Annotated in this window: 50 protein-coding genes (1 of these 50 running past the window's edge); 23 read left to right on the forward strand and 27 right to left on the reverse strand. The window is 61.4% G+C overall.

The genetic code is table 11. The features are described from left to right. Positions 1-79 precede the first annotated feature (79 nt). A complete protein-coding gene (locus KL786_RS22495) occupies positions 80-2,041 on the reverse strand; it encodes a methyl-accepting chemotaxis protein (RefSeq protein ID WP_215518999.1) in 1,962 nt (653 codons plus the stop codon). A gap of 55 nt (positions 2,042-2,096) precedes the next feature. After that, a complete protein-coding gene (locus KL786_RS22500) occupies positions 2,097-3,767 on the reverse strand; it encodes a response regulator (protein WP_215519000.1) in 1,671 nt (556 codons plus the stop codon). Positions 3,768-4,042: 275 nt separating this feature from the next. On the opposite strand from KL786_RS22500, the gene KL786_RS22505 reads away from it, so the two are divergent. The 4 genes from KL786_RS22505 (at position 4,043) to speA (ending at position 8,448) form a co-directional block, all read left to right on the forward strand. Continuing rightward, positions 4,043-5,110 carry a DUF2333 family protein gene (locus KL786_RS22505; protein ID WP_215519001.1) on the forward strand — a complete coding sequence of 356 codons (1,068 nt, stop codon included), beginning with the start codon at positions 4,043-4,045 and terminating at the stop codon, positions 5,108-5,110. A 3-nt stretch (positions 5,111-5,113) separates the two neighbouring features. Next, positions 5,114-5,650 carry an NUDIX hydrolase gene (locus KL786_RS22510; RefSeq protein ID WP_215519002.1) on the forward strand — a complete coding sequence of 179 codons (537 nt, stop codon included), beginning with the start codon at positions 5,114-5,116 and terminating at the stop codon, positions 5,648-5,650. Between the two features lie 316 nt (positions 5,651-5,966). Beyond that, positions 5,967-6,338, forward strand: a complete 372-nt coding sequence (locus KL786_RS22515) for a translation initiation factor Sui1 (protein ID WP_029297635.1) — start codon at positions 5,967-5,969, stop codon at positions 6,336-6,338. Between the two features lie 196 nt (positions 6,339-6,534). After that, entirely contained in the window at positions 6,535-8,448 is a 1,914-nt protein-coding gene (speA, locus tag KL786_RS22520; protein ID WP_215519003.1) for an arginine decarboxylase, read from the forward strand. 9 nt (positions 8,449-8,457) lie between these two features. Here the strand turns inward: speA and KL786_RS22525 are convergent, their stop codons facing one another. The 4 genes from KL786_RS22525 to KL786_RS22540 form a co-directional block, all read right to left on the reverse strand. Further along, entirely contained in the window at positions 8,458-9,972 is a 1,515-nt protein-coding gene (locus KL786_RS22525; protein WP_215519004.1) for a M91 family zinc metallopeptidase, read from the reverse strand. 132 nt (positions 9,973-10,104) lie between these two features. Next, positions 10,105-11,454, reverse strand: a complete 1,350-nt coding sequence (locus tag KL786_RS22530; protein WP_215519005.1) for an MATE family efflux transporter — start codon at positions 11,452-11,454, stop codon at positions 10,105-10,107. A 160-nt stretch (positions 11,455-11,614) separates the two neighbouring features. Further along, complete coding sequence (locus KL786_RS22535; protein ID WP_215519006.1) at positions 11,615-11,914, reverse strand: DUF6124 family protein; 300 nt, start codon at positions 11,912-11,914, stop codon at positions 11,615-11,617. Positions 11,915-12,290: 376 nt separating this feature from the next. Next, positions 12,291-12,590, reverse strand: coding sequence for a DUF6124 family protein (locus KL786_RS22540; RefSeq protein ID WP_215519007.1), 300 nt, complete (start codon positions 12,588-12,590; stop codon positions 12,291-12,293). Positions 12,591-13,163: 573 nt separating this feature from the next. Between KL786_RS22540 and KL786_RS22545 the strand changes: the two genes are divergently transcribed. Beyond that, complete coding sequence (locus KL786_RS22545; RefSeq protein ID WP_215519008.1) at positions 13,164-18,065, forward strand: alpha-2-macroglobulin family protein; 4,902 nt, start codon at positions 13,164-13,166, stop codon at positions 18,063-18,065. Positions 18,066-18,216: 151 nt separating this feature from the next. On the opposite strand, the gene KL786_RS22550 is transcribed toward KL786_RS22545, so the two are convergent. Further along, complete coding sequence (locus tag KL786_RS22550) at positions 18,217-18,510, reverse strand: hypothetical protein (protein WP_032859808.1); 294 nt, start codon at positions 18,508-18,510, stop codon at positions 18,217-18,219. A gap of 99 nt (positions 18,511-18,609) precedes the next feature. On the opposite strand from KL786_RS22550, the gene pbpC reads away from it, so the two are divergent. The 6 genes from pbpC (at position 18,610) to KL786_RS22580 (ending at position 25,584) form a co-directional block, all read left to right on the forward strand. Continuing rightward, complete coding sequence (gene pbpC / locus KL786_RS22555; protein ID WP_215519009.1) at positions 18,610-20,940, forward strand: peptidoglycan glycosyltransferase PbpC; 2,331 nt, start codon at positions 18,610-18,612, stop codon at positions 20,938-20,940. A gap of 86 nt (positions 20,941-21,026) precedes the next feature. Further along, a complete protein-coding gene (locus tag KL786_RS22560; protein WP_032859807.1) occupies positions 21,027-21,335 on the forward strand; it encodes a MazG-like family protein in 309 nt (102 codons plus the stop codon). Beyond that, positions 21,328-22,077, forward strand: coding sequence for a methyltransferase (locus KL786_RS22565; RefSeq protein WP_032859805.1), 750 nt, complete (start codon positions 21,328-21,330; stop codon positions 22,075-22,077). The genes KL786_RS22560 and KL786_RS22565 overlap by 8 nt, the downstream gene beginning before the upstream one ends. A gap of 24 nt (positions 22,078-22,101) precedes the next feature. Continuing rightward, on the forward strand, positions 22,102-22,704 hold the full coding sequence (locus KL786_RS22570) for a DUF4136 domain-containing protein (RefSeq protein WP_029297619.1): 603 nt from the start codon (positions 22,102-22,104) through the stop codon (positions 22,702-22,704). Positions 22,705-22,749: 45 nt separating this feature from the next. Further along, a complete protein-coding gene (locus tag KL786_RS22575) occupies positions 22,750-23,307 on the forward strand; it encodes a DUF4136 domain-containing protein (protein ID WP_215519010.1) in 558 nt (185 codons plus the stop codon). A gap of 258 nt (positions 23,308-23,565) precedes the next feature. Then, positions 23,566-25,584 carry a pilus assembly protein TadG-related protein gene (locus KL786_RS22580; protein WP_215519011.1) on the forward strand — a complete coding sequence of 673 codons (2,019 nt, stop codon included), beginning with the start codon at positions 23,566-23,568 and terminating at the stop codon, positions 25,582-25,584. Here the strand turns inward: KL786_RS22580 and KL786_RS22585 are convergent. Continuing rightward, a complete protein-coding gene (locus KL786_RS22585; protein ID WP_215519012.1) occupies positions 25,581-28,325 on the reverse strand; it encodes a PAS domain-containing sensor histidine kinase in 2,745 nt (914 codons plus the stop codon). The genes KL786_RS22580 and KL786_RS22585 overlap by 4 nt on opposite strands. Then, a complete protein-coding gene (locus KL786_RS22590) occupies positions 28,322-28,759 on the reverse strand; it encodes a TadE/TadG family type IV pilus assembly protein (protein WP_032859799.1) in 438 nt (145 codons plus the stop codon). Before KL786_RS22590 ends, KL786_RS22585 begins: the two co-directional genes overlap by 4 nt. 72 nt (positions 28,760-28,831) lie before the next feature. Here KL786_RS22590 and KL786_RS22595 point away from each other — a divergent pair, with 72 nt between their 5' ends. Both KL786_RS22595 and KL786_RS22600 read left to right on the forward strand, forming a co-directional pair. Next, positions 28,832-29,305, forward strand: a complete 474-nt coding sequence (locus tag KL786_RS22595) for a prepilin peptidase (protein ID WP_032859798.1) — start codon at positions 28,832-28,834, stop codon at positions 29,303-29,305. A gap of 126 nt (positions 29,306-29,431) precedes the next feature. Beyond that, a complete protein-coding gene (locus tag KL786_RS22600) occupies positions 29,432-30,214 on the forward strand; it encodes a response regulator transcription factor (protein WP_215519013.1) in 783 nt (260 codons plus the stop codon). 203 nt (positions 30,215-30,417) lie between these two features. Here KL786_RS22600 and KL786_RS22605 read toward each other — a convergent pair whose 3' ends face one another. The 8 genes from KL786_RS22605 to cpaB are packed head-to-tail and all read right to left on the reverse strand — an operon-like array spanning position 30,418 to position 37,845. Further along, positions 30,418-30,690, reverse strand: coding sequence for a DUF3613 domain-containing protein (locus KL786_RS22605; RefSeq protein ID WP_215519014.1), 273 nt, complete (start codon positions 30,688-30,690; stop codon positions 30,418-30,420). 19 nt (positions 30,691-30,709) lie between these two features. Next, a complete protein-coding gene (locus tag KL786_RS22610; RefSeq protein ID WP_215519015.1) occupies positions 30,710-31,426 on the reverse strand; it encodes a tetratricopeptide repeat protein in 717 nt (238 codons plus the stop codon). Positions 31,427-31,436: 10 nt separating this feature from the next. Beyond that, a complete protein-coding gene (locus KL786_RS22615) occupies positions 31,437-32,324 on the reverse strand; it encodes a type II secretion system F family protein (RefSeq protein ID WP_215519016.1) in 888 nt (295 codons plus the stop codon). 1 nt (position 32,325) lies between these two features. Further along, positions 32,326-33,207 carry a type II secretion system F family protein gene (locus KL786_RS22620; RefSeq protein ID WP_215519017.1) on the reverse strand — a complete coding sequence of 294 codons (882 nt, stop codon included), beginning with the start codon at positions 33,205-33,207 and terminating at the stop codon, positions 32,326-32,328. Positions 33,208-33,217: 10 nt separating this feature from the next. After that, positions 33,218-34,489: a TadA family conjugal transfer-associated ATPase gene (locus tag KL786_RS22625; protein WP_215519018.1), complete on the reverse strand. Its 1,272-nt coding sequence runs from the start codon at positions 34,487-34,489 to the stop codon at positions 33,218-33,220. After that, positions 34,486-35,679: a CpaE/TadZ family protein gene (locus tag KL786_RS22630; protein WP_215519019.1), complete on the reverse strand. Its 1,194-nt coding sequence runs from the start codon at positions 35,677-35,679 to the stop codon at positions 34,486-34,488. Before KL786_RS22630 ends, KL786_RS22625 begins: the two co-directional genes overlap by 4 nt. Next, positions 35,676-36,878 carry a type II and III secretion system protein family protein gene (locus KL786_RS22635; RefSeq protein WP_215519020.1) on the reverse strand — a complete coding sequence of 401 codons (1,203 nt, stop codon included), beginning with the start codon at positions 36,876-36,878 and terminating at the stop codon, positions 35,676-35,678. The genes KL786_RS22630 and KL786_RS22635 overlap by 4 nt, the downstream gene beginning before the upstream one ends. A 19-nt stretch (positions 36,879-36,897) precedes the next feature. Beyond that, entirely contained in the window at positions 36,898-37,845 is a 948-nt protein-coding gene (gene cpaB, locus KL786_RS22640; RefSeq protein WP_215519021.1) for a Flp pilus assembly protein CpaB, read from the reverse strand. A gap of 329 nt (positions 37,846-38,174) precedes the next feature. On the opposite strand from cpaB, the gene KL786_RS22645 reads away from it, so the two are divergent. From KL786_RS22645 to KL786_RS22655, 3 genes are read left to right on the forward strand one after another with little or no spacing between them, the layout of a single operon-like run. Further along, positions 38,175-38,363, forward strand: coding sequence for a Flp family type IVb pilin (locus tag KL786_RS22645; protein WP_215519022.1), 189 nt, complete (start codon positions 38,175-38,177; stop codon positions 38,361-38,363). A gap of 55 nt (positions 38,364-38,418) precedes the next feature. Continuing rightward, positions 38,419-38,811, forward strand: coding sequence for a response regulator (locus tag KL786_RS22650; protein ID WP_215519023.1), 393 nt, complete (start codon positions 38,419-38,421; stop codon positions 38,809-38,811). A 44-nt stretch (positions 38,812-38,855) separates the two neighbouring features. Continuing rightward, the gene (locus tag KL786_RS22655) at positions 38,856-39,044 is read left to right on the forward strand and encodes a Flp family type IVb pilin (RefSeq protein WP_032859783.1); all 189 of its coding nucleotides are present in this window, start codon (positions 38,856-38,858) and stop codon (positions 39,042-39,044) included. 214 nt (positions 39,045-39,258) lie between these two features. Here the strand turns inward: KL786_RS22655 and KL786_RS22660 are convergent, their stop codons facing one another. The 4 genes from KL786_RS22660 to KL786_RS22675 form a co-directional block, all read right to left on the reverse strand. Further along, the gene (locus KL786_RS22660) at positions 39,259-40,941 is read right to left on the reverse strand and encodes a ShlB/FhaC/HecB family hemolysin secretion/activation protein (RefSeq protein WP_215519024.1); all 1,683 of its coding nucleotides are present in this window, start codon (positions 40,939-40,941) and stop codon (positions 39,259-39,261) included. Between the two features lie 188 nt (positions 40,942-41,129). Further along, positions 41,130-42,752, reverse strand: a complete 1,623-nt coding sequence (locus KL786_RS22665; RefSeq protein ID WP_215519025.1) for a collagen-like triple helix repeat-containing protein — start codon at positions 42,750-42,752, stop codon at positions 41,130-41,132. Between the two features lie 312 nt (positions 42,753-43,064). Next, complete coding sequence (locus KL786_RS22670) at positions 43,065-43,913, reverse strand: MaoC family dehydratase (protein ID WP_215519026.1); 849 nt, start codon at positions 43,911-43,913, stop codon at positions 43,065-43,067. 2 nt (positions 43,914-43,915) lie between these two features. Next, positions 43,916-45,268 (reverse strand): 3-oxoacyl-ACP reductase, encoded by a 1,353-nt coding sequence (locus KL786_RS22675; protein ID WP_215519027.1) that lies wholly within the window; start codon positions 45,266-45,268, stop codon positions 43,916-43,918. 106 nt (positions 45,269-45,374) lie between these two features. Here KL786_RS22675 and KL786_RS22680 point away from each other — a divergent pair, with 106 nt between their 5' ends. Together KL786_RS22680 and KL786_RS22685 are read left to right on the forward strand one after the other, a co-directional pair. Beyond that, positions 45,375-46,652: an acetyl-CoA C-acetyltransferase gene (locus KL786_RS22680; protein WP_215519028.1), complete on the forward strand. Its 1,278-nt coding sequence runs from the start codon at positions 45,375-45,377 to the stop codon at positions 46,650-46,652. A gap of 174 nt (positions 46,653-46,826) precedes the next feature. Further along, on the forward strand, positions 46,827-47,723 hold the full coding sequence (locus KL786_RS22685; RefSeq protein WP_215519029.1) for a PA4780 family RIO1-like protein kinase: 897 nt from the start codon (positions 46,827-46,829) through the stop codon (positions 47,721-47,723). A 71-nt stretch (positions 47,724-47,794) separates the two neighbouring features. On the opposite strand, the gene cueR is transcribed toward KL786_RS22685, so the two are convergent. The 3 genes from cueR to KL786_RS22700 form a co-directional block, all read right to left on the reverse strand. Beyond that, a complete protein-coding gene (gene cueR, locus KL786_RS22690) occupies positions 47,795-48,196 on the reverse strand; it encodes a Cu(I)-responsive transcriptional regulator (protein ID WP_215519030.1) in 402 nt (133 codons plus the stop codon). Next, positions 48,193-50,394, reverse strand: coding sequence for a heavy metal translocating P-type ATPase (locus KL786_RS22695; protein WP_215519031.1), 2,202 nt, complete (start codon positions 50,392-50,394; stop codon positions 48,193-48,195). Before KL786_RS22695 ends, cueR begins: the two co-directional genes overlap by 4 nt. A 223-nt stretch (positions 50,395-50,617) precedes the next feature. Beyond that, complete coding sequence (locus tag KL786_RS22700; protein ID WP_215519032.1) at positions 50,618-50,998, reverse strand: hypothetical protein; 381 nt, start codon at positions 50,996-50,998, stop codon at positions 50,618-50,620. A 147-nt stretch (positions 50,999-51,145) separates the two neighbouring features. Here KL786_RS22700 and KL786_RS22705 point away from each other — a divergent pair, with 147 nt between their 5' ends. Both KL786_RS22705 and KL786_RS22710 read left to right on the forward strand, forming a co-directional pair. Further along, positions 51,146-51,343 (forward strand): heavy-metal-associated domain-containing protein, encoded by a 198-nt coding sequence (locus KL786_RS22705; RefSeq protein WP_029297565.1) that lies wholly within the window; start codon positions 51,146-51,148, stop codon positions 51,341-51,343. An 86-nt stretch (positions 51,344-51,429) separates the two neighbouring features. After that, entirely contained in the window at positions 51,430-52,623 is a 1,194-nt protein-coding gene (locus KL786_RS22710; RefSeq protein ID WP_215519033.1) for a multidrug effflux MFS transporter, read from the forward strand. Positions 52,624-52,631: 8 nt separating this feature from the next. On the opposite strand, the gene KL786_RS22715 is transcribed toward KL786_RS22710, so the two are convergent. Then, positions 52,632-52,811 (reverse strand): hypothetical protein, encoded by a 180-nt coding sequence (locus KL786_RS22715; RefSeq protein WP_032859764.1) that lies wholly within the window; start codon positions 52,809-52,811, stop codon positions 52,632-52,634. Between the two features lie 149 nt (positions 52,812-52,960). Continuing rightward, positions 52,961-53,974 carry a zinc-binding alcohol dehydrogenase family protein gene (locus tag KL786_RS22720; protein ID WP_215519034.1) on the reverse strand — a complete coding sequence of 338 codons (1,014 nt, stop codon included), beginning with the start codon at positions 53,972-53,974 and terminating at the stop codon, positions 52,961-52,963. 122 nt (positions 53,975-54,096) lie between these two features. Between KL786_RS22720 and vimR the strand changes: the two genes are divergently transcribed. Together vimR and KL786_RS22730 are read left to right on the forward strand one after the other, a co-directional pair. Further along, a complete protein-coding gene (gene vimR, locus KL786_RS22725) occupies positions 54,097-55,026 on the forward strand; it encodes a transcription regulator VimR (protein ID WP_090292898.1) in 930 nt (309 codons plus the stop codon). 134 nt (positions 55,027-55,160) lie between these two features. After that, positions 55,161-55,859: an ArsR/SmtB family transcription factor gene (locus tag KL786_RS22730; RefSeq protein ID WP_215519035.1), complete on the forward strand. Its 699-nt coding sequence runs from the start codon at positions 55,161-55,163 to the stop codon at positions 55,857-55,859. Between the two features lie 103 nt (positions 55,860-55,962). Here the strand turns inward: KL786_RS22730 and KL786_RS22735 are convergent, their stop codons facing one another. After that, the gene (locus KL786_RS22735; RefSeq protein WP_032859755.1) at positions 55,963-56,916 is read right to left on the reverse strand and encodes an adenosine deaminase; all 954 of its coding nucleotides are present in this window, start codon (positions 56,914-56,916) and stop codon (positions 55,963-55,965) included. Positions 56,917-57,110: 194 nt separating this feature from the next. On the opposite strand from KL786_RS22735, the gene KL786_RS22740 reads away from it, so the two are divergent. Further along, on the forward strand, positions 57,111-57,671 hold the 5' portion of the coding sequence (locus KL786_RS22740) for a calcium:cation antiporter (protein WP_215519036.1). Its footprint extends 528 nt past the window's final position; the window shows 561 of its 1,089 coding nt (coding positions 1-561); the start codon lies at positions 57,111-57,113; the stop codon falls past the right edge of the window.

Here is a 57,671-nt window from a genome sequence, read left to right on the forward strand (position 1 = left end):
ATGCTGCTGAGGCTGCTAGCTGAAACTGTCCAACTTTTCGGGGGCAGTCCATTTGATCTGCATGGGGCGGGAGATGGCGTCAGACGCGGAAAGCCTGCACGGCCGTATTAAGTTGCCCGCCGAGCACTAACAGATGCTCGCCCTGGCTGCGACCCTGGCCAATGCGCAGCAGGTTGTCCTCACCCAGTTGATGAATACGCTCACTGTTATCACGGATTTCACTGACCGCGCCGCTCTGCTGGGCCGTCACATCGGCAATGCGGATGGCTGTGTCGGAAATGGTCTGGATTGCGCCGACGATTTCATCCAGCGCGCCGTCGGCGGCCTGGGCTTGCTGGGCGGTGGCTTCGGCGTGTTCGACCTGGGCGCGCATGCCTTCCACCGATTGCCGGGCGGCGGTTTGCAGGCCGGCGATCAGGGTCTGGATTTCGGCGGTGGCGCCTGCGGTGCGCTGGGCCAGGGAGCGCACTTCGTCGGCGACCACGGCAAACCCGCGCCCTGCTTCACCGGCGCGGGCGGCTTCGATGGCAGCGTTGAGTGCCAGCAGGTTGGTCTGGTCGGCAATCGAGCGAATCACGGTCAGCACGCTGCCAATGGTGGCGGATTCTTCGGCGAGTTTTTCGATCATCTGCGCATTGTCCTGCACCTCGCCCACCAGCGCGTGCAGGCCGGTCAGGCTCAAGCCGATCACCCGCTGGCCATGCTCCACGGCCTCGCCGGCGCTGCGGCTGGCCCCGGCGGCCTGGCTGGCGTCGCCCGCAACCTGCTGGATCGTGGCTTCCAGTTCCCCTAATGAATCGCGGATTTGCGCAGTGTCCCCGGCCTGGCGTTCGGCGCCGTCATGCAGGCCGCCGCTCAGTTCGGCCAGGGCGCGGCTGCTACCGGCCACTTCTTCGGCGTTGGCGCGGATAGTCCCCACCAGGTTCACCAGGTAAGCCCGCAGGCGATTGAGCGAGGCTTCAATATCATGCAGTTCGCGGTTGGTGTGGCCCAAGGCAATTGGCTGGCTGAAATCGCCTTCGGCCCAGGTTGAAAGGGCCGGCGCCAGGCTGGTGAGCACTCGCGCCAGGCGCCGTTGCAGGGTGTCGATGAGCAGGGCGATCAACAGGATCAGGCCGATCATCACGCCTTGGATCACCCGCACTTCGCCCTGGATCTTGCCGTGTTGGGCGCGTACCTCGGGCTCCAGCGCGGCGATGGCTTGCTGCACGGTGTTGATTTTCAGGTGAGTGGCAGCGGCCAGTTCTGCGCGCTTCTGGATTTGCTCGCGGGTACGCGCAAGCTCGGCAGGGTAGCGCGTGAGCAGGCTGTTGAGTTCGCGCTTGAGATTCACGCCGGTGTCTTCGGCGGTAGCGGTTTCGCTGCTTTCCAGGCCCATCAACGCAGAAAAATCATCGCTGTTGGAGGCACTGCTGGCGGTCACACCCAGTAGCGGCAGTTGCTCAAGCAGGTCAGCCTGGCTGCGAATATTGGCCAGTTCACGTTCTACATCGGTGGCCAATTCACTGCGCCCGCTGCTCACCAGTTTGTCCCGCGCCAGGGACAGCTTGGCCAGGTGCTGCGAGGCTGCCAGCAACGGCGGCAGATAGCGCCCTGCATCGGCTGAGTTGACGCCCATGGCGTATTGGCTCAGTTGTTCCAGGCTGGCCCCCAATTCCCGCTCGGCTTGCAGCAGCAAGGCTTGTGGGTCGCCGGCCAGTTTGCCGGCTGCCAGCAGGTCGGTCTTGCTGAAGCCATCGAGGCCGAGCAGGCCGGGCCGCAGTTTTTCGGTCAGTTCAGGCGGCAATTCATCCAGGTGCAGCAGCAGGTTTTCCAGGCTCTGGCCGGCAGCGCTCAGGCGCAAGGCGTCGCCGCTGGCCAAATAGTCGTCGATATTGCGCGCGGTCTGGTTCTGGAACGCCTGGGACAGGCCCAGATAGCGCTCCATCAATAGATAAGGGCGTTCGAGGGCTCGTTGCGACCACCAGAGCGTAGCGCCCAGGGCCAGGCAAACGGCGACCAGCAGAAGGGTGTTCAGATTCGTCAGCAGCTTCAGGCGCATGCGTGGTTTCAACCAACGGCAGAAGGAGTAAGTGCCTGAAGTTATTGCGTTTTCGTTACAGCGTTATGACGGATTGGGTGGATTCTGGTGAAAAAGTGGCACTTTGCCTTGATTCGCCCGAAGCGTGGACCCGATTACGCCCGGCGTCCTTGGCGCGGTACAGCGCTTCATCGGCCTGGGCGGCCATCATCAGGCTGTCGGAGCCGTCACAGAGCTGCACCACACCGGCGCTGAAGGTGCACCACAAATCCTGGGGCTGGGCCGGGTAATGGATTTCGGCAAAGCGCCCACGGATTTCGTCGAGCACCTTGCATGCGGCGTCCAGGTCGGTGTCGGGCATGACGATGGCAAACTCTTCACCGCCGTACCGGCCGATATAGTCGGTCTTGCGCAGGCGTTGCTTGAGAAACAGCGCCAGGCTCTTGATCACGCGGTCGCCCATGGGGTGGCCGTGGCTGTCGTTGACCCGCTTGAAGTGGTCAATGTCGAGCATGGCAAAGCTCAGCGGCTTGCTCTCGCGGCGCGAGCGAAAGCTGCAATCTTCCAGCAGTTGCAGGATATGCGTGTGGTTGTACAGGCCGGTCAGGCTGTCGCGCACCATTCGCGCCTTGAGATGGCGGGCGCGGGCGGCGCGGTTGCGCACGGTGGTGATCAGGTGGCGCGGCTTGATCGGCTTGGTGAGGAAGTCGTCGCCGCCTTCGCTCATGGCATCGAGTTGCTTGTCCAGATCGTCCTCGGCCGACAGGTAAATGATCGGCACGCTGACATAACGGTCATTGTGGCGAATCACCTTGGCCAGCTCGGTGCCGGTGCAGGCCGGCATGTACATGTCGAGAATGATCAGGTCGGGTTGGAAATCCGCCAGTTCGGCCATGGCCTGGATCGGTTCGATCAAGGTGCGGGTAACGATCCCGGCGCTGTTGAGCAGGCGCTCGGTGTGCATGGCCTGGGCCCGGGAGTCGTCGATGATCAGCACTTTATAAGGCTCGTACTGGGCGACGCAGGTCAGGACCTCGATTTTTTCCAGCAGGCTTGAGGCTTCCAGGGTGCCGGTCAAAAACTCCTGGCCCCCGGCGCGCACGGCGGCCAGGCGGGTGGGGGTGTCGGTTTCGTGCAGGCTGAAGAACAGCAGCGGCAGTTTCTGCTCCAAGCCTTCCTGGGCTTCGGCGGCCAGTGTCAGGCCCAGGCCGGTGCCGCAGAAGTCCACGTCCATCACAATCGCGGCCGGCAGGCGTTCGGCCATGGACGAGCGGAAGGCCGCCACGCTGTCCAGGGACTGCGCGCTCAAACCAAAGAACTCCAGTTGCTTGGCCAGGCGCTCAGCGCGGTCGTGATCGGCCAGCATCACGTAGATGGGTTTGCGCATCGGCGGCAGGAAGGTCTGGTCCAACTGGTCGCCCTGGCGCAGGCCGGTGCGTGACAGGCGCTGCATCAAGCGGTTGAGGTCGGTGATCAGATGGCTGCTCAGGCGGCCACGGTTTTCATCCACAGCCTTGAGCGATTCGATGATGTGCCGGGCCAGTTGGCCGTGTTCGGGCTGTTCAAAACGCTCGGCAAACCGCAGCAGGCGCAAATTGGCCTCGCTGAGTTCGCTTAACTCGGCGTTCGACCACTCGCTGCGCTGCAAACGCTGCCAGATCTCAAGAATTTGACGCGCCTGATGAATTACCCGCTGGGCAAAGTGCTGCTTGAGACGCTCACGGCTGGGGTCTTCTGGCTCGGTCATATCCTGACTACTAGGTAAGGGTGCATGCTGAGATCGACTGGTGGCTCTATGCTAGCACCTCTTTTCCTTCGCACGAGTGTCATACGTCAATTAACTGCATCGTCCAAGTGATTCATTTGCTGACCGTTGGGTCGCATAGGCGCATCAGCGCCCATCCTTTATAGTTGAGTGCCATCTTTCTGCCAGCCCGATTAGAAAGCCCCGCACAGAGGGGCACGATGGGGTAGGGTTGTGGTCGTAGCTATTGAACTCAAGTGACTGAAAGGATATCCGCCATGCTGGACTGGAAAAACCGTGCAGGCAGCGCCCCAGGCCCAAGCCCTGCGCCCAAGTCGGCCTCCCGCAGCTATTTTCGTAACCTGCTGATGAGCCGTGCCCTGCTGACCCTGGTGGTCATTTACCTGCTGGTCACCGGCGGCCTGGGTTGGTACTGGAGCCAGGAGCCAGCCTTGTTCCCGGTCCAGCAAAATGCACAAATGGCCGCTGAAAAAGACGGCAAGCAAATGGTCATCGGCTTCACCACCGTCGAAACCGTCAAGACTGTGATGGGCACCCTGCTTAACAAGCCTGGCGGCTATATTTCCAACGACCGTTTCCCGCCAGGGTTGTGGATGGACAACACGCCCAGCTGGGAATATGGCGTGCTGGTCCAGGTGCGTGACCTGACCCGCGCCCTGCGCAAGGATTTCGCCCGCTCGCAATCGCAATCGGCCGAAGACGCCGACCTGGCCAAGGCCGAGCCGCGCTTCAACTTTGATAACAAGAGCTGGGTGCTGCCCTCCAGCGAGTCGGAATACCAGGAAGGCATCAACTCCCTGAGCCGCTATCAAGCGCGCCTGTCCGACCCCAACCAGAAAGGTGCGCTGTTCTATGCACGTGCCGACAACCTCAACAACTGGCTGGGCGATGTCGCCACCCGCCTGGGTTCGTTGTCGCAGCGCCTGTCGGCCAGTGTTGGTCGGGTCAAGCTCAACACCGCGTTGAAAACCGAAGCGCTGGCGCCGGGCGAAGTGCCGCAGGTCGATGAAGAAGTGGTGGAAACCCCATGGATGCAGATCGACAACGTGTTCTACGAAGCCCGTGGCCAGGCGTGGGCCCTGTCCCACCTGTTGCGCGCTATCGAGGTCGACTTCGCCGACGTGCTGGCCAAGAAAAACGCCACCGTCAGCGTACGCCAGATCATTCGTGAGCTGGAGGCGTCGCAGGAAACCCTGTGGAGCCCGATGATCCTCAATGGCAGCGGCTACGGCGTATTGGCCAACCACTCGTTGGTGATGGCCAACTACATCTCCCGTGCCAACGCGGCGGTGATCGACTTGCGCCAACTGCTGAACCAGGGTTGAGTCATGGTCGACAGCACCAAGGAGGTCGCGCACCGCGCGGCCTCGGATGCCGAACACATTGCCTGGGTCGACGAGCAGGACAACCTGCTCGGCGCCCTGGTGCGCTCCGATTTGCGTGAGCGCGGGCTGATCGGGCGCGGCACCTACATCATGCTATTCAACTCAAAGGGCGAGCTGTGCGTGCATCGCCGTACCCTGAGCAAGGCCATCTACCCAGGTTACTGGGACGTGGCGGCGGGTGGGATGGTGGCGGCGGGCGAGAGCTATGAGCAGTCGGCGGCCCGTGAGTTGGAAGAGGAGTTGGGCGTCAGCGGTGTTGAATTGACCGCCCACGACCACTTTTTCTTCGAGGATACGGGCAACCGGCTCTGGTGCTCGGCGTTTTCGGCGGTCTGGGATGGGCCGCTGCTGCTGCAGCCCGAAGAGGTGCTGGAGGCGCGCTTTATGAGTATTGAAGCGGTGCTTGCCGATATCGAGCAAAAGTCCTATTGCCCCGACTCCCTGGCGGCCTTAAAACGCTATCTGGCCGCGCGTCGCTAAAGTTGCATAAATTGGCGCCATTTGGCTCTTAGCAAGTAGGCTTTTTGCCGTTACACTGCGCGACTTTTCAAGCCGAACCGCTACAGCGTCTCCCCGGCCCCCTGTAGGAGCGAGCTTGCTCGCGAAAAATCCAATGCCACCGCGTGCTGTCTGAATGCCCGCGTTATCGTTGACGATTTTCGCGAGCAAGCTCGCTCCTACAGGGGGCGGTGAGGCCTTGGCGGTTCGGTAGCGCTGCCCCTGCCTGAGTGGGGCTTCGCGGTCAGCCGCCCATTGCGGGCACTGATCAGTCTTCATCCTCCCAAGAGGATTGCCGGTGGCCAAAAAAGCCGCATCCTTCGCCGCCCTTGGTGGCCTGGTGTTTTCCACCGACGCAGGTCGGCATTGCCCGGACTGTCGCCAGCCCGTGGACGCCTGTACCTGCAAACAGACCCTGATTCCCGAAGGTGACGGCATTGCCCGCGTGCGTCGCGAGAGCAAGGGCCGTGGCGGCAAGACGGTGACCACCATCACCGGCGTGCCCCTGGCAGCCGAGCCACTCAAGGAATTGGCCACCGTGCTGAAAAAGCGCTGTGGCACCGGTGGCGCGCTGAAAGACGGGATCATCGAAATCCAGGGCGATCACGTCGAGTTGCTGTTGGCCGAGTTGATCAAGCTCGGATACAAGGCGAAGAAATCCGGCGGCTAGCAGCCTCTGTGAAACCCGCACCGACGAGCGTACTCGTCGACTCCATGGTTTCACAGAGCCTGTTCCTGACCGGTGTCTAAACTCTGTCCTGCAAGTGGGGTCTACCCCTCTCACAGGCAAATCGTCATTTTCACTCTTTAGACTGCGCCAGCCTCTGACTTGGGTGGCGCTCTTCGACTTTATATAGGGGACTTCGATGTCCGTACGACGCACACGCAAAGACGATGGCAGCCAATGGACAGTTGCGGACAGCCGCAGCGTTTACGGGATTCGCCATTGGGGGGCCGGGTATTTCGCGATCAATGATGCCGGTCGCGTTGAAGTCCGTCCGAACGGCCCGAACAGCTCGCCCATCGATTTGTACGAGCAAGTGGACGAGCTGCGCAAAAGCGGCCTGTCCCTGCCATTGCTGGTGCGCTTCCCGGATATCCTGCAAGACCGCGTGCGCCAGCTGACCGGTGCCTTCGACGCGAACATCGAGCGCCTGGAATACCAGAGCAAATACACCGCGCTGTACCCGATCAAGGTCAACCAGCAGGAAGCGGTGATCGAGAACATCATTGCGACCCAGGACGTGTCCATCGGCCTGGAAGCCGGCTCCAAGCCTGAACTGCTGGCCGTGCTGGCCCTGGCTCCGAAGGGCGGCACCATCGTCTGCAACGGTTACAAGGACCGTGAGTTCATCCGCCTCGCGCTGATGGGCCAGAAGCTGGGCCACAACGTGTTCATCGTGATCGAGAAAGAGTCCGAAGTGGGCCTGGTCATCGAAGAAGCCGCCAACCTCAAGGTCAAGCCACAGGTCGGCCTGCGGGTGCGCCTGTCGTCCCTGGCGTCGAGCAAATGGGCAGACACCGGTGGCGAGAAGTCCAAGTTCGGCCTGTCGGCGGCGCAACTGCTGTCGGTGGTCGAGCGCTTCCGCGCGGCCGGCCTGGACCAGGGCATTCGCCTGCTGCACTTTCACATGGGCTCGCAGATCGCCAACCTGGCGGACTACCAGCACGGTTTCAAGGAAGCCATCCGTTACTACGGCGAACTGCGCAACCTCGGCCTGCCGGTGGACCACATTGACGTCGGCGGTGGCCTGGGCGTGGACTACGACGGTACCCACTCGCGTAATGCCAGCTCGATCAACTACGACATGGACGACTACGCCGGCGTGGTGGTGGGCATGCTCAAGGAGTTCTGCGACGCGCAGAGCCTGCCGCATCCGCACATCTTCTCCGAAAGTGGCCGCTCCCTGACCGCCCACCACGCCATGCTGGTGGTGCAGGTGACCGACGTCGAGAAACACAACGACGACGTGCCGGTGATCGAGAACAAGGAAAGCCTGCCCGAAACCGTGCAATGGCTGGTCGACCTGCTGGGCCCGACCGACATTGAAATGGTCACCGAAACCTACTGGCGCGCCACCCACTACATGAGCGACGTGGCCGCCCAGTACGCCGACGGCAAGCTGACCCTCGCGGAAAAAGCCCTGGCCGAACAGTGCTACTTCGCCGTGTGCCGTCGCCTGCACAACTCGTTGAAAGCCCGCCAGCGCTCGCACCGCCAGGTACTGGACGAACTCAACGACAAGCTGGCCGACAAGTACATCTGCAACTTCTCGGTATTCCAGAGCCTGCCGGACACCTGGGCCATCGGCCAGGTCCTGCCGATCCTGCCGCTGCACCGCCTCGACGAAGAGCCGCTGCGCCGCGCGGTGCTGCAGGACCTGACCTGCGACTCCGACGGCAAGATCAAGCAATACGTCGACGAGCAGAGCATCGAGACCAGCCTGCCGGTACATGGCTTGAATGAAGGCGAAGACTATCTGCTGGGGATCTTCCTGGTGGGCGCCTACCAGGAAATCCTCGGTGACATGCACAACCTGTTTGGTGACACCGACTCGGTGAACATCTACCAGCGCGAAGACGGTTCGGTGTACAGCGCCGGGATCGAGACCCACGACACCATCGAAGACATGCTGCGCTACGTGCACTTGTCACCGGAGGAGTTGATGACCCACTACCGTGACAAGTGCGCCAGCGCGAAGATCACGGCGGCCGAGCGTACGCAGTTCCTGGATGCGCTGCGGTTGGGCCTGACTCGCTCGTCCTACCTGTCTTCCTGATCCATGGGCTTATCCGATGCGCGGCGCCTCATCGATGTCATATCGGTCGCGCAACGGAACGCCCATTTCTTCACGCAAGGCATTCTCCGTGAAGGGCGCCGGGTTGGTTGTGATGGCTGGGGTGCTTGGATCGTTGTCAAAGTCGAAGGGCGTGCTATCGGTGGGTAGTCCGATTGCTTGATATTCTGCCTTCGCAACGGTCTTCGGCGCCCCATTTGTGAGGATGGGCTTTCCATCGGCCGTTTTTATTGTTTCTTCGCCAGGTATGAAGGTGCCTGTGGCCCCATTGAATGCATGAGCCAGCTCATGATGAAGGGCAATCTGCGGCGTGATGGAAAAGTCTTTCTCGAAGTGGTCGGGTAGAAAGGCTATTTCAGGGTGGGTCGAAACCGATCCGGGCTGGTTATTGTTTATAAAGCCAAGTTCCGGGCGAAACTGATGGTTTTTATATTCATTGTCCGGTATTTCATCTCTGTACTTGTTTCTGAAGTTGTAACTGTTGCTGCCGAGAATTCGAGATTGGGTAAGGGTAATAGGTGCGCGCGACTCATTAACAAAGCGGTCCATTTCCTTTAATGTATGTTGGCCGGTGGGTGAGCCTCTCAGTTGCTCTATAATGTCTTCCGTCTGTTCAATGAATTGTTCTGTGCCTTCTATTTTCAAGCCGATTTTGCCACTCTCTGCATACTCTAGGATTGTGGTTTTTGCTTGGGCGTTGGCGTTGATGTTGTCTGTGGACTTTGCATAAATCTTATCGTTTTTATTGTAGGCGTATACGGTGTCTACGCCTTGCCCAGTATAGAAAGTGGTCTGGTTATATCCTGCGAGAGTATCATCTCCAAGCCCCCCGTTTAAAACGACTTTGCCAGGCCCTGCATAAAGTTGATCATTCCCCCTGTCGCCATTGAGAAATAGCAGCCTGTCAGCCGGGCCCGCGCCAGCGAACAGACGGTCATTACCTTTACCGCCAGACATCACTGCATTACCAGTGCCTGCCACCATGATGTCGTTGCCGTCTCCACCGAAAGCGACGGTATGCCCACGGCCTAATTGAATGTAATCGTTGCCCTTGCCACCCTGTACGGTATTTGCATTGCCATCTATGTTGATAAAGTCGTCGCCATCCCCACCGTCAATGTGCATTTCTATGCTGATGCGCTTATCAATGGATATATGGTCGTCCCCACCGTCGGCTTTGATTCTCAATGAGTGGTTCTGGTTGTCTGCGTAAAGTGGGAGTTTGTAGTCTTTACCATTGATCGAGGCGTTGAGCTGATTGTTTTCATCAGCGCTGATATGGATCTTGTCTGAACGATAAGAGGTATTAATCAGGACTCGGCTGACCGGAGTCAGGGATTTGCTGTGCGGGTCAACTCTGTGGGTTGATAGAAGCATGATCTTGGCGTTGCCATCATTTGCTAATACATCGATATGAGGCTCTGGGTCTTGCAGTGTGGTGTTAGTTGTCGGTGGGGCGGTGGGGTATCCGATAGGCAATGTTGAAGTAGGAGGGGACGTCTTCATAAACAATACCTTTGGCCGTTTTGGGTATAAGAGCTGGCTAAAGTTTTGTGGTTGAAATTGCGGGAAGGTGCCAAGAAGATTTGCAAACAATAGTTTCGAGTAGGCTGTTTTAATCGATGAATACTGGCGCAGCTAGTGCGCCGAGTCAGTGAACCAGCGATCCTGGCGATTCAGGCGCCAGGCAATCGCCCATAGGGTCAGGCTACGCAGGACCATGAACAGCAGGAAAGTCAGCCACAATCCGTGATTACCCAGACCTTGCAACGCCCAGGCGAGCGGCAGGGTCAGCAGCACCGTCAGCAGCATGCCGTTGCGCATCTCCCGCGCGCGCGTAGCGCCAATAAACAAGCCGTCCAACAGATAACTCCACACCGCAATCAACGGCAGCACCGCCAGGTACGGCAGGTAGATATCGGCGGTTGCGCGCACGCTGGGGATATCGGTCTGCATGGCGATAAACAAGTGGCCGCCGAAGGTGAACAGCAGCGCAAAACCGAGGCTGGCGATCAGCGACCAGCCGCAGGCGACTACCAGTGAGCGGCGCAAAGCCTGGCGATCACGGGCGCCGATGGCGTGTCCGCAGAGTGCTTCCACCGCGTGAGCGAGCCCGTCCAGCGCATGGGCCGTCAGCAATAGCCCGTTGAGCAGCAGGGCATTGGCCGCGACCGTGGCATCGCCCAGCCGAGCGCCTTGCACCGTGATCATGAAAAACACCGATTGCAGCGCCAGGCTGCGAATGAAAATGTCGCGGTTGACCGCCAGCAGCGCACGCCAGCTTTGCCAGACCTTGAGCGCCGCCCAGGCAATATGCCCGGGGTAGGCGCGCAGGGCTTTTTGCGTGAGGGCCAGGCCGAGCAGGGCGCCGGTCCATTCGGCAATCACCGAGGCCCGGGCCGAGCCGACCACGCCCCAGTCCAGGCCCAAAACGAACCACAGGTTCAGGGCGATATTCACCAGGTTTGTGGTCAGCAGAATCGCCAGCGGTGCCCGTGCGTTTTGCGTGCCGAGGAACCAGCCCACCAGCGCATAGGTGGCCAAGGCGGCGGGCAGGCCGAACAGGCGGGTGTGGAAAAACTCGCGGGTCAGTTGGTTCAACTCGGCCGAAGGCTGCATCCATTCCAACGCCAGATGGCTCAGGGGAATGCCCACCGTGCCCAGCACCATCGCCAACCCGAGGGCCAACAGCAGGCCTTGCAGCAGGATTTGCCGTAGCGCCGCACCATCATTGCGCCCGGCCGCCTGGGCGGCGAACCCGGTGGTGCCCATGCGCAGAAAACCCATGGCCCAGGCCAGGAAGGTATACAGGCTGGCCCCCACGGCCACGGCGCCCAGTTGATGGGCGTGGGGCAGGTGGCCGATAACCATGCTGTCCACCAAGGCCACCAGCGGCACCGAGATATTCGACAGAATCATCGGCGCGGCCAGGGCCCAGACACGGCGGTGAGTGGGACGGTGACGCCAGTCGGTGAGTAAGGTGGACATGCGGGCTCCTTGGAGGAGCGGCATTGTAACGCTGCATGGACAGCACCGCAGACACAATGTGGGAGCTGGCTTGCCTGCGATAGGGGTGTGTCAGGCAACTGATTTGTTACTGGTCCACCGCCATCGCAGGCAAGCCAGCTCCCACATTTTTTGACCGCGTTTATGCCGGGGGATGCAGGCACTCGATGGAGCGGTCGACCGTGGTCTTGGCGATTTCCAGCAAATGCCACACCGCCAGCACCTTGGCCCGTTGGGTGCCGGGCAAGTGTTCGCCACAGTCGAGCACGGTGGCCGAGGCGCTGTTCAGCAGGCTGGCGGTGTAGAGCAGGGAGTCTTCGAAACTCAGTTCTTCGCTGACTGAGTGAAAGCCCTGGGTCGGTAGATAGTGGCTGAGGGCGCGATTGAATGCGGCGCGGTCGTTGAGAAGGTCTGTTGGTGGGTCGGGGACAATCTTATGCATGGTGTAACTCCGCTAAAAGGTAAGGACCGATACCCGTCGCGACTAAACAATGGGTGGCGGCTGTACGCAGGTTAGTCGACCGGTCAGCGGAACCCGGCGCACCCGAAGGTGCCCTGCGCACAGCCACCATGAAACGTGGCAATGACTTGGGCTCGCTGGCTCCGGGCGACTAAACCCGATCACTGATAAGCAGTGACGGACCGCAGACTAGTCACCCATCCCAACAGGCACAAGGCGCCAAGGATTGTCTAGGAAACGTCCTGCGATTTAAAGGGATGCGCCTTGCTGGCCCTTTACAAACCATGACCAAATGCCAGCCACCCCACCGATCCAAATGTGGGAGCTGGCAAGCCAACTCCCACATTTTTGACCGCGTTTATGCCGGGGGATGCAGGCACTCGATGGAGCGGTCGACCGTGGTCTTGGCGATTTCCAGCAAATGCCACACTGCCAGCACCTTGGCCCGTTGGGTGCCGGGCAAGTGTTCGCCACAGTCGAGCGCGGTGGCTGAGGCGCTGTTCAGCAGGCTGGCGGTGTAGAGCAGGGAGTCTTCGAAACTCAGTTCTTCGCTGACTGAGTGAAAGCCCTGGGTCGGTAGATAGTGGCTGAGGGCGCGATTGAATGCGGCGCGGTCGTTGAGGAGGTCTGTCGGTGGGTCGGGGACAATCTTATGCATGGTGTAACTCCATATGGTTTGGAGCTGACATCCGTCGCGACTAAACGAAGGGTGGCGGCTGTACGCAGGTTAGTCGACCGGCCATATGGCAAACCGGCGCACCCGAAGGTGCCCTACGCACAGCCACCATGAAACTTCATGAGACCATGCGCCATATAGGATCCGGGCGACTAAACCCGATCACTGATAAGCAGTGACGGACCGCAGACTAGTCACCCATCCCAACAGGCACAAGGCGCCAAGGATTGTCTAGGAAACGTCCTGCAATTTAAAGGGATGCGCCTTGCTGGCCCTTTACAAACCATGACCAAATGCCAGCCACCCCACCGATCAAAATGTGGGAGCGGCGGTGCGACGATTCGACTTGCTCGCGAATGCGGTGGATCAGTCAACCTATATATTGGCTGATCCACCGCATTCGCGAGCAAGCCCGCTCCCACAGGGGATTTTCTACGCTTTTGAGGTAGTCGAGAACCAAACCGCCCTCCGTCGGTCAATGTGAGCAGCGCCACAGCCACTTGGCTGGCACTGATATATAGTTCACCCCTCAGACACCCCGACAACGAGTGCCCCATGCTTAACAAAGGATTGTTCCTGGCCTGCGCGCTGGCCCTGCTGAGCGCCTGCGATTCTTCCGATAAACCGGCTGCACCCACTGCCCCTGCGGCGGCGGTGACGGCGCCAAAGCCGGCCAAGGCTGCGGTGGATGTGGCGACGCTCAAGCAGCGTTATGCCGGCCGTGAGTTAAGCGTGGTGGACGTGTCTGAGGTGCAACTCGATGGCGCCAGCACGTTGTCGGTGAGCTTTTCGATCCCGCTGGACCCCGAGCAGAAGTTCGCCGACAAGCTGCACCTGGTGGACAGCAAGTCCGGCAAGGTCGACGGTGCCTGGGAGCTTTCCGACAACCTGATGGAGTTGCGCCTGCGCCACCTGGAGCCCCAGCGCAAGCTGGTGCTGACCGTGGACGCCGGGCTGCGTGGGGTCAACGACGCCAAGCTCGCCGCTGAATACACGGCACGCCTGGAAACCCGCGACCTGCAAGCCACCGTCGGCTTCGCCAGCCGTGGCACCCTGTTGCCGACCCGCCTGGCCGAAGGCCTGCCGGTGATCGCGCTGAATGTCGACAAGATCGACGTCGAATTCTTCCGCATCAAACCCGAATCGCTGCCGGCGTTCCTCGCCCAATGGGGCCGCAATACCAGCCTGCAAAGCTATGAATCCCGTGAACTGTTGCCCATGGCCGACCTGGTCTACGGCGGCCGCTTCGACCTCAATCCTGCGCGCAATACCCGTGAAACCCTGCTGCTGCCCATCGCCGGTCTCAAACAACTGCAACAGCCGGGCGTGTACCTGGCGGTGATGCGTGCTTCGGGCACCTACAACTATTCGCAGCCGGCCACGTTGTTCACCCTCAGTGATATCGGCCTGTCGGTGCACCGTTACGCCAACCGCCTGGATGTGTTCACCCAGGCGCTGGAGGGCGGCAAGGCGCTGGATGGCGTCGAGCTGGAAATCCTCGATGCTGAAGGCCGCGTGTTGGGCCAGGGCAAGACCGAGAAGGGCGGCCACGCGCAACTGCCGCTGCCGAAAAAAGCCCAGGTATTGCTCGCCAAGCAGGGCGAGCAGACCAGCCTGTTGCGCCTCGACAGCGCAGCGCTGGACCTGGCCGAGTTCGATATCGGCGGCCAGCCCGCGCACCCGCTGCAATTCTTTGTGTTCGGCCCGCGCGACCTGTACCGCCCTGGCGAAACCGTGCTGCTCAACGCCTTGCTGCGCGACAAGGACGGGAATGCCGTCAAGCCGCAACCGGTGAGTGTCGAAGTACGCCGCCCGGATGAGCAGGTCAGCCGCAAATTCGTGTGGGACGCCGATGCCTCGGGCCTCTATCAATACCAGCTGCAACTGGCCGGAGAAGCGCCAACCGGGCGCTGGCAACTGGTGTTCGACCTGGGTGACGGCAAGCCGCAACTGTACGAATTCCTCGTCGAAGATTTCCTGCCAGAGCGTCTGGCCCTGGAGCTCAAGGGCAGCGATACACCGCTCAACCCCGGCGACAATGCGGTTATCCAGGTCAATGGCCGTTACCTCTACGGCGCCCCTGCGGCGGGCAATCGCCTGAGCGGGCAAGTGTATGTGCGGCCGTTGCGTGAGGCGGTCAAGTCGCTGCCGGGTTATGAGTTTGGCTCGGTGACTGAAGAAGAACTGAGCCAGGATTTTGAACTGGATGAAAGCGTGCTCGACGCCAAGGGCGAGGAAAAACTCACCCTGGAAAGCAAGTGGAGCGAGGCCAAGTCGCCGCTGCAACTGATCGTCCAGGCCAGCCTGCAAGAGTCCGGCGGGCGCCCGATCACTCGGCGTCTGGTGCAGCCGGTATGGCCGGCCGAGCAACTGCCCGGCCTGCGTGGCCTGTTCGATGGCAAGGAAACCAATGGCGATGGTCCTGCGGAGTTTGAAGTGCTGCTGGCCAACCAGCAGGGGCAGAAACTCGCGGTCGACAACCTCAAGGTGCGCCTGATTCGCGAACGCCGCGACTACTACTGGAACTACTCGGACAACGATGGCTGGAGCTATCACTACAACGAGAAATTCCTCAACCTCGATGAGCAGACCGTCAACATCAAGGCGGGCGACACGGCCAAGGTCAGCTTCCAGGTGGAGTGGGGCCCGTACCGCGTCGAAGTCGAAGACCCGCAGACCGGCCTGATCAGCAGCAAGCGCTTCTGGGCCGGTTACCAGGCCCAGGACAACACCGAAGGCGGCGCCGTGCGCCCCGATCAGGTCAAGCTGGCGCTGGACAAGCCGGCGTATGGCGATGGCGATACGGCCAACGTCACCGTTATCCCGCCGGCGGCCGGCAAAGGCTACCTGTTGGTGGAGTCCAGCGAAGGCCCGTTGTGGTGGCAAGAGATCGACGTGCCGGCCGAAGGCAAGAGCTTTGCGGTGAAGCTCGACCCGAAATGGTCGCGCCATGACCTGTATGTGAGTGCGCTGGTGATTCGTCCCGGTGAGCGCAAGGCCAATATCACGCCCAAACGTGCGGTAGGCTTGCTGCATCTGCCGTTGGATCGTACCCAGCGCAAACTGGGCCTGACCCTTAGCGCGCCGGAAAAAATGCGCCCCAAGCAGCCACTGACGGTGAAAGTCGCAGCGAAAAACGCCGACGGCAGTGTGCCTAAGCAAGTGCATGTGCTGGTGGCTGCGGTGGACGTGGGTATCCTCAATATCACCGAGTACCCGACACCGGATCCGTATTCCAGCCTGTTTGGCCGCAAGGCTTATGGCGTGGACCAGTTCGACATCTACGGCCAACTGATCGAAGCCGGCCAGGGCCGCCTGGCCAGCCTGGCCTTTGGTGGTGACGCGGCGCTGGCCAAGGGCGGCAAGCGCCCGGATACCAGCGTCACTATTGTGGCCCTGCAAAGCGCACCGGTGACCTTGAACGAGAAAGGTGAGGGTGAGGTCAGCGTCAATATCCCCGACTTCAACGGCGAACTGCGCCTGATGGCCCAGGCCTGGAGTGACGACCGCTACGGCATGGCCGAAGCCAAGACCGTGATCGCCGCGCCACTGATTGCCGAGCTGTCGGCCCCGCGCTTCCTCGCCGGAGGTGACCAGACGCGCCTGGCGCTGGACCTGTCCAACCTGTCGGGCAAGTCACAGAAACTGGATGTGCAACTGACCGCCGAAGGGCAACTGACCCTGCTGGGCGAGCCGTCCCACAGCGTGCAACTGACCGAAGGCCAGCGCACCACCTTGCAGATCCCGGTGCGCGCGCTGGGCGGTTTCGGCCAGGGCAAGGTCAAGGTCACGGTCAATGGCCTGGACCTGCCGGGCGAGAACCTGCCGGCGTTTACCCGTGAATGGACATTGGGCGTGCGCCCGGCCTATCCGGCGCTGCTCAAGCAATACCGTGCGGTGCTCAAGGATGAAGCCTGGAGCCTGCCGGATGCTGAGCTGGCCTTGTTTGAGCCGGCTGGGCGTGAGGCGTTGCTGAGCCTGTCGAGCCGGCCGCCGTTGAACCTGGGCGAGCAGATTCGTGCACTCAAGGCCTACCCGTATGGTTGCCTGGAACAAACCGCCAGCGGCTTGTACCCGTCGCTGTATGCCGATGCCACCGTGCTGGCGCGCCTGGGTTTGACCGGCGAGCCGGATGCCGAGCGCAAGCGCAAGATCGAATTGGGTATCGAACGCCTATTGGGCATGCAGCGCTACAACGGCAGCTTCGGTTTGTGGGGCGCTGATGGCGAGGAAGAGTACTGGCTGACGGCCTATGTCACCGACTTCCTGCTGCGCGCCCGCGACCAGGGTTTTGCGGTGCCGTCTGAAGCGCTGAAGAAGGCCAGCGAACGTCTGCTGCGGTATGTGCAGGAGCGCAACCTGATCGAGGTCGACTACAGCGACAACGCCGACCACGCACGCTTCGCCGTGCAGGCCTACGCCGGACTGGTGCTGGCGCGCAGTCAACAGGCACCGTTGGGCGCATTGCGTAGCCTGTTCGAACGCCGCAGCGATGCGCGTTCCGGCCTGCCATTGGTGCAGTTGGCGATTGCCTTGCAAAAGATGGGCGACCAGCCCCGTGCCGACCAGGCATTGCTGGCCGGTCTGGCGGTGAAACGCAAAGCCAATGAATGGCTGGCCGACTACGGCAGCCCGCTGCGTGACCAGGCGATGATCCTGGCTCTGCTCGAAGAAAACGACTTGGCCAAGGGCAAGCGTGAAGAGCGTCTGTTCGAACTGTCGGACCAGATGGCGGCCAGCCCATGGTTGTCGACCCAGGAGCGCAACTCGCTGTTCCTCGCCGGTCGTGGCCTGCTGGGCAAGCCGGAAACCAACTGGACTGCCCAGTTGCGCAGCGGCGGCGAAACCCGCGAGCTGAACAACGGCCAGTCCGGCCTGAAGCTGGAAGGCCCGTTGCTGGCTTCACCGTTGACCTTGCGCAATCCAGGCAGCGAGCCGATTTACCAGCAACTGAGCATTTCCGGTTATCCGCAGCAGGCGCCAGCAGCCGGTGGCGAGAACCTGAGCATTCGCCGTGAGTACCTGGGCATGAATGGCCAGCCGTTGAACCTGCAGAACCTGCGCAGCGGTGATCTGGTGCTGGTACACATTGCCGTCAGCGCCAACAAGCAGCGGGTACCGGATGCACTGGTGGTGGATCTGTTGCCGGCCGGCCTGGAGTTGGAGAACCAGAACCTGGGGCAGAGCGCCGCCAGCCTGGAAAACGCCAGCAGCCAGGTCAAGGAGTGGCGTGAGTCGATGCAGAATGCGTCGATCAAGCACCAGGAGTATCGCGATGATCGTTATGTTGCTGCGCTGAACCTGGACGGCTATGGCACCACGCACCTGCTGTACCTGGCCCGTGCGGTCACACCTGGGACATATCGCGTACCGCCACCGCAAGTGGAGTCGATGTACCGGCCGAACTGGCAGGCAGTGGGGGAAACCCCGGCGGATATGGTGATCAAGGGGCGTTAAGCGCCCCACCTGTGGGAGCAGGCTCTATCTTTAATGTGGGAGCGGGCTTGTGTGGGAGCGGGCTTGCCCGCGATAGCGGTGTATCAGCCGCCGAATGTATCGGCTGAAATAGCGCTATCGCGGGCAAGCCCGCTCCCACAGGTAAGGGGTGTTAATGCACAACCCAACTGAGCAGCCACAGCCCGAGCATCAACCAGATAATCCCCATGATGATCGAGGCCCGCATAAATGCCCGGACTGCCGAATACAGCAGCATCAGGCCAATGATCAGGGTGATGATGCTGACGATCGAGGTATCCATGCCCAAGGTACGGGACAAGCCATCGATAAAATTGCCGCCGGCATTGGTCAGGGCGCCGAACAGGCCGCTGAGCCCGTCGACGATAAAACGGATGACCGAACCGAGCGCCTGGCCCAGCCATTCGAAAAAGCTTTCTACCTGCATATGAATTTCCTGATGAAAGGGTGGGCGTATCTGCCGGACCTGAGCCTTTGGTCGTTAATCGCCTGGGCGAGTTCCCTTAAAGCATAGAGGTTTGCCCGTTTGAATTTGCGATTAGTTGCACGCTGGACCCTGGGTAGCCTGTTGTTGGTGGTTGCCCTGCTCTGGCTGGCCGACCGCCTCTGGCCTTTGCCCCTGCCCAAGGACGACCTGGCCCGCGTGGTGCTGGCCGAAGACGGCACGCCCTTGTGGCGTTTCGCCGATGCCAACGGCGTATGGCGTTACCCGGTCGCCACCGGTGAAGTCTCGCCGTATTACCTCGATGCGCTGCTGACCTACGAGGATCGTTGGTTCTACCAACACCCCGGCGTCAACCCGCTGGCCCTGGTGCGGGCAACCTGGCAGAACCTCACCGGTGCGCGGGTGGTGTCGGGCGGTAGCACCTTGTCGATGCAAGTGGCGCGCCTGCTCGATCCGCATTCGCGCACCTTGCCGGGCAAGTTGCGCCAGTTGTGGCGTACGGCGCAGTTGGAGTGGCATCTGTCCAAGGACCAGATCCTCAACCTGTACCTGAACCGCGCGCCCTTCGGCGGAACCTTGCAGGGAGTGGCGGCGGCCAGTTGGGCGTATCTGGGCAAGTCGCCGCAACAGTTGACCCATGCCGAAGCGGCCTTGCTCGCGGTGCTGCCCCAGGCACCTAGCCGCCTGCGCCCGGATCGCCACCCGTTGCGCGCCCAGGAAGCCCGGGACAAAGTGCTGCGGCGGTTGGCCGAGTTCCAGGTCTGGCCGCAGTCGGCGGTCGACGAGGCCCTGGAAGAACCCCTGTTGCTGGCGCCGCGCCTGGAACCCAGCTTGGCGCCGCTGCTGGCACGCCGCCTGAACCGTCCCGACAGCCCGCCGCTGATTCGCACCACTATCGACGCGACCCTGCAACGCCGTCTCGAAGACCTGCTGCTGGGCTGGCGCGCACGCCTGCCGGAGCACACCTCGGCGGCCATCCTCGTGGTAGAGGAAGACAGCATGGCCGTACGCGCTTACCTGGGCTCGGTGGATATCAACGATGCGCGACGCTTTGGCCATGTGGATATGATCAGCGCCCTGCGCTCGCCGGGCTCGACCCTCAAACCCTTCCTGTATGGCATGGCCCTGGACGCGGGGCTGATTCATTCCGAATCGCTACTGCAGGATGTGCCACGGCGCTATGGCGATTACCGGCCGGGCAATTTCTCGATGGGTTTTACTGGCGCGGTGCCGGCCAGTACGGCGCTCTCCAGCTCGTTGAACCTGCCGGCGGTGCAATTGCTGGAAGCCTACGGGCCCAAGCGCTTTGCCGGGGAAATGCGTATCGGCGGCATGCCCCTGGCGTTGCCGGCGCTGGCCGAACCGAACCTGGCGTTGATCCTCGGCGGGGCTGGCAGCCGTCTGGAGGACCTGGTCGGCGGCTACAGTGCGTTGGCCCGTGACGGCAAGAGCGCGGCGATTCGCTTGCAGCCTGGAGATGCGCTCAAGGAGCGTCCATTGTTATCGCCGGGTTCTGCGTGGATCGTGCGGCGTATCCTCAGTGGCCAGGCACGGCCGGATCGTGATCCCCGGGCCGAGTTGGTACAGCGCCCGGTGCTGGCCTGGAAGACCGGCACCAGCTACGGCTTTCGCGATGCCTGGGCTATCGGGGTCGGGCCACGCTACTTGATTGGCGTGTGGATCGGTCGCCCGGACGGCACCCCGGTGCCGGGCCAGTTTGGCCTGGCCTCGGCGGCGCCGTTGATGCTGCAAGTGCACGATGTGCTGACCAACCGCGACAGCCAGCGCGGTATTACCGCGCCCGTCAAACCTGTGCCGATGAATGTCGGCGTGGCGGCGATCTGTTGGCCCCTGGGCCAGCCCATGAGCCGCAACGACCCCAATTGCCGGCGCCAGCGATTTGCCTGGACGCTGGACAACACCACGCCACCGACTTTGCAGGCCCTGGACCAGCCCTTGGGTGTCGGCTTGATGGAAACCGTGTGGATCAATGCCAAGGGTTTGCGCGTGTCTGCCAGTTGTCCGGGCGCGGTATCGCGAGACATTGCCCTGTGGCCTGCACCGCTGGAACCGTGGTTGCCGAGGATCGAGCGGCGTGACGCACGCATCCCCGCGCCAGACCCGGATTGCCCGCCGCCGGCGTTGGCGGCGTCATCGCCGTTATCGGTGGTGGGCGTGCGTGAGGGGGATCAACTGCGATTGCCGGCAGGCAGCCAACAGCAACTGCGCCTGAAACTGTCGGCGTTGGGCGGCAGTGGACGGCGCTGGTGGTTCCTTAACGGGGCGCCGCTGGGCGACAGTGCCAACCAGGACAGCATCAATGCCAGCCTGGAACAGTTGGGGCGCTATCAACTGAGTGTGCTCGATGAGGCGGGGCAGACGGCCAGGGTTGAGTTCAGCGTGGTTGATTAGAGCGCGATGGCGCCCAGACAGGCGCCACAAATTTAGTTGCCATCCCTGCCCTTGAGCCCGAAGCTATACCCCTTCAGGAGCGCCCCATGAATCTCGAACACCTCACCGAACGCATGCATCGCATCCGCGATAACAACGACTGGAAACAGTTCCACAGCCCGAAAAACCTGGCCATGGCCGCCAGTGTCGAAATGGCTGAACTGGTAGAAATCTTCCAGTGGTTGAGCGAAGACCAATCCCGCCAGTTACCCGCCGACAAACTCGCCCACGCCGGCCAGGAAGTGGGGGACATCGTGCTCTATCTCCTGCTGTTGTGCGGTGAACTGGGCCTGGATATGAACCAGGTGGTAAACGCCAAGCTGGCCGATAACGAGCGGCGGTTTGCCCATGAGTGATCGTCATTTCGACCAGTTGGCCACGCGCTTTGCCGAGAAAATCTACGGCGGTGCCAAGGGCGCGATTCGCCTGGCCGTGTTGCAGGCCGACCTGATCGAGGCCCTGCCGGATCGCCCCTTGCGCGTGCTGGATATCGGCGCAGGCCTGGGCCATATGTCGTTGTGGCTGGCCGAACGCGGGCATCACGTGACATTGGCCGAACCTGCCGAGCCGATGCTCGAAGGCGCCCGCCAGCGTTTCGCCGAGGCGGGGCAGACTGCAACCTTCATCCAGGCGCCGTGGCAGGACCTGTTGGGTCAGCTCACCGAACCCTATGACCTGGTGCTGTGCCACGCGGTGTTGGAATGGCTGGCCGAACCCCATGCGATCCTGCCGGTGCTGCACCAGTTGACGACGCCGGGCGGCTGGTTGTCCCTGGCGTTCTACAACCGCGATGCGCTGATTTACCGCAACTTGCTCAAGGGCCACTTTCGCAAGATGCGCAAGAACGACATGGCCGGCGAAAAACAGAGCCTGACCCCGCAACAACCCCTGGACCCACGGGAATTGGCGGCGCAACTTGAAGGCTTGTGGCAGGTCGAAAGCCAGAGCGGGGTGCGGGTATTCCACGACTACATGCCGGTGGAGTTCCAGGCCCGCGCCGATTTGCAGGACTTGTTGGAGATGGAGCTCGCTCACCGTCGTCACCCAAGCTTTGCCGGACTTGGGCGTTATTTGCACTGGATCTGCCGTCCGGTTTAAGCGGCCCAGTCTGCGGAGATCGAAATGAAGCGCTGTGCATTGATCCTGCTGTGCCTGGGGCTGGGGGCCTGCTCCAGCAACAACCCTTATGTTGCGGCGTCCAAGCCGATGCCGCCGGCGCCTGCCCAGGCGGCCAACACCTTTGACGCCAGCGCTTACCCGGCGCCGGTGCGTGATTATGGCGCCTACCGCAACTGGGCCTGGCGCAACGGCCAGTTGCCGGCGGGCTCGGCCTGGGCAGATCCTGCGCAGATCGCCGAAGCCGTCAGCGGCGCCCTCGACCAGCGCGGCCTGCGCCCGGTGCATGACCAGCGTGCGCCGGACTTGCTGGTCAGCGCCGATGTGCACCTGGAGAAGCGTCTGCGTCAGGTGCAGGACGATTATGGCTATGGCTACGGTGGCTACAATCGCTATGGCAACGGCTACGGCATGTACAACTCGGTGCCGATTGTGCGCACCTATGAAGTGCAGGTCGTGGTGGTCCGGGTCAACCTGTTCGATGCCCGCACGGGCCAGCCGGTGTGGAGCGCCAGCGCCGAAACGGGCAGCCAGGGTAGCTTGAGTGAGCGCGGCGATGCCTTGCGCCAGGCTGTGCAGAAGGCGATGACGGCGTATCCTCCGAGTTAACAGCTATTCTCATCTCAGGTTCGGTTTGCCCTTTGGAGAACTACCATGTTGCGTCGTATCGCTTTGCTCGCTTTTGCCGTGCTGCTGGGCGGTTGCCAGACCAATCAGGTCAACCACGACTTTGACGCCAGCCGCGACTTTGGCGCCTACCGCAGTTGGGCCTGGAAAGACCCGGCGTTGCAATACCGTCCCGATGATCCGCGGATCAAGAGTGACCTTACCGAACAGCGCATCCGCCAGGCGGTGGCCGACCAGCTCGACCAACGCGGCCTGCGCCCGGCCGCCCCCGGGGCCAAGGCTGATGTGAACGTGCAGGCCTACCTGATCGTCGAAGACCGCCAGCAACAAGTCTCCACCAACTACGGCGGCGCCTGGGGCGGCCCGTGGAATGGCTATTGGGGCGCGCCGATGTACAACGAAACGCGCAACATCACCTACAAGGTCGCCACCCTCCAGATCGACCTGCTGGACGGCAAGGATGGCAAACTGGTGTGGCGCGGCAGCGACGAGCAGATGATGAGCAGCTCGCCCAACCCGCAAGACCGCAGCGCTGCGATCCGGGCGACGGTGACCAAGGTGCTGTCCAACTACCCGCCACGCTAAGTCACGCTCGGCCAGTCCCGATCTGTGTCACAAACACCGATCAAATGTGGGAGCCGTCGAGCCCCAGCGAGGCCGCGATGGGACCGGCGCGGTGTACCTGTTACACCGCAGCGCCCGCATCGCAGGCAAGCCAGCTCCCACAGGTTCCGTCAGTCGCCAAATATGGCGACTTGCCAGCGCACCTTCCAAGCCTTGTCTACACTGCTGTTCACTACAGGAGAGTAAGCGCTCGGCAGTTCGCCGGCAAAGGAGTGCTCGATGTCTCCCCGACTTCGTTCTGGCCAACGTGGCGCAATCGGTCTGGTGTTCGCCGGGACCTTGGCGTTGGCCCTGGTGTTTCTGTTGCTGGTGGTCGATAGCGGCCGCCTGTACCTGGAAAAACGCAAGCTACAGGCCGTTGCCGACACCGCCGCCCTCGAAGCCGCCAATCGCGGCGGGCAGTGTTCAGGCAGCACCACCGCCGTCGATTACGCCAAGCAAAACGCCACCCGCAATGGCTTCACCGTCGTCGCCAACGACAACAGCCGCGCGCTGGCGGTGAGCTGTGGGACGTTGTTGACCAATGCGGCTAATACCCGCGTCTTTACTGTCGATGCCACCAAGAATGATGCCATTCGTGTGGTGGCGAGCCGTACTGTCTCCACGGGTATTGCCAATGGGGTGTGGAGGTTGTTCAGCGGGACGTACAACGCCAGTACGACATTGACTGCGACGGCGGTGGCGGCATTGGCGACTCCAGTGGCCGCACTCACAATCCGCAGCACCGCAGTGGTTGTTGACACCGACAAAAAGGCCTCCGTTCTCAACGCTTTGTTCGGCGGGTTATTGGGCGGTGGATTGAACCTCTCGGTGGCTGGGTGGAATGGTTTGATTAATACCAACATCTCTCTGCTGAATTATCTGGACCGGCTAAAGCTAGACTTAGGCTTGACGGCGGTTGGCTATACAGAGGTTCTTGGTAATACCCTCGGTGTAGGCCAGCTAATTCAAAGTGCAATTAATGTATTGGACCCCACCAACACGTTAACGGCGGATGTGACGATTGTTGGCTTGAAAGCTCTCAAGGCGGCGGCGGGTAGTACTCAAGTGGTATTGGGCGATATTCTGAAAATCGCGAGTGGCACTGATGTGGCGTCTCTGGCAGTTAACATGCGTGTGTTTGATCTGATCGAAGGTTTTGTGCAACTGGCTAACAAGAAAAACGGCTTACTGGCCAGTGTCCCGATCGACCTGCCTGGCGTGGCGCTGATTACTGCAACGGTTCAGGTTTTGCAGCCGCCTCAGTTATCTGCTGTCGGCAATCCAGCCAAGGCTGTAGCGCCAGGGCATAACCCTGAAACAGGTCCGAATCGTATCTATGTGCGTACGGCGCAATTACGTGTTTTGCTCTCGGTCAACTTACCCGTCTTGAATACGGTTGTGGATTTGGTGAACGGGGTGGCGGGGCTGGCGGGGCCGTTGGCAAGTACAGTTGAAGCATTGCTGCACCTTAATATCGTGGGCGCGATCAACGCGTTAACGTGTAGTTTGGGGGCGCTTTGCACATCTCCCTCACCTCAGGTTCTATCTTCGCCTCCACCTATTGGCGTGGATATAGTAGTGGAGGCTGCCAGTGCTAGTAGCTGGGTGACAGCTTACAGTTGCGTAAGTCCTACGAATAAAAGCCTGACAACCAGTACCAATACTTCACTGGTCAATCTGAAACTGGGTCAGATTGATAACATGTCCAGCATCTTCGGCAGCAGTCAAAGTCCGCCGACGGTTGTTGTGAAACCGTTGAAAGTCGTTGATATAGGTACCGAGTCTTGCCGCCGCTTTTTAATATTTAACGAATGTTACGGCCGTGTCCCCTCCGTAGGAGGTGGTATTGGGTTATCTGCCAATATCGATGTCGGTGGGAGTCAAAACCTTGCCCATACCTACCTGTCGCCTAATTTGCCGGAAATTTCGCAGCCACCGGTTTATTACGCTTACACCACTAGCAATATCGTTAGCGGGCTCACGGACCCTGCCAAGGGAACCGCAGCGGGTCTTGTTTTAAATATGTACGGTCCACAGCCTGGAAACGAAAATTTGTTAGGCAATCTTATTGGTGGTCTTGGAACCACGCTCAATAGCGTCACTTCCTTGCTGATCAGTACGATCAAAGCCACACTTTCGCCACTGCTAGACTCGCTGATAAACACCTTGTTACTGGCCTTAGGCGTCGACCTGAACAAAGTCGACGTAGGCGCCAACTTGAGCTGTCACTCTGGCCGCGCCTACCTCGTCATCTAACCCCCACCCACCACCGGCAACTCCACACAAAACCGCGCCCCATGCTCACTGTTGACGACGCTCAACCGTCCGCCCATGTTTTCCACAATGCCGTAGCTCACCGACAACCCCAGCCCGGTACCAACACCGATGGGCTTGGTGGTAAAGAACGGTTCGAAAATCCGTTCCAGCAGCCGTGCATCGATCCCGCCGCCGTTATCTTCAATCCAGATCCGTACATGGCGGCTGTCGTGTTCGCTGTACAGCGCGATCCAGGGTTGGAAGTCGTGGTTTTTTTCATGCCGGGCTATGAGGGCATCGCGGGCGTTGACCACCAGGTTGATTAGTACCTGTTCCAATTGGTCGACATGACCGTTGACCTGCACATTGAAGTCCATGGGGGTGATGCGCAGGTCCACGCCTTTGCCGCGCAGGCCTTCGCCCAGCAATGACTGAGTACCTTCCACCGCCTGGGCCGGGTCGAAAGGTTGTTGCTCGACCTCCGAGCGGCGGCCGAACACGCGCATATGGTCCACCACCCTGGCCGCGCGCTGGACCTGGGCGTCGATGCGCTGGAGTTTTTCCGTCAGGTAGTCGATCTGCACGTCGCCGTTGCCCAGGCGCTTGAGCACATTGACGATGGCCATGCGCATCACGTTCAGCGGCTGGTTGATCTCATGGGCAAGGCCAGTGGCCATTTCGCCGAGGGTGGCCATTTTCGCGCTTTGGGTCAGTTGCTGCTGGGAGCGACGCACTTCGGTGTTGTCGCGGCCCACGGCCTGGATTTCCTGCAACTGGCCGTGCTCGTCGAACACGCCACGGTCGGACCAGACCCACCACGCATGTTCGCGCCCTGGCAGTTGCAGGCTGATTTCGGCGGTGCTGACGGGAAATTCCGGGCTCAACTGGCTGATGCGTTTTACAAAGGCGTTGCGTTGCTCGGCCGACAGCCATTCGCCCAGGTTGATCCCCGGTAACTGTGCGGGCGTGCATTCCAGGTAGTTGGCCAGGGGCGTGTTGCCGAAAGTCAGGGTCAGGTCCGGGCGATAACGGCAGATCATCGCCGGCGAGTCTTCCACGAGGATCCGGTAGCGCTCCTCGCTTTCCTTGATCTGTTGCGCGGCCAGGGTCGCTTCGGTGACGTCCAGCCACAGGCCGACGGCTTCCACCGGCAAACCGAGGTCGTCGCGCAGCAGCTTGGCTTCGTCCAGCAGCCAGTGGTAATTGCCCTGGCGATCACGCACCCGGTAGCGGCTGCGCACGCTGCCTTCACGCAGCAGTTGCCGGGTGCGTTCGAAGTACACGTCGCGGTCGTCGGGGTGTACCCATTCCACGGAGGTGTCGTGGGTGCATTCGGCCAGGGTCCAGCCCAGCAGCGGCAGCAGGCTGTCGCTGAAGAACGCCGGGTGTAGCGCGCCGTTGACGTAGCGCTGCACGTAGATCACCGCCGGGGAGCTGGCGATCAGGTTATCCAGGCGCGCATGGGCGGCAGCGGCCTGCAGTTGTTGGTTCTTGATGTCGCTGATATCGAGCATGAAACCGATCCAACGCCGCTGGTCGCCGGCGCCCAGCACTTGGCCCTGCACGCGGTACCAGATGGGGTTCTGCTTGGCGTCGGTACGCAGCAGGCGCACGCTGGTCAGCAACGGCTTACCCAGGGTTTGCAGGTCTTGCAGGCGGCTATTGAGCTCCTGGCGGTCGGCGGGGTGAATCAACTCCAGCCAGTTGCCCAGGGCTTGCCTGGTCGGCGCATCTTCCGGGCTCAGGCTGCGCATCAGTTGTGGCGCCAGCAGGATCTCTTCACCGCTGGTCAGCAATTCCCACCAGCCGGTGCCGAGCAGGCCCTGCAAGGCTTCCACGCGCTCCAACTGCTGGTGATGACGCTGCTCGCGCAGGCGGCTGAGCAAGGGGGCGGCGAGGGCGGCGGCGAGGTTCAGCCAGTCACGCTCGTTGATGTCGGGGTGGCCGCTGTAGAACCCGCACAGCAACCAGGCGGCGACCCCCTGGCTATCGCGATAGGGCACCAGCAGGCCCTCGGCATTGCCAAACACGCTGTACAGGCGTGGATGCTCACTGCGGCCCTGGAGGTGTTTGAGGCTTAATGGGGTGTTGCCGTTGAGACTGTCCAGGCAGGTGCCGAGGCGTTGCCCCGGCGTCCACAGTTGCGGCGCGTCATGGGCGCTGTGACTGCTGTAGACCAGCCAGTCCTGATCCTGCTGGTCCAGCAGGACCATGGCCACGCAAGGGATGCGCCAGCGCTGGGCGAGGCTGCGCAGGTGATCGTTGAACACTTGCGGCAGGCGCGTCAGGCTGCAGACGCGCAGTTGCTCGCTCATCTGGCTGGCAAGTTGATGGTTCTGTTCGCGCTGCTGGGCCAACTGCCGGCCTTGCAGCAGGTCGCTGATATCCAGCAGGCGCAGGATCCAGCCATCGCCATCGGGTTCGACCCAGCCACGGGTATGCAGGATCGTGTCGGCGGCACCTTGGAAATCCAGGTCCAGGCTATTGCGCTGCCAGTCGACGGGCGTGCCTTCGATACTCAGTGCGCCAGGCAGGCACAGCAGGTCGCGCAACAGCGGTTGGGGCTGGGCGCTAAGGTGATGGGCCAGTTGCGGGCGCAGCGCACGGCTGATCTGCAGCACATGGCCTTGCTGGTCCAGGCGCAGGTGCAGGCCGGGGGTAGGCTGGCTGGCTGGGACTTGCAGGGCCTGGGCGCTGCTGCGGCCGAGCAGCCTGCCGAAGATTTTGTCACCGGAGGTCAAAATTGCAGGCTCGACTGGGCATGCAGCGTCGTTGGTAGCCTGGGCACGGTGCCAATGCCCGGCAGCACAATAAACGGCAGGACATTCTTGAGATTAGCCGAGGGGTAGTTGATTTCGACGGTCAGCACCCCGGCGGTGTAGGTCGGGTTGATATGGCCCGCCTGAAACTGGAAGGTGGCGGGAATCCACTGCAATTGGCTTTGCACGGTCTGGGTCGCTCGCAGTATGAGCGCCGCATTGTAGTTGGGGGTGCTGGGGTCCAGCGCCACGCTGCGGCGCACGGCCTCGGCCGTGGCCTGGTTGAACGACTGCAACAGCAACAGCGGCAGGCTGTAGCTGACCATGGCATAGAACACGGCAAAAAAAATCACGAACACCGCCGCAAACTCGATGGCGACGGCACCTTTTTGCTTTCTAGGGAGGCTGGTTTTCATCACTGCGACTACCCTGACTGCTACTACCTGATATCAGCATAGAATCAATCAGCAAAAAGGGACGGTTTTTACGTGATCCAAGGCCTCGTGGTTTTTGTCTGGTTGGTGGTGTGTGCGGTGCAGGACGTTCGCCAGCGGCAGATTGCCAATCGCCTGACCCTGGGCGCCGTGCTGCTGGCGCTGCTTTACCTGATGTGGAGCGGCTCGACATGGCTGGGGACCTCCAGGGCTGAAGGGGTGTGGGCCTTCTTCCTGGCGCTGCTGTTGACGCTGCCCGGCTATGCCCTCGGGCGCCTGGGCGCGGGTGATGTGAAGCTGCTCGCGGCGTTGGCGCTGGCGTCGAATTCGACCTACCTGTTGTGGTCGCTGATCGGTGCCGGCGTGGCGAATGTCGCCTGGCTGATCTATGGGCCGCGGCTGTTACCACTTGCCAGTCAAGGTGTTAGAGCGCGCCTGGGTTATCTGGTGGTGGACCCGTCAAGGAAGCTGCCCTTTGCGCCGTTTCTGTTAGTGGGTTTCACCCTGGCCTGGCTGTGGCTCCATTAGTCGTGGATGCTCTATATCGCTATGTACATAGTCGGAAAGTACGTCTAAGTTTATTTACACAAGCAAGTAGGAAAGTTCTTCGGAACGGATAGGTCAATCTTTGGCTTGCCAGGCATGGAGTAGCGCGTGAACAAGCTTACGTCTGCAGTAAAAGTGCTCGTGGTCGATGATCAGCCGCTGATCGTGGAAGAGCTTTGCGAATTTCTCGAAAGCAGCGGTTATCGCTGTGTCCCTTGTGGCTCCAGCCAGCAGGCGGTGCAACGCTTCAGCGAGGACCCGCAGATCGGCCTGGTGCTGTGTGACCTGCATATGCCCGACATGGACGGTATCGAGTTGGTGCAGGCCCTGCAAAAAATCGCCGGCAAGCAGCGTGCATTCGAAGCCATCATGTTGACCGGCCGGGCCGACAAGCAGGACGTGATCAAGGCCTTGCGCGTGGGTATCTCCGATTACTACCAGAAGCCCATCAACCTCAATGAGTTGCTGGAAGGGTTGCAGCGTCAGGAAGCTGCGCTGGAAGAGCGCCACAAGAATCTGCATCTGGGGAATTTGAACCAGAAGCTGCAATACCTTTCCGAGTCCATCGACGACTTGTACCAGGACCTGGACAAGGTCCGTCGCGGCCCGGCACCGCCAGCCGATGGCGAAGGGGCAAGCGAGGAGGCCGAGCGCCTGGAGGTGCCGGCGATCTTCAATCAGTTGTCACCGCGGCAACTGGACGTCGCCAGGTTGGTGGGCAAGGGCCAGACCAACTACCAGATTGCCTGCGAGCTGGGCATCACCGAGAACACGGTCAAGCTGTACGTGTCCCAAGTGTTGCGGCTGACCCATATGCATAACCGCACCCAACTGGCGTTGGCGCTGTCGCCGAGCAGCTCGGCATTGCGCCAGCGGGTGACGGCGCACTGATGGTTTGCATATAGCCATGTGGGAGCGGGTTTGCCCTAATGCCAGTCAGTTAAGCGGTCATCGCCTTCTGTAGGAGCGAGCTTGCTCGCGAAAAACGTCAACGATAACGCGTGCTTACTGAATGAATGCGGCGCCTGTAAGTTTTTCGCGAGCAAGCTCGCTCCTACAGTTTGAGTTGAGGTATATCTGCTGGGGCGCGTGGTTTATTTGCTGCCACCCGAGCCCCCGCCTGCGCTGTCATCGCCGAACTTTTCGGGGATCGCGAATTTCTTGCTTTCCAGCAAACGCTGCAGCGCCAGTTCGCGTTCGGCGAACGTTGCCTGTTGCACCGTGGGTGAAGCGGCTTGCCCGCTGACTTGCAGCCCCAGCCAATGCTCGGTTTCCTGCTGGGCTTTGGACGAGGGGCCTGGCTCGATGGCCAGTACCGTCAGGGGCAGGGCCAGCAGCGTCAGGCTGGCGAGGTAATGGAGTTTCATCGTCGGCTCCTTCAAGCGCTTACTTGATTAGTACGGGCGGTGTATCGCTGGCCGCCGCGACCTGATCCTTGGCAACTGGCGCGCCGGCAGCCTTGAGTTTCTCGGCCCGGGCCTGGGCCTCGGTGACCTGCTCGGGGCTCAGGCCCACCTGGCTGGCCAATTGCGCGGCCTGTGCCCAGTTGTCCTGGTAGATCAACAAGGTCACCAGATTGACGGCGGCCAGTTGGTCGCTCTGCTTGAGCTCCATGGCCGTCATGAACTCAAAACGTGCATCTTCCAGGCGGCGTTGGTTGAGGTAGACCACGCCCAGGTCATTGCGGATTTTCTCATCGGTGGGCGCCAGTTGCGCCGCGCGTTGCATATGGGTCAAGGCCTGCGTGTTGTCGCCCCGGGCCGCTGCCAGTTGCCCCAGGCCGTGTTCACCCTCGGCCGCCATGCAGGTGCCCAGAAGGCTGCGGTACAGCGGTTGCGCCTCACTGCGCCCGAGCAGGCGGTAGACCTTGGCCTTGCGCTGGCGCACCTGCGGCAAAGACTCCGGCAGGCTTTGCAGGTTGGCCAGGCTGGCGTGCATTTTTCCTTCATTGGCCATGTCGTCAGCCAGGTTCAACGACAGCTCCTGTTCGGAACTGGGCTTGGCGCAGGCGCCAGGCGACATGAGCGCCGACCACGGTGTCTGGCCGTTGCTGGCACAGCCGCCGAGCATCAGCAGGCTAAGGCCTGCAATCAGTGCTTTCATCGAGCGCTCCTCAAAAACTGCTCAGGGCCCGGGAGATCGCAATGAATGCCGGCCCCCCCAGCACAATCAATAAAGCGGGAAACAGGAAAACCATCATCACCACCGACATCTTGGCCGACATCTTCGAGATGAATTCCTGCAAACGGGTGAGGCGGCGGTCATCGAGCAGTTGCTTGAGGGCCAGCAGAGACTTCATGGCGCCGCCGCCCTGTTGGATCAGTTGCTGCAAAATGATGCAGGTGTCGGTGAACTCGTCCACGGCCAGCAGCCTGGCGGTCTTGCCCAACTCCTCACTCAGTTCCAGGCCCGAGTCGACCCGGGACAGGATCAACCGCAGTTCCTGGGTCAGCGCGGGCAACAGGCGCTGCGCTTCAACGCTGAGCACGCGCAGGGATTGTTCTACCGCCATGCCCGACTCGAACAAAATGCGCAGCAGTGGGATGAAGGTCGACACCTCGCGGGAGATCTGTTGTTGCCGGGCCTTGGCCGCACTGGCGAGGATGCGCTTGGGGATCAGGTAGCCCAGGCCCAGGCCGAGCAGGGGTGCGATCCACGGGGAGTCGACACCGGGGAAAATCACTTCCTCGCCTATCAGGATCACGCCTGCCAGCACCAGCGGCACGCCAATCTGGCAGGCGGCGAAGATCGAGCGTTGATTGGTTTTGCGCCAGCCCACACGGTTGAGCAGGATCTGCGTTTCGTTATCCATGCTCACTGAGCGCTGGGCCAACTGGCTGCTGCCAAATTGGCTGAGCAGGGTACCGAATCGGTCGCCACGCACCAATTGGCCTTGCAGGCGCTGGTTGACCAGGCGCTGGCGACGGCGCTGGGCCATGAGCTGGCCGGCGATCAACACGAGTGCAGCAAGAAACAGCAGGGCACTGATCAGCAGGACCATCTCAAATACTCCGCAACATGCGCCACATCGTCAGGCAGCCCAGCACCTGCATGGTGAGCGCGGCCAGCAGCATGTAGCGGCCGCTGTCGTCGTTCCACATGGTCAGCAGGTAGCCGGGATTGATCATCATGAAATAGCCCACCATCGCAATCGGCATGCCGGCCAGCACAAAGGCGGTGACGCGCGTCTCGCCGGTCATGGCGCGCAATTGCCGGGCGCCTTGTTCCCGTTCGCGGATGACCTTGATCAGGTTCTCCAGCAAGTCACTGGCGTTGCCACCGTAGCGGTGGTTGACCTTGAGCCCCAGGGCGAGCATGCGGAACTCGTCCTGTTCGTAGAATTCGGCGAAGTCACTGGCGGCCTCGGGCAGGCTGACCCCCAATTGCACGTTGCGCTGGATGCGGCCCATGGCGGGCTTCAAGGGTTCCTCGGTGCTGTCGATGGCCCCCAGCAAGGCGTCGGCCAGGGTGCGTCCGGACTTCAGGCTGCGCACCGTATGATCGAGGACTTGTGGCAGTTGCTCGACCATCCGCTTCACCCGCCGCCGATAGCGCCAGGCGATGTACAGCCGCAGTATCAAGGGCGGCAGCACTACCATTGCGGCCAACCCGAGCCAGCTCCACACCAGAAAGCCCAGCACCGCGCCCAGCACCCAGCAGGTCACCCACAGGCCCAGGCTGTTGGTGGGCTTGCCCAGGCCCGCGCGCAGGAACATACGCTCCAGGCCGACCCAGCGGCCACGCTCTTCGGCCAGCAGCGGCTGCCCTTCGGCGAGCCGTTCCAGGACCCGATCGGTTTCCGCCTGGCGCAGGCCACTGAGGAACAGGTGTACCGACACGCCAATCAGGATCACGCAGCTGAACATCAGGATGGCGCCGGTCATGGTGACGCTCCTATAGCGACAGGGCTGATTCGCGGCGCAGCTTGTCACCCGCCGGGTTGAGGGCCTCGCGCAGGAAGCCAAAGCCGGTACGCCGGTCATGCCGGAACAAGGTGTTGGTGACATACACGTCGTCGCGCACCCCCACCACTTCCACCACTTCACTGACACAGCGTCGGCCATCGGGCAGGCGGGTCAACTGGATCACCACATCCAGTGCCGCGCAGATCATCTGGCGCAGGGTCTTTTCCGCCACCACACGACCGGTCAGGCCTACCAGGGTTTCCAGGCGCAACAGGGCGTCCTGGGCATTGTTGGCGTGCACGGTGCTCATGGAACCGTCGTGGCCGGTGTTCATCGCGGTCATCACATCCAGCACTTCCACGCCACGGATCTCGCCGAGGATGATGCGGTCCGGGCGCATCCGCAGGGCGTTGCGGATCAGGTCGCTGGCCTTCACTTCACCGTGGCCCTCGGCATTCGGCGGGCGGGTTTCCAGGCGTACGACGTGGGGGTGGCCCAGTTGCAGCTCGGCCACGTCTTCGATGGTCACCAGGCGCTCGTGGGGGTTGATCAACTGGCTGAGGATGTTCAGCAGAGTGGTCTTGCCGGTGCCGGTACCGCCGCTGATCAGGATGTTGCAGCGCTTGCCCACGGCCTCCTGGAAAAACTCGAAGATCGATTGGTCGATGGTCTGCATCGCCACCAGGTCGCTGCTCTTGAGCATGTCCTTGCGAAATTTTCGAATCGACAGGCACGGACCGTCCAGGGCAATCGGCGGGATGATCGCGTTGACCCGGCTGCCGTCGGGCAGCCGGGCATCGACCATTGGTGACGACTCATCCAGGCGCCGGCCCAGTGGCGCGAGGATACGTTGCATGACGCGCTCCACATGATGGGCGTCGATAAAGCGCAGATCGCTCTGGTGCAACAGGCCGTCGCGCTCGACAAATACCCGGTGCGGGCCGTTGACCAGAATCTCGGTCACCGAGGGGTCGCGCAGCAGCACTTCCAGCGGCCCGAAGCCGGTCAGTTCATCAACGATTTCTTCGGCCAGGCGCTCCATTTCATAGCGGGAAATCGCCAGGTGCATGCGCGTGATGTATTCGGACACCTTGTCGATGACAAATTGCGCCAGGGATTGGCGTGAGCCTTCCAGCAGGTTTTTCCCCGACTCTTCGATGGCATCGATGATGTAGCGGTGCAGCACCAGTTTCAGGCCGTCGTGGTCCACGGTGTTATTGAGCCCGCGAGCGGGGGCGCCGAAGAGTTTTTCGCCGCTCATTTGGTGGTCCCCAGCAGCCGTTCGAACCAGCGGGTGGAGGGTTTTTCCAGGCCCTCGGTACGCTTGGCCAGGCGTTCGCCCAAGGCTTTCAGGTTCTGCGTCAGGGGCTCCCGGGGGGCCAGGCTGAATAAGGTTTGCCCCTGGTTCTTGGCGTTCAGGCGCACCTCGGGACTGAACGGCAAAACCGCGATGGCTTCCAGGCCGAAGCTATTTTCCAACGCCTCTTTATCCGGCGCGGCACCTTTGAGGTAACGGTCCACCAGCAGCTTGGCATGATCAAGCTTCATGCCTTTTTCCCGCCACTGATTGAGGACTGCCAGGTTGCGCCGGCAGTCGAGGACGTTCTGGTCGGTACACCACAAGAGCTTGTCGCAATGGCTGACAAACGTGCGCAAGGCTTCGCTGTCGCGCTGGCCGGTGAGGTTCACCACGATGTGCTGGAAGTGTTGGCGCAGGGCACTGAGCAACATGTACAGCTCGGCGGCGCTGGTCATTTCCAGCGGCTCGTCGCTTTCGGTATAGGCGAGGATGCGCAGGCCACCGTCGGTGGCGGTGAACGCGCTGTTGATCAGGGTGGTGTCCAGGCGGCGCAGGTGGCGCAGGGCATCGCCAAAGTTGAATGAGCTTTCCAGGCCCAGCAGCGCCAGGCTGTCACCTCGGGGCAGGCCCAGGTCCAGCAGCAAGGTCTGTTGACCGCTCTTTTGCACCACCATCGCCAGGTGGCTGGCGAGCAGGGCACCGTCGGCATTGCCCTGGGTGCCATACAGCACAGTGAGGCCGCCCAGGTGTGCGTTGTGAGCGACCGGGGGCAGGCGCTTGCTCAGGCGTCGCACCAGGCCGGCGACTTCGCTGGAGCGTGAACCGTAGGCGACAAAATCCCGCGCGCCGGCACGCATGGCGTTGAGCACCAGTTGATTGTCCATGCCGTCACCGAGGGCGACGATAGCCAGCATCGGCTTGGCTTCCAGGGCGCCCTCGATCAAGGCGCTCTGGGCCACCACATGCTCGCGGTCCAGGCCGACGAACACCAGGTTGGCGAAGGTCACGTCCACCAGGGCCAACAGTTCGTCGAGGCTGCCACCACCGGCACTGACCACTTGGCCCAGGGGCGCGAGGGCACCTTGCAGCCATTCCAGGTCGGTGGTGTTGCGGGTGATTGCCAGGAACGTCTGGCTCAGGCTATCGCTCATTGGGAAAGTCCTGTGCGTCGGTCGAAGTTGCCGTTTTCCAGGAAGTACAGGCGATACCAGTTGGGGTCGTAGTTGCGCAGTTTTTCCCCGGGCAGGGACGGCAGGCGTGCGTTGGCGGCCAGGGGCTGGACCAAGTGCGGGGTGACGATCATCAGCAGCTCTTTTTCCTCGCGGCTGACGTTGCTGTCGCGGAAAAACGCGCCGAGGATCGGGATATCGCCCAGGCCTGGAAACTTGCTGATGGTGGAACGGTTGTTATTACTGATCAGGCCGCTGATCACAAAACTCTCGCCATCGGCCAAAGACACCGTGGTGTCGGTGCGGCGCACGGTCAGGGCCGGCACCTGGATGCCTTCTACCTGCAAGGCGTTGGCGTAATCCAGTTCGCTGACTTCCGGTGCCACCTTGAGGGAAATCCGCGTGCGGTCGATCACGGTGGGGGTCAATGTCAGGCGGATGCCGAACTCTTTGTACTCGATGGAAATCGTGTCGCTGCCGGTACTGGGCACTGGGATCGGCACTTCGCCGCCGGCGAGGAAGGTCGCACTATGGCCGCTCATGGCGACCAGGCTCGGACGCGCCAGGGTGTAGGCAAAGCCGCTGCGCTCCAGGGCATTGATCAGCGCCGAAAACCGCCCGCCGCCGATGCCGATGTTAAAGGTGTTGTTGTCCAGCGGCAGGCTCATGCCCGCAGTGCGCGGGCTGCCGAACAGGAAGTTGCCAGTGCCGCCAAAGATCGATGTGCTGGCCTCCTTGAGCTTGGTGCGGCTGACTTCGACAAAGCGGATATCGGTCTGCACCTGGCTGGGCAGGGACGGGTCGTCGGAGGGCGACAGGGCCAGACTGGTCAGGCTTGAACTGGCCTTGCCCTTGACGAACACCATGCTCTGGCGCGGGGCGCTGGAACAGCGGGTCCAGACCATCAGGCTGGTGGCACCAGAAGCAACGCCGGTGAGCAGGAAGCTGCGATCACCGTTGAGGTGCACATCGGCGATTTTCGGATCGCCAATGGCCAACCGGGTAATTGCCACCGGTGATTGCAGGGTTTGCTGCAAGCCTTCTCCAACCTCGACCACAGCCGGCAGGGCGCCCAGGTTGCTGCAACTGTCCGAGGCCGCAAACGCCAGGCCGACAGGCAGGCTGGACAGCATCAGTGCCCAGGCCATTTGAGTGAACACAGGTGCTAAACGTTGGCGCATTCAAGGCATCCTTGTTCAATCAGGGATTTTGTTGGGTCGCTTGGTTACCGCGTATGACCTCGATGCCGGAGCGCCTGGATTCGTTGGCGGCCCCGGCCTGGGCGACTCTTTTCGGCGCAGCGACCATGGCGAGCTGGGTGAACTGGTACAGATCGCGATTGGCGCTTTGCAGATTGGCCGACGCCTCGTTATCCCCGGCCCAGTACTGGCTCAGCAACTGTTCATCGGCACTGCGTACGGCCAGGCGCAAGGCGCCGACGCTGGTGGCCAGCATCAGGCGGCTCATCAACTGTTCCGGCACCGCCAACACCACGGTGCGTGGCGGGTTTGCCTGGCGTTGTACCTGACGGGCTTTTTCTTCATCGGTGGTGGGCGGCGCCACGGCGGGCTTGCCATCGTTGGTCGGGCCGAGGTTATCGCCCACGCTGAGCAGGCGCAGGGCCGGCACGATGATCTGGGACGTGGGTTCAGGGTTAGCGCCTTCCGAGCGCAGGAACAGCAGCACATCCACATAATCACCTGGGCTCAACTGGCCAGCCGCGCCGATGACCTCATCGACGGCCACTGCCAGGGCGCGCTCGTCAGGGCGAATCATGCGGGCCAGCGGGCCACCGGCATTGAAGCTTGCATCATCCAGCCAGGTGCCGGCACTCAGGGCTCTCAAGGGGGTGCGGCCGATGGCCTGGTCGAGGCTGGTCAAACTACCGGCGGGTGCGGTGCGCAGTCTTTCCAGGGTCAGGTCAGTAGCGGTGAGGGCAACATACGGAGGCACATCATGGGCCAGGACCACTACCGATTGGCGGGTCTGGTCTTCGACGGCGGCGACGGTTTTTTCCACAGAAACGCCAGATGGCGCAGGCTCGGCAGCCGGCTCAGGCGGACGACTCAGCACCAGTCCCCAATAGCCCGCGAACAGCGCGCCGATTAATAACAACCCGGCCAAGATCATGCTGACACGACTGTTCATGAAGGCTCTCCCTTTCCTGTTGCACTACGCGCCCGTCTTTCCCAACGAGTTGATTTCGCAACCAGGCAGCTATGAACATCTAACGATTTCGTTATTTGAAGGTAGCCGAGCTAGGACAAAATGCCATTACCGACCATGATTTATTTTGGAACTATCGACATGCGCCCTGAAAACACGGGTTTATGGCGCCAGTTTTACGACTAATACTTTGTGATTAATCAGTTCTTACAGTTGTTGAGGTGGGGTTTGTTGACAATGCTCTAGTGGCACGCAGCAATCACCGTGCAGCACTGCGAGATCTGCGCACGTAAGCGCAAAGGAGAAGTCATATGTTCCTTACCTTCATGATGAAGCTCTACGTCCAACTCCAACTGTTCTTTCACTGCAAGGAAGGCGCCACAGCGATTGAGTATGTGATCCTCGTGGCCGTTATTGCCCTTGTCGTGCTGGCAGCGGGGAAATTGCTTGGGCCTCAGATCGCGGCCATGTTCGCTAAAGTCGGGGCAGCCCTGACCTGATTGGTAGCAGTGCTTTGAGCAAACCCATCAGTGATTGTTTCGCAAGGTATTGCTCATGAATGCCGTTGTTGCGAGCCGCCAGCAGATCCTGCTGGTGGATGACGAAGAAGATGCCCTCGTAGAACTGGCGGAGTCGCTGGAAAACGAGGGCTTCGTTTGTTTCTGCGCCACCTCCGTCACGGATGCGTTGCAGGAACTGACCCTGCATCCTGATATCGGGCTGGTCATCACTGACCTGCGCATGCCTGAGGAAAGCGGTATTTCCCTGATCAAGCGCTTGCGTGAGCACACCTCACGCCAGCATTTGCCCGTGATTGTCATGTCCGGCCATGCTGAAATGGATGATGTCAGTGACATGTTGCGGTTGCAGGTTTTGGACCTGTTTCGCAAACCCATCTACCTGAATCGATTGATCGAGACTCTAAACACTCTGTTTCCCAGGGCGTAGGGAGCAGTTGGCCAGTCCGTAGCGCCCAGTTGAGGAGATATTCTATGTTGCTTGCCTTGCTGATGAGGATTTGTGCGTGGTCGATGCTGTTCTTGCGCCGGCGGGAGGGTGCGACGGCTATCGAATATGTGATTTTGATTGTGGTGATTGCGTTGGTGGTGCTGGCGGCCGGGAAGTTGCTGGGGCCGCAGATCACTACGTTCTTTGGCAAGGTGGGGGATGCTCTGACCTGAGTTAACGGGGCGCCCAAGATCAAAAGCAGGGCAATAAAACCAAAGTGCGAAGCTGCTTACCTGTGGGAGCGGGGTGGCTCGCGATGGCGTCAGTTAGAGCGCCGCAGAGTGTCAGATACCCAACGTCACCGTTAACGACCATCGCGAGCAAGCTCGCTCCTACAAAGGGAGCGCGCTTGGTCTTAGGCTCCCCCCTCAAAAAATCCAAGTCCCCCTACAGTTGATAGCTAAAACTCAACGTATACCGCGGCCGCCGGTTAAAACTGTCCAACGCCATATCCGACATCGGCTTGGCCGCCTCCAACGCAATGTTGTAATACTTGGCATCGCCAAAACGCAGGCCGACGGCCGCAGAAGACATATCGTTGCCCTTCACCGGCAGGTTGTTGAACCAGGCCTTGGCACGGTCGAGCACGATGTAAGGCTGCACGATCCTGACCCAGTCTCCCGCCCGGTTGTAGCTGTAGTTGACCTCGTAGGCCACGCCCCAGCCCTTGTCACCCGAGCCCTGGTCATCGGGATAACCGCGCCCGAAGTTCTGCCCGCCGAATACCGCACGTTCGCTGTCGGGCAGGGTGTCGTCGCTCCAGTACAGCGCCGCCGAAAGAACGCCTTGCCAGTTGTCGAAGAACTTGTTGCTCTGCACCCCGGACAGGCGCAGGCGGAAGAAGTCCAGGTCCGACTTTATTCCTTCCAGGTCACTGCGCGTATTGGCACCCAGGCCGTCGATACCTTGGTACAGGCCGGCACTGAGGATGCGCAGTTGGCGGTTGTCGGCTTTACGCCAATCCCCTTCGAAGGCCAGCGCCCGCAGGTCGGTTTCCACATCGAAGCGTTGCGGGTAACCGACCAGTTGATAGCGGGTCTTGTCGTTTACCCCGTAGAAGCGTGTACCCAGGGTCAGCGACTCGCTGGGCGAGGCGATCAGCGGATGGCTCAGGCCGATGGAGAAGCGGTCGTTCTCCCGATGCGGCTTGAGCGAGAAGCCGCCGTCCAGGCGGATGTGGGTGCTCGGGTCGCTGCGATAGCGCGCGCCATACAGGCTCAGTTGCGTGCCTTCGGCATTGATGAACTGGCTGTAGTCGAGGCGGTAGTAATGCTCTTTGTCCTCCCCCGGCGGGAACAGCCCGCTGAGGCTCACTTGTTCGCCCATCGAGGTGTGGGAATTGCTGGTGCCGGCGATCAAGGCTTGCAGGCCGCCGCGACTGTCGTCGGTCATGCTCATGCTGCTGGTAAACGGCTTGCGGCTGGCCTGGATATTCATATGCGCGGCACCATCGGTGGTGCCCGGTGGCGGTACCTGCGCTTGCAGGGTGACGCCGGGAATACGCCCCATCAACGTGGTGTAGCGTTCGAAGGTCTTGCGGGTCAGTGGGCGTTCGGCCAGGAGCTTTTGTGCCAGTTTGTCGACGTAGGCCGAGACCGAGCCAATGTCGCCTTGCACCTGGTAGTCCTTGATATAACCCTCGACCAACACCACGCGCACCAGGCCCTGTTCGAAGCGCTGGTCGGGCAGGAAGGCGTAGGACAACAGGTAACCATCCTGTTGATAACGTCGGGTGATGCTGCGGGTGGCTTCGATCAGTTGCGCGAGGTTGGTTTCGTGGCCAATCAACGGCTCGAACACCTGGGCGACCTCCTGGAGCGGGTACACCGTGCCGCCGTCGATCTGCAGCTTGCGGATGGTGACCTTGGTGTCCATCAGCAACGGTTGGGCTTGTGCGGCCGGGGTCTGCGGCAGTTGGGTCTGTGGGGTCACCGGGCGGTAGGCGTCGGCCGGCAGGTTGGGCACGGGGAGGTTGCGGATGGTGTCGTTGCTGTTGAGGAAGCTGGGTAGGGTCTCGGCGTGGACGTAAGCGCTGAGGGTGAGCAATAACAACGGCGTCAAAACGCGCATAGGACACTCCATGGTCAAAACTGCAGCAGCATTTCGCTGGTTTCCGCCGGGCTCTGGGGCGCGGTTCGGGGGCTTTCACTGGCCGACTGACAGCCAATAAAAAAGACGAGAGATCCATTGGAGTCTCTCGTCTCAACCAAGCGTAGGCGCTGTAGGGGAGGCCGTCTAATGGGCCAGGTGCAATTCTCTTATTTACCGGTCAGGCCGTTGAGCAGACCGCCGACGCCTACGGTGCCGCTGGTGCTGCCAGTGGCGGTGGCGCCGATGTTCAAGTTGCCGAGCAGACCGCCCGTGGTACCCGTGCCGCCGGTGACTGCGCCGCCCAGCGAGGTGACAACCCCACCGACTGTGTTGACGGTTTGCCCCAGGGTATTGGTGATGGGGTTGGCATTGGTGGCCGTGATGCTGGTGCCGATACTGCTGACGGCCCCGCCTACTTGAGTCACCAGGCCGTTGACCGGTGCACCGATGCCGGTGGTGGTACCGATATTTTGGGTCAGGCTGCTGACACCCGAAGTCACAGGGTTCAGCGCGGCGCCCACATTGCTGGCCAGGCCTGCAACCGGTGCGGTGGCCGCTGTGTTGGCGACGCCGTTGCCACCGATCACTGTGCCAAGCGAAGCCACTGTGTTACCCAGTGCACCGCCTGCCACACCACCCGCACTGACGGTGCCGTTGGTGTTGCCAGCATTCAGCCCGTTGCCGACGTTGGCCACCAGGCCACCTACCAGTTCAGGCAGGCCGGATGCCGGGGCGCTGCCACTGCCAGTCCCGGCAGAAGGCGAAACCAGGCCACCGGAAGTACCTGCTACTGCACCTACACCGCCGAGCACACTGCCCACGATGCCAGTGACAGGGTTGCCAGTACCACCAGCACCAGACACTTGGCCACTCAGGCCGGTGACGGTTGAGCCGACTTTATCCAGCAGGCCATTGACCGGGGCACCCAGGCCGGTGGCTTTACCGAGATTGCCCGTGGTGTTTTCAACCAGCGAGACCACCGGCACCAGTACTTTGCCGCCCAGGGTGTTGGTGACCGATCCCAGGGGACCCGTGGTGCTGGCAGTGCTCAAGGTGTCGCCGAGCATGGTGACGGCCTGGCCCACCTTGTCTACTACGCCTCCGACAGTACCGCCGACACCACCGGTAAGGCCGCCGACGACGGGGATGCCACCCAAGGTGGTGGACAACGATTTGCCGGTGGTCGAAACACCACCGCCCAGATCGGCGACAGCGTTGCCCACACCGGCCACGGTAATGCCCAGGGAGTTGCTGTTAGTACCCAGGGAACCCAGGCCATCCGTCAAGCCATCGCTGACGCTGCCTACCGCCGTGCCGACGCTGGTCACCAAGCCACCGGCTGTAGTGCCGACGACGGGAACGCCGCCCACGGTTGTGCCGATGCCACCGATAGCTGTGCCTACGTTGCCGAGGGTGTCGCCCAGGTTGGCTGCGATTTGACCGGTTACCAAGGGGCTGGTGGTTGAGCCGGTGCCGCCACCTGTGCCGCCGCCGGTTCCGCCACCTGTGCCACCGCCAGTACCGCCGCCGGTTCCGCCACCTGTGCCACCGTCAGTACCGCCACCTGTGCCACCGCCAGTACCGCCGCCGTCACCACCACCTGTGCCACCGCCGGTTCCGCCACCGTCACCACCACCCGTACCACCACCGGTCCCGGCGCCAGCATCAGGGGAGGAGGATGCAACGCTGCTCTTGTGACCGCCACCACCACTGCTGCAGCCACCCAGGCTCATCGCCAGGATAAGGGCCAATGCAGTACTTGCTTTCCACAACACGACTTGAGTTTTCATGATGAGTTCCTTAGCACCTGGTACAGCCTTTGTTGGTTTCGCAAGTTCGCCCGTTCTTCGGCGGGCAATACATGCGTCCGTTGTGGCTATAACAGTCCTCGGCACTCTTTATCGCAACGCTCAACTTGGTATTAACGATTTATATACAGGCGCGTAAGTGCGTCTTGGTGATTAATACCAAGGGTATATGTAGAGGTTTTTGGTTTGAGGTGATGTTATGTAAAACAATCACTTGGATAAGTTAGCGGGCTATCGATAGCCCGCTATAACTTAGGTTGTATATATACAATTAATCAGGAAATTGCCGCTGTTTCAGGCAATCGGCTGCCACTTTCCGAGCATATGTTCGATATCGCCACTGCCCTTGAGTTGCAACTCGCCACTGGAACCGGGGGCACTGGTCAACAAGATGACTTCGCCAGGCAGCCGTACCGGTTTCTTGAACTCAACGTAGAGCTCGATATTCGCCGAGGGCAGATGTTCATGCAGGGCCGCCACGGTACGTGCCTTGTTCCACAGCCCGTGGGCGATGGCCTGGGGGAAACCGAACAGCTTGGCGGTGAGGGCGCTCAAGTGGATCGGGTTGTAGTCACCGGATACCCGGGCGTACCGCCGACCGATGTCGGACGGTGCCTGCCAGCGGGTCAGCTCGTTGACCGTATTGGGCGCTGGCAGGGATTGTTCTGGCGCTTCACCATCGAGTTTCACCCCGCGACAGAGCATTCGACTTTCGCCCTCCCACAACAAACCCAGGGAGTCCTCGACGGTGGTGATCAGGTCAAAGGTCGCGCCCTTGGCATGGGGTTGCAGGTTGCGCGTATGCACACTGACTCGCACGTCGCTGACCCCGCCCATGGGGCGAAATACGCGGATACGGTTGCTCAAGTGCACCATCCCCAGCAGCGGGAAGGGGAATTCCCGCGCCGTCAGCAACTGCAACTGCAGGCCGAACGCCAGGATGTGTGGATAAGTCGCCGGCAGCATCGGGCTCTCGGCAAACCCGCAGACCTTGCGATAGGCCGCTACCGCCTCGGGATTGACCTGCACCCGGCAGTGCAGCCCTGAAGTGGGCAACGTGGTGCCGGTGATCTTGCGCTTGAGCGCGGCGCGCCAATACAGCGGCGGCAGCGCCGGGCTGCGGGGTAATGTGTGCCACAGCATAGTTACGCTCCCAACAGGCTTTGCCCGCATACGCGCAGCGCCTGGCCACTGACTGCACCTGACCCCGGTTGGCCCAGCCAGGCCACGGCTTCGGCCACATCTTGTGGCAAGCCACCCTGGCCCAGCGAGCTCATGCGTCGCCCGGCTTCACGCAAGGCAAAGGGAATGTGCGCGGTCATCTGGGTCTCGATAAAACCTGGAGCCACCGCGTTGATGCTGATGCCCCGTTGCGCCAGCAGCGGCGCCCAGGCCTGGGCCAGGCCGATCAGCCCGGCCTTGCTCGCGGCGTAGTTGGTTTGCCCGCGATTGCCGGCGATGCCGCTGATCGAGGCCAGCAACACCACGCGGCCGTTGTCGTGCAGGGTGCCGCTGTCGAGCAGGGCCTTGGTCAGCACTTGCGGGGCATTGAGGTTGACCGCCAATACCGCGTCCCAGTATTCCGGGGTCATGTTGGCCAGGGTCTTGTCGCGGGTGATGCCGGCGTTGTGCACCACGATGTCGATGCCGTTCGGCAACTGCTCGATCAACTGCGTGGCGGCGTCATCGGCGCAAATGTCCAGGGCAATGCCGCGCCCGCCCAACCGAGCGGCGAGGGCGTCGAGATCGGCCTTGGCTTGGGGCACATCCAGCAACACAATCTCGGCACCGTCGCGGGCCAGGGTTTCGGCAATCGAAGCACCGATACCTCGGGCGGCGCCGGTCACCAGGGCCTTGAGCCCGGCCAGTGGGCGGGTCCAATCATGCACCTGGGTCGGGCAGGCGTTCAGGCGCAGCACTTGGCCGCTGATATAGGCGCTTTTGGGTGACAGGAAAAACCGTAGCGCACCTTCCAACTGATCCTCGGCGCCTTCTGCGACATACAGCAATTGCAAGGTGCCGCCGTTGCGCAGCTCCTTGGCCAGCGACCGGCTGAACCCTTCGAGCGCGCGCTGGGCACTGGCGGCAAACGGTTCGCTGAGGCTTTCCGGGGCGCGGCCGAGAATCACCAGGTGCGCGCTGTGATCGAGATTTTTCAGCAGCGGCTGGAAGAACTCGCGCAGTTGCTTGAGTTGGTCGGTGTGCTGCAAATGGCTGGCATCGAACAGCACCGCCTTGAGCTTGGGACCATGCCCGGGGATCCACGGCGTGCCCTTGAGCGGTTCGGGGCCGTAGCTGTAGATGGCCTCGGTGAGTTTATTGGCAAACCCCAACACCTGGGCTGCCAGTGGGCCGCCGCCCAATAGCAGGGCGCCTTCCACCGGGCGCAGGCGTCCGGCTTGCCAGCGCTCCAGGCGTACCGGGGACGGCAGGCCAATGGCCGAGACCACGCGGTGGCCAAGGCTTGAGTTGGCGAAGTCGATATAACGGTCAGACATGGAACGCTCTCCGGCTGCTGGGGTTCAAAGGGTGGACCATCAATAGGTGACAGTCGTTCCTAGTCTAGGCTCAGGATTGCACCTACCACCTAACAGGGAGCTTTCCATGACTCAGTTGCGCCGTGTCGCGATCATTGGCGGTAATCGTATCCCCTTCGCCCGTTCCAATGGCCCCTATGCCACGGCGAGTAACCAGGCCATGTTGACGGCGGCCCTGGAAGGCTTGATCGAGCGCTACAACCTGCACGGCTTGCGCATGGGTGAAGTGGCCGCAGGCGCGGTGCTCAAGCATTCGCGGGACTTCAACCTGACCCGCGAATGCGTGCTGGGCTCGCGCCTGTCGCCACAAACCCCGGCCTATGACATTCAACAGGCCTGCGGCACCGGGCTGGAAGCGGCGCTACTGGTGGCTAACAAGATTGCCCTGGGGCAGATCGAATGCGGGATCGCCGGCGGGGTCGATACCACTTCCGACGCGCCCATCGGGGTGAATGAGGGCCTGCGTAAAATCTTGCTGCAAGCCAATCGCAGCAAATCCATGACGGATAAATTAAAAGTCCTGTTACAACTTCGCCCGCATCACCTCAAGCCGGAACTGCCGCGCAATGGTGAACCGCGTACTGGCCTGTCCATGGGCCAGCATTGCGAACTGATGGCGCAGACCTGGCAGATCCCCCGCGCCGAGCAGGACCAACTGGCCTTGGAAAGCCATCAGAAAATGGCCGCGTCCTACGCCGAGGGCTGGCACAACGATTTGCTCACGCCGTTCCTGGGCCTGACCCGTGACAACAACCTGCGCCCGGACCTGACCCTGGAAAAACTCGCCAGCCTCAAACCGGCTTTTGAACGCAGTGAAAAGGGCACCCTGACCGCCGGCAACTCCACGCCGCTGACCGATGGCGCGTCCCTGGTATTGCTGGGCAGCGAAGCCTGGGCCAAGGAACGTGGCCTGCCGATTCTCGCCTACCTGCGTGATGGCGAAGCGGCGGCGGTGGATTTCGTCAACGGTGCCGAAGGGCTGTTGATGGCGCCGGTATATGCCGTACCCCGTTTGCTGGCGCGCAATGGCCTGACGCTGCAGGATTTTGACTACTACGAAATTCACGAAGCCTTCGCCGCCCAAGTGTTGTGCACACTCAAGGCCTGGGAAGATGCCGATTACTGCAAGACCCGCCTGGGCCTGGACGCGCCGTTGGGTTCCATCGACCGCAGTCGTCTTAACGTCAAGGGCAGCTCCTTGGCCGCCGGGCACCCATTTGCCGCCACCGGTGGGCGTATTGTCGCCAACCTGGCCAAGCTGCTGGACGCCGCCGGCAAGGGGCGCGGGCTGATTTCGATCTGTGCGGCGGGCGGGCAGGGCGTGACGGCGATCATTGAGCGCTGATCTCGGCTATCATCCGAACGCCTTGAGCAATAGCGGCTTTGTCGGATTAATCTGGCATATTGGATGCATTCTTTAGCAGATCAAGGCTCGTTACCCTCTCCCCGCTGTGCGAGGATTGCCGTATAACGAGTGCCATACGCGTGTTTGGTAATAAAGGACCCACAATAAAAGCTGATGAAGACTCCTAAACGCATTGAACCCCTGATCGAGGACGGTCTGGTCGACGAAGTGCTGCGCCCACTCATGAGTGGTAAAGAAGCAGCTGTTTATGTGGTGCGCTGCGGCAACGAACTACGTTGCGCCAAGGTCTACAAGGAGGCGAATAAACGAAGTTTTCGTCAGGCGGCCGAATACCAGGAGGGCCGCAAGGTCCGCAACAGCCGGCAGGCCCGGGCCATGGCCAAGGGCTCCAAGTTCGGCAAGAAAGAAACCGAAGACGCCTGGCAGAACGCTGAAGTGGCGGCGCTGTTTCGCCTGGCCGGTGCGGGTGTTCGCGTGCCGCAGCCCTACGACTTCCTTGAAGGCGTGTTGCTGATGGAGTTGGTGGCCGATGAATACGGTGACGCGGCGCCACGCCTGAACGACGTGGTCCTGGAACCGGATCAGGCCCGTGAGTATCACGCGTTCCTGATCTCGCAGATCGTGCTGATGCTGTGTACCGGTCTGGTGCACGGTGACCTTTCCGAGTTCAACGTACTGCTGACGCCGACGGGCCCGGTGATCATCGACTTGCCTCAGGCGGTGGATGCGGCGGGTAACAACCACGCATTCAGCATGCTGGAGCGGGACGTGGGCAACATGGCTTCGTATTTCGGGCGGTTTGCCCCCGAATTGAAGGCCACCAAGTACGCCAAGGAAATGTGGGCGCTGTACGAAGCCGGCACCTTGCATCCGGCCAGTGTGTTGACTGGCGAGTTCGACGAGCCGGAAGAATTGGCGGATGTCGGCGGCGTGATGCGTGAGATCGAAGCGGCGCGGCTTGACGAAGAGCGGCGCCAGGCGATCCGTGCGGCGGATGATGCACCACCGGGCAAACCGGCGGAAGAACCGCCGCCACCTTGGATGCAGTGATCTGATAACAAAAAATCCGGCCCGGCCGGATTTTTTGTACCTCTGTAGGAGCCGGCAAGCCGGCTCCTACATCACTTGCAACAGCTGCCTGACGCCAACTCCTTGAGAATCGGACAATCGGGCCGGTGATCACCCTGGCAGTGCTCCACCAGGTCCTGCAACGTATCGCGCAACTGCCCCAGTTCGCGGATCTTCTGATTCAACTCCTCGATATGCTGGCGAGCCAACGCCTTGACGTCGGCACTGGCCCGTTGCCGGTCCTGCCACAGCTCCAGCAGCTTGCCGACTTCTGCCAGTGAAAACCCCAAGTCCCGCGAGCGCTTGATAAACGCCAGGGTGTGCAGGTCGTCGGCGCTATACAGGCGATAGCCACTGTCGCTGCGATGAGCCGGCTTGAGCAGGTTGATGGATTCGTAATAGCGAATCATCTTCGCGCTCAAGCCGCTTTGCCGGGCTGCCTGGCCGATGTTCATGAGCGGTGATCCTCCAGATCCTTGGGTTTCCAGGTTTTCAACAGCAGTGCGTTGCTGACCACGCTGACGCTGGACAGAGCCATGGCGGCGCCGGCCAACACCGGATTGAGCAGGCCGAATACGGCCAGCGGAATGCCGATCAAGTTATACACAAAGGCCCAGAACAGATTCTGCCGGATTTTTGCGTAGGTCTTGCGGCTGATTTCCAGGGCTGCCGGCACCAGGCGTGGGTCGCCACGCATCAGCGTGATACCCGCCGCGTGCATCGCCACGTCGGTACCGCCACCCATGGCGATGCCGATATCCGCAGCGGCCAGGGCCGGGGCATCGTTGATGCCGTCGCCGACCATGGCCACCACGCCGGTCTTTTTCAGCTCGGCGACGGTGGCGGCTTTGTCGGCGGGCAACACTTCGGCGTGCACATCATCGATGCCCAGCGCTTGTGCCACCACGCGGGCGCTGCCGCGGTTGTCACCGGTCAGCAAGTGGCTGCTGATGTGCCGCGCCTTGAGCTGTTGCACGGCTTGCAGGGCACCGTCCTTGAGGGTGTCGCCAAAGGCAAACAGGCCCAGCACCCGAGGTTCTGGGCTTTGCTCGATCAACCAGGACAAGGTGCGGCCTTCAGCTTCCCAGGCACTGGCGTTGGCGGCCAGGTCACCCGGCTTCAAGCCGGTCTCATCGAGCAGGCGCCGATTGCCCAGGGCCAGTTGCCGACCGTCCAGGGTGCCGGCAATGCCGCGCCCGGTCAGGGATTGGCTGGCGCTGACATCGGCAACCGGCAGGCCTTGATCATTGCAGGCGTCCAGTACCGCCTTGGCCAATGGGTGTTCGCTACCGCGTTGCAGGGCGCCGGCCTGTTGCAGCAACAGTGCTTCGTTGCCATCCACTGCACTGAGATGGGCGATTTTGGGGGCGCCGGAGGTGAGGGTGCCGGTCTTGTCGAACACTACCGCGCTGACTTCGTGGGCGCGCTCCAGGGCTTCGGCGTCCTTGATCAAAATCCCGTGGCGGGCCGCGACACCGGTGCCGGCCATGATTGCGGTCGGCGTGGCCAGGCCCAATGCGCAAGGGCAGGCAATCACCAGCACCGCGACGGCATTGATCAATGCGGTTTCCAGCGGCGCACCATACAACCACCAGCCAATCAGGGTGGCGAGGGCGATCACCAGCACGGTCGGCACAAACACCTGGCTGACTTTATCCACCAGTTTCTGGATCGGCGCCTTGGCCGCCTGGGCGTCTTCGACCAGGCGAATGATCCGCGCCAGCACGCTTTCTGCGCCGAGGGCCAGGGTGCGTACCAGCAGACGGCCTTCACCGTTGATCGCGCCGCCGGTGACTTTATCCCCCGGTTGTTTTGGCACTGGCAGGCTTTCCCCGGTGATCAAGGCTTCGTCGGCATGGCTTTGGCCTTCGACCACCTCGCCATCTACCGGGAAACGCTCGCCGGGCTTGACCAGCACCAGATCATTGAGGCGCAGGGCGCTGATCGCGACCTCTTGCTCGCGGCCATCGATCACCTGAATCGCCCGCTCCGGCCGCAAGGCCTCCAGGGCGCGGATGGCGCTGGCGGTCTGGCGTTTGGCGCGGCTTTCCATGTATTTGCCAAGCAGCACCAGGGCGATCACCACCGCCGAGGCTTCGAAGTACAAGTGCGGCTCGACGCCAGCCGGCGCGCTGAGCCATTGGTAGATACTCAGGCCATAGCCGGCGCTGGTGCCGATGGCCACCAGCAGGTCCATGTTGCCCGCGCCGGCGCGCACGGCTTTCCAGGCGGCGACATAGAAGCGCGCACCAAAGATGAACTGCACGGGGGTGGCGAGCAGGAATTGCACCCAGGCCGGCAGCATCCAGTGCAGGCCGAAGGGTTGCACCAGCATCGGCAGGACCAGCGGCAACGCTAGCGCAATGGCCATCACCAGCGACCAGCGTTCGCGTTTCAGGCGCTGTTCCTGGCTGGCTTGGGTGGCGGTTTCGCTTTGCGGCAGGGTGGCGGTGTAGCCGGCTTTTTCCACGGCGGCGATCAGCACGGCGGGGTCCATCTGGCCCGCCACCTCGACGTGGGCCCGTTCATTGGCCAGGTTGACGCTGACGTTTTGCACGCCGGGCACCTTGTTCAGGGCGCGTTCGACCCGCCCGACGCAACTGGCGCAGGTCATGCCGCTGATCGGCAGGTCGAAGGTGGTGGATCCATTCATGGGGCGTTCCTCCAGGAAAAGTTGCCTGTAGGATCAACCTTGACCTGATAGGAAGGTCAAGCCCCTTAATTCACGGCAAGCCCTGATGTTGTTTTTCTGTAGGAGCGAGCTTGCTCGCGAAAAACTGGAGAGCGCCGCGTTCATCCAGGATGCACGCATTATCGTTGACGTTCTTCGCGAGCAAGCTCGCTCCTACAGAAAGCGGCATTGAGATAAGTTCGCGTCAGTAGCCCAGCTTGGCGGCCTTGAGGTACATGCCGTCGGCGCCCTGGGCAATGCGCAACTTGCGCACGTCGCCGGCTTTGAGCGTGATCTCCTGGGCCTTGGGCGCCAGAAGACCCGGCAGGCATCCGGGAACCTGGCCCGGCAGCAATTTGAGACGCAGCGAGACCTTGCCTTCCGGGAAGTTGAACGAGGTGGATTGTTCCTGGAACAGCCGCCCGGCCAACTGGTCATTGACGTACAGGCCGACCTCACAGTTGGTCAGTACTTCCAGGCGCTCCCTGGAAATGATCAGCACCGCATAGTCCTCGGCGGCACTGGCCTGGGGGACAGCGGCGAACAGGCTCAACAGGCTGACAAGGCCAAAAAACGACCAGCGCATGGTGAATTCTCCGGGTTTCAAATCGTGGATGGTTGCAGCTTGGCCGACGCCGCCAGGGAATACCAGCCCGGCGCTTGTTTTCAGTGCTTGACCTTGCCATCGTGGCAAGGATGAGACTGGGTGCAACCTCACTCAAGGAGTCATGTCATGCAAATATTCAGCGTTGAAGGAATGACCTGCGGCCACTGCGTCCGGGCCGTGACCCAAGCGGTACAAGCGAAGGATCCGGCCGCCAGTGTGAATGTGAATCTGGCCGCCAAGGAAGTCGGTGTGGAAAGTCGTTTATCGCCGGACGAAGTGATCAGCCTGATCAGCGAAGAAGGCTACAGCGCCAAGCTCGCCTGATTATTTAATAGGTAGCGAGCTAACGTAATGTTCAAGGCACCCAAGCGCGGCTAGACTGTCGGGCTGCCGACTCTACCGGGTGCCTGATGAACCTTCGCATAATCCTTATTCTTGGGGCCTTGAGCGCATTTGCGCCGCTGGCCATCGATTTTTACCTGCCGGGCTTCCCGGCCATGGCGGTGGCGTTCGGCACCGACGAAAAACATATCCAGCTGACCCTGGCCGTGTATTTCACGGGTCTTGCGATCGGCCAGTTGATCTATGGGCCGCTGGCGGATCGTTTCGGGCGGCGCATCCCGCTGTTGAGCGGTGTCACCTTGTTTACCGTGGCCTCCCTGGCGTGCGCCTATGCGCCGTCCCTGGAATGGCTGATCGGTGCGCGCTTCGTCCAGGCCCTCGGCGGGTGTGCGGGCATGGTGATTTCCCGCGCGGTGGTCAGCGACAAGTGCGACGCGGTGGGCTCGGCCAAGGTCTTTTCGCAGTTGATGCTGGTGGTCGGGCTGGCACCGATACTGGCGCCGATGCTCGGTGGGGTGATGGTCAGCCTGTGGGGCTGGCAGTCGATTTTCCTCGCGTTGACGGTATTCAGCGTCGGCGCTGGCGTGGCGGTGGCTGTCGGTTTGCCGGAGAGTTTTCCGGCCCATCAGCCTCGGCAGCCACTGTCCGGGGCGTTGCGCCAATACGGGCGGCTGCTGGCTGATCGGGTGTACCTGGGGTATGCCGTGACCGGTGGTATCGCAATTGGCGGGATGTTCGCCTACATCGCCGGCTCACCTTTCGTATTTATCAAGCTCTACGGCGTGCCGGCCGAGCACTATGGGTGGCTGTTCGGCACCAATGCCGCAGGCTTTATCCTGGTGGCCCAGGTCAACGCGCGGCTGCTGTCCAAGCGCGGTCCGGCGTTTCTGCTGACCCGTACGGTGTGGGTCTACCTCGCGGCAGCGCTGTCGCTGCTGGCGGTCAGTGCCTTGCATACCGAAGCATTGTGGCCGCTGCTGGTGCCGCTGTTCCTGTGCATCGCCAGCCTGGGTTGCATCATGCCCAATACTTCGGCGTGCGCCATGAACGGGCAGGGCGCGCGGGCCGGCAGCGCGTCGGCACTGCTGGGCTGCATCCAGTTTGGCGTGGCTGCAGGTGCGGCATCGTTGGTCGGCGCACTGCACGACGGCACGGCCATGCCGATGTCGATCGTCATCAGCTTGTGTGGGATGTTGGCGGTAGTGGTGGCCATGTTGACCCAGCGCCTGCAACGGCAGCGAGCCTTGCAAGCGCAGGTCTGACCGCTTTTTCAGCCAGTAGCGCGCTGCTGGCTTTCGGGAAAACGATGGGGGGCCTGGATTCGGTTTTGCAGGGTGTTGGCGAAGGCGCGAGCCTCGGCTTCACTGCGGAAGGTAAAGGCGTCGTGGTCCAGGCGGACCTGCCATTTGTTGCCTTGGGATTTTGCTAACGCTTTTATCAGGATCTTCATTGCTGACTTCCTCACGTAAAAGATTGCGTGGCAAAGGCGGCCAATATAAACCCGAATACGCTCACAAATATGACAAGGATCAAGTCTCTGACTAGCGGTGCCGTCCGTTACCTACAGCGATAACGGATGACACTGACAGAGCCCGCGTCTTAGAAGCCTTCCAACACGATCTTGCCTTTGGCCTTGCCGCTTTCCAGCAAGGTATGGGCTCGGCGCAGGTTCGCCGCATTGATCACGCCGAAGTGTTCGCCCACCGTGGTTTTCAGGGTACCGGCGTCGATCAGCTCGGCGACCCGATTGAGCAGGTTGTGCTGCTCGATCATGTCGGCGGTCTCGAACATCGAGCGGGTGTACATGAACTCCCAGTGCAGCGACAGGCTCTTGCGCTTGAGCTTGGTCACATCCAGGGCCTTGGGATCGTCGATCAATGCCAGTTTGCCCTGGGGTGCGAGGGCTTCGACCAATTGGTCCAGGTGCTGGTCGGTCTGGGTCAGGCTGGCGACGTGAGTCACCTGTGGGTGGCCGGCGCGCTTGAGCTCTTCGCTCAGGGGCTGGCTGTGATCGACCACCAGGTCGGCCCCCAGGTCCTTGGCCCAGGCCTGTGTGTCCGGGCGTGAGGCGCTACCGATCACCTTGAGCGCGGTGAGCTGCGCAGCCAGTTGGGTGAGGATCGAGCCTACGCCGCCGGCAGCGCCGACAATCAGCAGGCTTTGGCCTTGATCGGCCTTGCCTTCAGCCACTTGCAGGCGTTCGAACAGCAGCTCCCAGGCGGTGATGGCGGTCAGCGGCAGGGCGGCGGCTTCGGCAAAACCCAGGCTTTTTGGCATATGGCCGACGATCCGTTCATCCACCGTGTGCAGTTCGCTGTTGCCGCCCGGGCGTGTCAGGGAGCCGGCGTAAAACACCTTGTCACCGGCCTTGAACAGCGTGACGTCGCTGCCGACCGCCTTGACCACGCCCGCCACATCCCAGCCCAGCACCTTGGCTGCACCGTTTTCCGGAGCGACGTTCTGGCGGATCTTGGTGTCCACCGGGTTGACCGAGATGGCTTTGACTTCCACCAGCAAGTCACGCGGGCCGGCCACTGGCTCAGGCAATTCGATGTCTTGCAGGGACTTGGGGTCGTTGATCGGCAATGCGGCGTAGTAGGCGATGGCTTTCATGGCGCGTTCCATAGAGGGGCGAATGTGATGGACAGATCATTAGCTATTTCTCTTGCAGATAAAACCCGCTAAAAGAGCACTCTCTTTCAACGGATTTTTGATAATTCCTCGGGGCGGTGGTCATGCTGCGTTTTGATGATTTGCAGTTGTTCGTGCGTGCGGCGGATTTGGGCAGTTTGTCTGCCGCCGCACGGGTCATGGATATGTCGGCGGCAGTGGCCAGTGCGGCGTTAAAACGCATCGAACAACAATTGGGCGTGCGCTTGCTGGCGCGTTCCACCCGCAGCCTGCGCCTGACCGCCGAGGGTGAAGGTTTTCTGCAGTACGCCCGCGGCGCCTTGAGCCAACTGGATGAGGGGCGGCGGTTGCTGGCCAGCGGCCAGGATCATGTCAGCGGTGTCCTGCAGTTGTCGGCGCCTTCGGACTTCGGACGCAATCTGTTGCTGCCCTGGCTCGACGAGTTTCAGCGTGAGCACCCGCAGTTGAACGTGCGCCTACTGCTGGGCGACCGGATCGCCGACCTGTTCCGCCAGCCGGTGGATATCGCCTTGCGCTACGGCGAACCCGAGGATTCGAGCCTGGTGGCCTTGCCGGTCGCGCCAGACAACCGCCGAGTGTTGTGCGCGGCGCCCAGCTACCTGGCCCGACATGGCGAGCCGCGCCATCTGGAGGAACTGGCCCAGCACAATTGCCTGCTGTTTATGCTCGGCAGCCGGGTGCACGACCATTGGAGCTTTCAGGATGCTAAACGGGAAATCAGCCTGACCGTCAGCGGCGACCGTTTCAGTGACGACGCTGATGTCGTGCGGCGCTGGGCCGTGGCTGGGGTGGGCATTGCCTACAAGTCCTGGCTGGATGTCAGCGCCGATGTGCTGGCCGGTCGCTTGCAGTTGCTCTTGCCGGAGCTGCTGGGTGAGCGCACACCGCTCAATCTGCTGTGCGCCCACCGTGCGCAATTGAGTAAGCCGATCAACCTCCTGCGTGAAATGCTCGTGGCACGTTGTGGGAAGTTGAGCGCGCAGTTGCCTGAACGACGGGGGACTACACAATAACCTCGGGAAATTCAGGAAATTTCAGGCAGTTGCTGTCGCTGATTTGGCTGTAAGACGCCACGGAATCTGCTGCTCACACACTTATACTTTTCGGCGAAATGGAGCAGACCAACGATTGAACAGGGAGTGAGTACATGGAACAGGCACCTTGCATCAGCCAGATCGCAACATTGTTGGCCGACCCCAAACGCACCGCGATGATCTGGGCGTTGATGGACGGCTCGGCCAAGCCCTCCGAGGAGTTGGCGATGTTGGCTGGGTTATCGGCTTCATCGGCCAATGCGCATTTGGCGCGGTTGGCGGCCGGTGGATTACTACGTATTGAAGCCCGTGGGCGTAAACGCTTTTTCCGCATGGCGGCAGCGGATGTGGGCGCAGCCGTCGATGCATTGGCCAGTACCACGATGGCCAGCGTGGCGCGCAGCGCACCCAGCCGGCCGGTGACTGCATTGCTGGCGCCGGCTTCGTTGCGTCAGGTACGGATATGCCACGATCATCTTGGGGGGGAAATGGCGGCAGCCCTCTATCAGCGCATGGTGCTGGCAAAGTGGATTGAACGCTTCGAACAGTGGCTCCATGTGACGCCCCTGGGTGCACGCCATTTGGCCGAGCATGGCATTTTCACCCAGGCCCTGGCCCAGCACAGTTTCTCGACAATGGCTTGCGATTGCTCTGACTGGAGCGAGCAGCAGCCGCACCTGGGCGGGGCGTTGGGGGCGGGATTGTTGCAGTTGTTCATGCAGTCGCGCTGGTTGAAGACGGTCAATGAGTCGAGCGCAGTGCAGCTCACTGAGACCGGGCGCCTGGAAATTGCCCGGATGGCGGCTTTGTAGGCGCGGGCTTGCCGGCGAGAAACTCAAAGACGCCGCGTTCATCCAGGATGCACGCATTATCGTTGACGCCTTTCGCGAGCAAGCTCGCTCCTACAGGGGCGACTCAGGGCTTGACCAGGCGTGCATCCAGGCTGTTTTGCGCCAGGCGGCGGGCCTGGTCCTGGGTCATGCCCAGCGAGGTGTGCAGTGCGTGGAAGTTCTCGGTGACATAACCGCCGAAATACGCCGGGTCATCGGAGTTCACGGTGACCTTCACCCCACGCTCCAGCATGTCGAGAATGTTGTGCTGGGCCATGTCGTCGAATACACACAGCTTGGTATTGGACAGAGGGCACACGGTCAGGGGGATTTGCTCGTCGATGATCCGCTGCATCAGGCGCTCGTCTTCGATGGCGCGCACGCCATGGTCGATACGCTGGATTTTCAGCAGGTCGAGGGCTTCCCAGATGTATTCCGGTGGGCCTTCTTCGCCAGCATGGGCGACGGTCAGGAAACCTTCGCCACGGGCGCGATCGAACACGCGCTGGAACTTGCTCGGTGGGTGGCCCATTTCCGAGCTGTCCAGGCCCACGGCTACAAACGCATCACGAAACGGCAGCGCCTGGTCGAGGGTTTTTTGCGCTTGCTCTTCGCTCAGGTGGCGCAGGAAGCTGAGGATCAGGCCGCTGGTGATACCCAATTGCTGCTCGCCGTCCTTGAGTGCGCTGGCGATGCCATTGAGCACCACTTCAAAGGGAATGCCACGGTCGGTGTGGGTCTGCGGGTCGAAGAACGGCTCGGTATGGATCACGTTCTGTGCCTTGCAACGCAGCAGGTAGGCCCAGGTCAGGTCGTAGAAATCCTGGGACGTGCGCAATACGTCGGCGCCCTTGTAATAGAGGTCGAGAAATTCCTGCAGGTTATTGAAGGCGTAGGCCTTGCGCAGGGTTTCGACGTCGTTCCACGGCAGTGCGATTTTGTTGCGTTCGGCCAGGGCGAACAGCAACTCGGGCTCCAGCGAACCCTCCAGGTGCAGGTGCAGTTCGGCCTTGGGCAGGGCGTTGAGCCAGTCGTACATGTGTGCGTTCTCATCAGGTGCAATGGCGACATTCTACAGGCCAGGGCGCAAATAATCGGTAAAACCTGACCGAGTGGTAAGCATTCTTCGTGCCTGCGGCAATGGAGGAATGAACTAAGGTGTAACGAAACGTTAGCGAAACGCCGCAGTCTGTACCCCATCACAGACTGATTCGCTGTTCGAAAAGGCCCGCAATGCTCACATCCCTCAAGCAAGAAAAATTCATGTGGCTGGCGCTGTTCGCCGCCATCGCGGCCTACCCGCTGGAACACTGGCTGCTGCACAGTGGGCAGGCCACGGCGCTGCTCGGTGGCCTGGTGCTGATCGGCTTTATCGTCATGGCTTCGATGCGCGTGGCCCACCACGCCGAACTGCTCGCCGAAAAAGTCGGCGATCCTTACGGCACGATGATCCTGACCCTCGCGGCGGTGCTGGTTGAAGTGGTGATCCTGGCGATCATGATGAGCAACGAGGCGTCACCGACCCTGGTGCGCGATACGATTTACTCGGCGGTGATGCTGGATATCAACGGCATTCTCGGCCTGGCCGCGCTGATGGGTGGCATCAAGCATGGCGAGCAGTCCTACAACGATGATTCGGCGCGGACCTACAGCGTGATGATCCTCACCGCCATGGGCGTATCCATGGTGGTGCCGGAATTTATCCCCGAGGCCGACTGGAAAATCTACTCGGCCTTCACCATTGGCGCGATGGTGGTGTTGTACGCCTTGTTCCTGCGCATGCAGGTGGGGCCA

The sequence above is a fragment of the Pseudomonas sp. TAE6080 genome, from assembly GCF_018732265.1.
In the GTDB taxonomy this organism is placed as follows: Bacteria; Pseudomonadota; Gammaproteobacteria; order Pseudomonadales; family Pseudomonadaceae; genus Aquipseudomonas; species Aquipseudomonas brenneri.

Coding starts and splice junctions, on each gene's coding strand:
- cpaB (WP_215519021.1), bottom strand. CDS start 37,845: ATGAACAGTCGTGTCAGCATGATCTTGGCCGGGTTGTTATTAATCGGC.
- KL786_RS22550 (WP_032859808.1), bottom strand. CDS start 18,510: ATGCAGGTAGAAAGCTTTTTCGAATGGCTGGGCCAGGCGCTCGGTTCG.
- KL786_RS22735 (WP_032859755.1), bottom strand. CDS start 56,916: ATGTACGACTGGCTCAACGCCCTGCCCAAGGCCGAACTGCACCTGCAC.
- KL786_RS22560 (WP_032859807.1), top strand. CDS start 21,027: ATGAATCTCGAACACCTCACCGAACGCATGCATCGCATCCGCGATAAC.
- KL786_RS22535 (WP_215519006.1), bottom strand. CDS start 11,914: ATGCATAAGATTGTCCCCGACCCACCAACAGACCTTCTCAACGACCGC.
- KL786_RS22590 (WP_032859799.1), bottom strand. CDS start 28,759: ATGAAAACCAGCCTCCCTAGAAAGCAAAAAGGTGCCGTCGCCATCGAG.
- KL786_RS22665 (WP_215519025.1), bottom strand. CDS start 42,752: ATGAAAACTCAAGTCGTGTTGTGGAAAGCAAGTACTGCATTGGCCCTT.
- KL786_RS22630 (WP_215519019.1), bottom strand. CDS start 35,679: ATGAGCGATAGCCTGAGCCAGACGTTCCTGGCAATCACCCGCAACACC.
- KL786_RS22505 (WP_215519001.1), top strand. CDS start 4,043: ATGCTGGACTGGAAAAACCGTGCAGGCAGCGCCCCAGGCCCAAGCCCT.
- KL786_RS22530 (WP_215519005.1), bottom strand. CDS start 11,454: ATGTCCACCTTACTCACCGACTGGCGTCACCGTCCCACTCACCGCCGT.
- speA (WP_215519003.1), top strand. CDS start 6,535: ATGTCCGTACGACGCACACGCAAAGACGATGGCAGCCAATGGACAGTT.
- KL786_RS22655 (WP_032859783.1), top strand. CDS start 38,856: ATGTTGCTTGCCTTGCTGATGAGGATTTGTGCGTGGTCGATGCTGTTC.
- KL786_RS22730 (WP_215519035.1), top strand. CDS start 55,161: ATGGAACAGGCACCTTGCATCAGCCAGATCGCAACATTGTTGGCCGAC.
- KL786_RS22705 (WP_029297565.1), top strand. CDS start 51,146: ATGCAAATATTCAGCGTTGAAGGAATGACCTGCGGCCACTGCGTCCGG.
- KL786_RS22635 (WP_215519020.1), bottom strand. CDS start 36,878: ATGCGCCAACGTTTAGCACCTGTGTTCACTCAAATGGCCTGGGCACTG.
- vimR (WP_090292898.1), top strand. CDS start 54,097: ATGCTGCGTTTTGATGATTTGCAGTTGTTCGTGCGTGCGGCGGATTTG.
- KL786_RS22675 (WP_215519027.1), bottom strand. CDS start 45,268: ATGTCTGACCGTTATATCGACTTCGCCAACTCAAGCCTTGGCCACCGC.
- KL786_RS22685 (WP_215519029.1), top strand. CDS start 46,827: ATGAAGACTCCTAAACGCATTGAACCCCTGATCGAGGACGGTCTGGTC.
- KL786_RS22625 (WP_215519018.1), bottom strand. CDS start 34,489: ATGAGCGGCGAAAAACTCTTCGGCGCCCCCGCTCGCGGGCTCAATAAC.
- KL786_RS22580 (WP_215519011.1), top strand. CDS start 23,566: ATGTCTCCCCGACTTCGTTCTGGCCAACGTGGCGCAATCGGTCTGGTG.
- KL786_RS22670 (WP_215519026.1), bottom strand. CDS start 43,913: ATGCTGTGGCACACATTACCCCGCAGCCCGGCGCTGCCGCCGCTGTAT.
- KL786_RS22540 (WP_215519007.1), bottom strand. CDS start 12,590: ATGCATAAGATTGTCCCCGACCCACCGACAGACCTCCTCAACGACCGC.
- KL786_RS22525 (WP_215519004.1), bottom strand. CDS start 9,972: ATGAAGACGTCCCCTCCTACTTCAACATTGCCTATCGGATACCCCACC.
- KL786_RS22700 (WP_215519032.1), bottom strand. CDS start 50,998: ATGCGCTGGTCGTTTTTTGGCCTTGTCAGCCTGTTGAGCCTGTTCGCC.
- KL786_RS22660 (WP_215519024.1), bottom strand. CDS start 40,941: ATGCGCGTTTTGACGCCGTTGTTATTGCTCACCCTCAGCGCTTACGTC.
- KL786_RS22720 (WP_215519034.1), bottom strand. CDS start 53,974: ATGAAAGCCATCGCCTACTACGCCGCATTGCCGATCAACGACCCCAAG.
- KL786_RS22545 (WP_215519008.1), top strand. CDS start 13,164: ATGCTTAACAAAGGATTGTTCCTGGCCTGCGCGCTGGCCCTGCTGAGC.
- KL786_RS22615 (WP_215519016.1), bottom strand. CDS start 32,324: ATGGTCCTGCTGATCAGTGCCCTGCTGTTTCTTGCTGCACTCGTGTTG.
- KL786_RS22575 (WP_215519010.1), top strand. CDS start 22,750: ATGTTGCGTCGTATCGCTTTGCTCGCTTTTGCCGTGCTGCTGGGCGGT.
- KL786_RS22495 (WP_215518999.1), bottom strand. CDS start 2,041: ATGCGCCTGAAGCTGCTGACGAATCTGAACACCCTTCTGCTGGTCGCC.
- KL786_RS22620 (WP_215519017.1), bottom strand. CDS start 33,207: ATGACCGGCGCCATCCTGATGTTCAGCTGCGTGATCCTGATTGGCGTG.
- KL786_RS22570 (WP_029297619.1), top strand. CDS start 22,102: ATGAAGCGCTGTGCATTGATCCTGCTGTGCCTGGGGCTGGGGGCCTGC.
- KL786_RS22715 (WP_032859764.1), bottom strand. CDS start 52,811: ATGAAGATCCTGATAAAAGCGTTAGCAAAATCCCAAGGCAACAAATGG.
- KL786_RS22695 (WP_215519031.1), bottom strand. CDS start 50,394: ATGAATGGATCCACCACCTTCGACCTGCCGATCAGCGGCATGACCTGC.
- KL786_RS22710 (WP_215519033.1), top strand. CDS start 51,430: ATGAACCTTCGCATAATCCTTATTCTTGGGGCCTTGAGCGCATTTGCG.
- cueR (WP_215519030.1), bottom strand. CDS start 48,196: ATGAACATCGGCCAGGCAGCCCGGCAAAGCGGCTTGAGCGCGAAGATG.
- KL786_RS22645 (WP_215519022.1), top strand. CDS start 38,175: ATGTTCCTTACCTTCATGATGAAGCTCTACGTCCAACTCCAACTGTTC.
- KL786_RS22680 (WP_215519028.1), top strand. CDS start 45,375: ATGACTCAGTTGCGCCGTGTCGCGATCATTGGCGGTAATCGTATCCCC.
- KL786_RS22650 (WP_215519023.1), top strand. CDS start 38,419: ATGAATGCCGTTGTTGCGAGCCGCCAGCAGATCCTGCTGGTGGATGAC.
- KL786_RS22565 (WP_032859805.1), top strand. CDS start 21,328: ATGAGTGATCGTCATTTCGACCAGTTGGCCACGCGCTTTGCCGAGAAA.
- KL786_RS22500 (WP_215519000.1), bottom strand. CDS start 3,767: ATGACCGAGCCAGAAGACCCCAGCCGTGAGCGTCTCAAGCAGCACTTT.
- KL786_RS22510 (WP_215519002.1), top strand. CDS start 5,114: ATGGTCGACAGCACCAAGGAGGTCGCGCACCGCGCGGCCTCGGATGCC.
- KL786_RS22605 (WP_215519014.1), bottom strand. CDS start 30,690: ATGAAACTCCATTACCTCGCCAGCCTGACGCTGCTGGCCCTGCCCCTG.
- KL786_RS22610 (WP_215519015.1), bottom strand. CDS start 31,426: ATGAAAGCACTGATTGCAGGCCTTAGCCTGCTGATGCTCGGCGGCTGT.